At 37.3% G+C, this 57,671-nt stretch carries 60 protein-coding genes, 1 tRNA gene and 1 pseudogene (2 of these 62 cut by a window edge); 37 read left to right on the forward strand and 25 right to left on the reverse strand.

All coding sequences use genetic code 11. From position 1 onward, the window contains the following. The 15 genes and pseudogenes from JCM15579_RS05135 to JCM15579_RS05185 all read left to right on the forward strand — a co-directional run. Positions 1-56, forward strand: the 3' end of a protein-coding gene (locus JCM15579_RS05135; protein ID WP_157471341.1) for a hypothetical protein. 502 nt of this gene lie to the left of the window's left edge; only the last 56 of its 558 coding nucleotides appear in the window; its start codon lies beyond the left edge, outside the window; its stop codon occupies positions 54-56. Positions 57-654: 598 nt separating this feature from the next. After that, a complete protein-coding gene (locus JCM15579_RS05140; RefSeq protein ID WP_172677366.1) occupies positions 655-1,335 on the forward strand; it encodes a transposase in 681 nt (226 codons plus the stop codon). 721 nt (positions 1,336-2,056) lie between these two features. Continuing rightward, on the forward strand, positions 2,057-2,818 hold the full coding sequence (locus JCM15579_RS05145) for a 4Fe-4S dicluster domain-containing protein (protein WP_054716704.1): 762 nt from the start codon (positions 2,057-2,059) through the stop codon (positions 2,816-2,818). After that, complete coding sequence (locus JCM15579_RS21780; protein WP_262493486.1) at positions 2,815-2,949, forward strand: hypothetical protein; 135 nt, start codon at positions 2,815-2,817, stop codon at positions 2,947-2,949. The genes JCM15579_RS05145 and JCM15579_RS21780 overlap by 4 nt, the downstream gene beginning before the upstream one ends. A gap of 174 nt (positions 2,950-3,123) precedes the next feature. Next, a pseudogene (gene nrfD / locus JCM15579_RS05150) lies at positions 3,124-4,352 on the forward strand (NrfD/PsrC family molybdoenzyme membrane anchor subunit). 4 nt (positions 4,353-4,356) lie between these two features. Continuing rightward, entirely contained in the window at positions 4,357-4,722 is a 366-nt protein-coding gene (locus JCM15579_RS05155) for a c-type cytochrome (protein WP_054716707.1), read from the forward strand. After that, positions 4,707-5,243 (forward strand): hypothetical protein, encoded by a 537-nt coding sequence (locus JCM15579_RS05160; RefSeq protein WP_054716710.1) that lies wholly within the window; start codon positions 4,707-4,709, stop codon positions 5,241-5,243. The genes JCM15579_RS05155 and JCM15579_RS05160 overlap by 16 nt, the downstream gene beginning before the upstream one ends. Before the next feature lie 201 nt (positions 5,244-5,444). Then, entirely contained in the window at positions 5,445-6,386 is a 942-nt protein-coding gene (locus JCM15579_RS20620; RefSeq protein ID WP_172677367.1) for a molybdopterin-dependent oxidoreductase, read from the forward strand. Next, complete coding sequence (locus JCM15579_RS20625) at positions 6,313-6,738, forward strand: hypothetical protein (protein WP_172677368.1); 426 nt, start codon at positions 6,313-6,315, stop codon at positions 6,736-6,738. The genes JCM15579_RS20620 and JCM15579_RS20625 overlap by 74 nt, the downstream gene beginning before the upstream one ends. Then, the gene (locus JCM15579_RS21785; protein WP_262493487.1) at positions 6,702-6,953 is read left to right on the forward strand and encodes a molybdopterin-dependent oxidoreductase; all 252 of its coding nucleotides are present in this window, start codon (positions 6,702-6,704) and stop codon (positions 6,951-6,953) included. Before JCM15579_RS20625 ends, JCM15579_RS21785 begins: the two co-directional genes overlap by 37 nt. Positions 6,954-6,969: 16 nt before the next feature. Further along, entirely contained in the window at positions 6,970-8,229 is a 1,260-nt protein-coding gene (locus JCM15579_RS21790; protein ID WP_172677370.1) for a molybdopterin dinucleotide binding domain-containing protein, read from the forward strand. 24 nt (positions 8,230-8,253) lie between these two features. Continuing rightward, on the forward strand, positions 8,254-9,027 hold the full coding sequence (gene napG, locus JCM15579_RS05170; protein WP_218186060.1) for a ferredoxin-type protein NapG: 774 nt from the start codon (positions 8,254-8,256) through the stop codon (positions 9,025-9,027). A 253-nt stretch (positions 9,028-9,280) separates the two neighbouring features. Next, complete coding sequence (gene napH / locus JCM15579_RS05175) at positions 9,281-10,078, forward strand: quinol dehydrogenase ferredoxin subunit NapH (RefSeq protein ID WP_054716716.1); 798 nt, start codon at positions 9,281-9,283, stop codon at positions 10,076-10,078. Positions 10,079-10,105: 27 nt separating this feature from the next. Then, a complete protein-coding gene (locus JCM15579_RS05180) occupies positions 10,106-10,678 on the forward strand; it encodes a nitrate reductase cytochrome c-type subunit (protein WP_054716719.1) in 573 nt (190 codons plus the stop codon). A gap of 68 nt (positions 10,679-10,746) precedes the next feature. Further along, entirely contained in the window at positions 10,747-11,094 is a 348-nt protein-coding gene (locus JCM15579_RS05185) for a chaperone NapD (RefSeq protein ID WP_054716722.1), read from the forward strand. 86 nt (positions 11,095-11,180) lie between these two features. On the opposite strand, the gene JCM15579_RS05190 is transcribed toward JCM15579_RS05185, so the two are convergent. After that, the gene (locus tag JCM15579_RS05190) at positions 11,181-11,639 is read right to left on the reverse strand and encodes an Lrp/AsnC family transcriptional regulator (protein ID WP_054716724.1); all 459 of its coding nucleotides are present in this window, start codon (positions 11,637-11,639) and stop codon (positions 11,181-11,183) included. A 310-nt stretch (positions 11,640-11,949) separates the two neighbouring features. Here JCM15579_RS05190 and JCM15579_RS05195 point away from each other — a divergent pair, with 310 nt between their 5' ends. From JCM15579_RS05195 to JCM15579_RS05245, 11 genes are all read left to right on the forward strand, one after another. Then, positions 11,950-12,489 carry a 2-oxoacid:acceptor oxidoreductase family protein gene (locus tag JCM15579_RS05195; protein WP_054716727.1) on the forward strand — a complete coding sequence of 180 codons (540 nt, stop codon included), beginning with the start codon at positions 11,950-11,952 and terminating at the stop codon, positions 12,487-12,489. Positions 12,490-12,515: 26 nt separating this feature from the next. Then, positions 12,516-12,809: a 4Fe-4S binding protein gene (locus JCM15579_RS05200; protein WP_054716730.1), complete on the forward strand. Its 294-nt coding sequence runs from the start codon at positions 12,516-12,518 to the stop codon at positions 12,807-12,809. 42 nt (positions 12,810-12,851) lie between these two features. Further along, positions 12,852-14,042: a transketolase C-terminal domain-containing protein gene (locus JCM15579_RS05205; RefSeq protein WP_054716733.1), complete on the forward strand. Its 1,191-nt coding sequence runs from the start codon at positions 12,852-12,854 to the stop codon at positions 14,040-14,042. Beyond that, positions 14,035-14,943 (forward strand): thiamine pyrophosphate-dependent enzyme, encoded by a 909-nt coding sequence (locus JCM15579_RS05210; RefSeq protein WP_054716736.1) that lies wholly within the window; start codon positions 14,035-14,037, stop codon positions 14,941-14,943. Before JCM15579_RS05205 ends, JCM15579_RS05210 begins: the two co-directional genes overlap by 8 nt. A gap of 173 nt (positions 14,944-15,116) precedes the next feature. Further along, the gene (locus JCM15579_RS05215; protein WP_054716741.1) at positions 15,117-16,337 is read left to right on the forward strand and encodes an aminotransferase-like domain-containing protein; all 1,221 of its coding nucleotides are present in this window, start codon (positions 15,117-15,119) and stop codon (positions 16,335-16,337) included. A gap of 215 nt (positions 16,338-16,552) precedes the next feature. Further along, positions 16,553-17,734 (forward strand): porin family protein, encoded by a 1,182-nt coding sequence (locus JCM15579_RS05220; RefSeq protein WP_054716743.1) that lies wholly within the window; start codon positions 16,553-16,555, stop codon positions 17,732-17,734. Between the two features lie 146 nt (positions 17,735-17,880). After that, positions 17,881-19,569, forward strand: coding sequence for a molybdopterin-dependent oxidoreductase (locus JCM15579_RS05225; protein WP_054716748.1), 1,689 nt, complete (start codon positions 17,881-17,883; stop codon positions 19,567-19,569). Beyond that, positions 19,509-19,913, forward strand: coding sequence for a molybdopterin dinucleotide binding domain-containing protein (locus tag JCM15579_RS05230; RefSeq protein ID WP_083464550.1), 405 nt, complete (start codon positions 19,509-19,511; stop codon positions 19,911-19,913). The genes JCM15579_RS05225 and JCM15579_RS05230 overlap by 61 nt, the downstream gene beginning before the upstream one ends. A 113-nt stretch (positions 19,914-20,026) precedes the next feature. After that, complete coding sequence (locus tag JCM15579_RS05235; RefSeq protein WP_157471343.1) at positions 20,027-21,349, forward strand: 4Fe-4S dicluster domain-containing protein; 1,323 nt, start codon at positions 20,027-20,029, stop codon at positions 21,347-21,349. 60 nt (positions 21,350-21,409) lie between these two features. After that, positions 21,410-22,363, forward strand: a complete 954-nt coding sequence (locus tag JCM15579_RS05240) for a trans-sulfuration enzyme family protein (protein ID WP_054716756.1) — start codon at positions 21,410-21,412, stop codon at positions 22,361-22,363. Next, positions 22,329-22,583, forward strand: coding sequence for a hypothetical protein (locus JCM15579_RS05245; RefSeq protein WP_054716761.1), 255 nt, complete (start codon positions 22,329-22,331; stop codon positions 22,581-22,583). The genes JCM15579_RS05240 and JCM15579_RS05245 overlap by 35 nt, the downstream gene beginning before the upstream one ends. A 629-nt stretch (positions 22,584-23,212) precedes the next feature. On the opposite strand, the gene JCM15579_RS05255 is transcribed toward JCM15579_RS05245, so the two are convergent. From JCM15579_RS05255 to JCM15579_RS05265, 3 genes are all read right to left on the reverse strand, one after another. After that, a complete protein-coding gene (locus tag JCM15579_RS05255; protein WP_054716767.1) occupies positions 23,213-24,586 on the reverse strand; it encodes a DNA recombination protein RmuC in 1,374 nt (457 codons plus the stop codon). 51 nt (positions 24,587-24,637) lie between these two features. Further along, positions 24,638-25,399, reverse strand: a complete 762-nt coding sequence (locus tag JCM15579_RS05260) for a UDP-2,3-diacylglucosamine diphosphatase (protein WP_054716770.1) — start codon at positions 25,397-25,399, stop codon at positions 24,638-24,640. A gap of 96 nt (positions 25,400-25,495) precedes the next feature. Further along, the gene (locus tag JCM15579_RS05265; RefSeq protein WP_054716773.1) at positions 25,496-26,650 is read right to left on the reverse strand and encodes a peroxiredoxin family protein; all 1,155 of its coding nucleotides are present in this window, start codon (positions 26,648-26,650) and stop codon (positions 25,496-25,498) included. Between the two features lie 321 nt (positions 26,651-26,971). On the opposite strand from JCM15579_RS05265, the gene JCM15579_RS05270 reads away from it, so the two are divergent. Continuing rightward, complete coding sequence (locus JCM15579_RS05270) at positions 26,972-27,904, forward strand: bifunctional riboflavin kinase/FAD synthetase (RefSeq protein ID WP_054716776.1); 933 nt, start codon at positions 26,972-26,974, stop codon at positions 27,902-27,904. A 112-nt stretch (positions 27,905-28,016) separates the two neighbouring features. Here the strand turns inward: JCM15579_RS05270 and JCM15579_RS05275 are convergent, their stop codons facing one another. The 3 genes from JCM15579_RS05275 to JCM15579_RS05280 all read right to left on the reverse strand — a co-directional run bounded on the left by JCM15579_RS05275 (position 28,017) and on the right by JCM15579_RS05280 (position 31,169). Beyond that, positions 28,017-30,191 carry a sodium-translocating pyrophosphatase gene (locus JCM15579_RS05275; protein WP_218186061.1) on the reverse strand — a complete coding sequence of 725 codons (2,175 nt, stop codon included), beginning with the start codon at positions 30,189-30,191 and terminating at the stop codon, positions 28,017-28,019. After that, positions 30,182-30,535, reverse strand: a complete 354-nt coding sequence (locus tag JCM15579_RS21795; RefSeq protein ID WP_218186062.1) for a sodium/proton-translocating pyrophosphatase — start codon at positions 30,533-30,535, stop codon at positions 30,182-30,184. Before JCM15579_RS21795 ends, JCM15579_RS05275 begins: the two co-directional genes overlap by 10 nt. A 202-nt stretch (positions 30,536-30,737) precedes the next feature. Next, positions 30,738-31,169 (reverse strand): Rieske (2Fe-2S) protein, encoded by a 432-nt coding sequence (locus JCM15579_RS05280; protein WP_157471345.1) that lies wholly within the window; start codon positions 31,167-31,169, stop codon positions 30,738-30,740. Between the two features lie 134 nt (positions 31,170-31,303). Between JCM15579_RS05280 and JCM15579_RS05285 the strand changes: the two genes are divergently transcribed. From JCM15579_RS05285 to JCM15579_RS05295, 3 genes are all read left to right on the forward strand, one after another. Beyond that, positions 31,304-31,762 carry a hypothetical protein gene (locus JCM15579_RS05285; protein ID WP_054716782.1) on the forward strand — a complete coding sequence of 153 codons (459 nt, stop codon included), beginning with the start codon at positions 31,304-31,306 and terminating at the stop codon, positions 31,760-31,762. Between the two features lie 177 nt (positions 31,763-31,939). Continuing rightward, the gene (gene greA, locus JCM15579_RS05290) at positions 31,940-32,413 is read left to right on the forward strand and encodes a transcription elongation factor GreA (protein ID WP_054716785.1); all 474 of its coding nucleotides are present in this window, start codon (positions 31,940-31,942) and stop codon (positions 32,411-32,413) included. Between the two features lie 35 nt (positions 32,414-32,448). Next, complete coding sequence (locus JCM15579_RS05295) at positions 32,449-32,844, forward strand: HIT family protein (RefSeq protein WP_054716788.1); 396 nt, start codon at positions 32,449-32,451, stop codon at positions 32,842-32,844. A 59-nt stretch (positions 32,845-32,903) separates the two neighbouring features. Here the strand turns inward: JCM15579_RS05295 and ruvC are convergent, their stop codons facing one another. The 7 genes from ruvC to rplU all read right to left on the reverse strand — a co-directional run bounded on the left by ruvC (position 32,904) and on the right by rplU (position 38,580). Then, the gene (gene ruvC / locus JCM15579_RS05300; RefSeq protein WP_054717077.1) at positions 32,904-33,458 is read right to left on the reverse strand and encodes a crossover junction endodeoxyribonuclease RuvC; all 555 of its coding nucleotides are present in this window, start codon (positions 33,456-33,458) and stop codon (positions 32,904-32,906) included. After that, positions 33,451-34,344 (reverse strand): DMT family transporter, encoded by an 894-nt coding sequence (locus JCM15579_RS05305; protein ID WP_054716791.1) that lies wholly within the window; start codon positions 34,342-34,344, stop codon positions 33,451-33,453. Before JCM15579_RS05305 ends, ruvC begins: the two co-directional genes overlap by 8 nt. Before the next feature lie 10 nt (positions 34,345-34,354). Continuing rightward, positions 34,355-34,657, reverse strand: coding sequence for a DUF4286 family protein (locus JCM15579_RS05310; protein ID WP_054716794.1), 303 nt, complete (start codon positions 34,655-34,657; stop codon positions 34,355-34,357). A 38-nt stretch (positions 34,658-34,695) separates the two neighbouring features. After that, entirely contained in the window at positions 34,696-36,510 is a 1,815-nt protein-coding gene (locus JCM15579_RS05315) for a tetratricopeptide repeat protein (RefSeq protein ID WP_157471347.1), read from the reverse strand. 87 nt (positions 36,511-36,597) lie between these two features. After that, on the reverse strand, positions 36,598-37,872 hold the full coding sequence (gene serS, locus JCM15579_RS05320; RefSeq protein ID WP_054716799.1) for a serine--tRNA ligase: 1,275 nt from the start codon (positions 37,870-37,872) through the stop codon (positions 36,598-36,600). 116 nt (positions 37,873-37,988) lie between these two features. Next, on the reverse strand, positions 37,989-38,249 hold the full coding sequence (gene rpmA, locus JCM15579_RS05325; RefSeq protein ID WP_054716802.1) for a 50S ribosomal protein L27: 261 nt from the start codon (positions 38,247-38,249) through the stop codon (positions 37,989-37,991). 19 nt (positions 38,250-38,268) lie between these two features. Next, positions 38,269-38,580, reverse strand: a complete 312-nt coding sequence (gene rplU, locus JCM15579_RS05330) for a 50S ribosomal protein L21 (protein ID WP_054716805.1) — start codon at positions 38,578-38,580, stop codon at positions 38,269-38,271. Between the two features lie 474 nt (positions 38,581-39,054). On the opposite strand from rplU, the gene JCM15579_RS05335 reads away from it, so the two are divergent. Then, positions 39,055-39,657 carry a bifunctional nuclease family protein gene (locus JCM15579_RS05335; protein WP_054716809.1) on the forward strand — a complete coding sequence of 201 codons (603 nt, stop codon included), beginning with the start codon at positions 39,055-39,057 and terminating at the stop codon, positions 39,655-39,657. 53 nt (positions 39,658-39,710) lie between these two features. On the opposite strand, the gene JCM15579_RS05340 is transcribed toward JCM15579_RS05335, so the two are convergent. Together JCM15579_RS05340 and JCM15579_RS05345 are read right to left on the reverse strand one after the other, a co-directional pair. Next, positions 39,711-40,046, reverse strand: a complete 336-nt coding sequence (locus JCM15579_RS05340) for a helix-turn-helix domain-containing protein (RefSeq protein WP_054716812.1) — start codon at positions 40,044-40,046, stop codon at positions 39,711-39,713. 382 nt (positions 40,047-40,428) lie between these two features. Beyond that, complete coding sequence (locus JCM15579_RS05345; protein ID WP_054716815.1) at positions 40,429-41,685, reverse strand: nucleoside permease; 1,257 nt, start codon at positions 41,683-41,685, stop codon at positions 40,429-40,431. Positions 41,686-41,936: 251 nt separating this feature from the next. Here JCM15579_RS05345 and JCM15579_RS05350 point away from each other — a divergent pair, with 251 nt between their 5' ends. From JCM15579_RS05350 to JCM15579_RS05365, 4 genes are all read left to right on the forward strand, one after another. Then, positions 41,937-42,902: a nucleoside recognition domain-containing protein gene (locus JCM15579_RS05350; RefSeq protein ID WP_054716818.1), complete on the forward strand. Its 966-nt coding sequence runs from the start codon at positions 41,937-41,939 to the stop codon at positions 42,900-42,902. A gap of 73 nt (positions 42,903-42,975) precedes the next feature. Beyond that, positions 42,976-43,770, forward strand: a complete 795-nt coding sequence (locus JCM15579_RS05355; RefSeq protein ID WP_054716820.1) for a thymidylate synthase — start codon at positions 42,976-42,978, stop codon at positions 43,768-43,770. Between the two features lie 23 nt (positions 43,771-43,793). Next, positions 43,794-44,279: a dihydrofolate reductase gene (locus JCM15579_RS05360; protein ID WP_054716823.1), complete on the forward strand. Its 486-nt coding sequence runs from the start codon at positions 43,794-43,796 to the stop codon at positions 44,277-44,279. A gap of 1 nt (position 44,280) precedes the next feature. Next, positions 44,281-45,132 carry a hypothetical protein gene (locus JCM15579_RS05365; protein WP_157471349.1) on the forward strand — a complete coding sequence of 284 codons (852 nt, stop codon included), beginning with the start codon at positions 44,281-44,283 and terminating at the stop codon, positions 45,130-45,132. A gap of 104 nt (positions 45,133-45,236) precedes the next feature. Here the strand turns inward: JCM15579_RS05365 and clpX are convergent, their stop codons facing one another. From clpX to JCM15579_RS05405, 8 genes are all read right to left on the reverse strand, one after another. Then, a complete protein-coding gene (gene clpX / locus JCM15579_RS05370; RefSeq protein WP_054716828.1) occupies positions 45,237-46,451 on the reverse strand; it encodes an ATP-dependent Clp protease ATP-binding subunit ClpX in 1,215 nt (404 codons plus the stop codon). A gap of 87 nt (positions 46,452-46,538) precedes the next feature. Continuing rightward, positions 46,539-47,213 (reverse strand): ATP-dependent Clp endopeptidase proteolytic subunit ClpP, encoded by a 675-nt coding sequence (clpP, locus tag JCM15579_RS05375; RefSeq protein ID WP_054716831.1) that lies wholly within the window; start codon positions 47,211-47,213, stop codon positions 46,539-46,541. A 145-nt stretch (positions 47,214-47,358) separates the two neighbouring features. Further along, positions 47,359-48,708: a trigger factor gene (gene tig, locus JCM15579_RS05380; RefSeq protein ID WP_054716835.1), complete on the reverse strand. Its 1,350-nt coding sequence runs from the start codon at positions 48,706-48,708 to the stop codon at positions 47,359-47,361. Between the two features lie 104 nt (positions 48,709-48,812). After that, positions 48,813-48,894: transfer RNA gene (locus JCM15579_RS05385), tRNA-Leu, on the reverse strand. Positions 48,895-49,033: 139 nt separating this feature from the next. Further along, positions 49,034-49,768, reverse strand: a complete 735-nt coding sequence (lptB, locus tag JCM15579_RS05390) for an LPS export ABC transporter ATP-binding protein (protein ID WP_054716838.1) — start codon at positions 49,766-49,768, stop codon at positions 49,034-49,036. 54 nt (positions 49,769-49,822) lie between these two features. Then, positions 49,823-52,336, reverse strand: a complete 2,514-nt coding sequence (locus tag JCM15579_RS05395; protein ID WP_054716840.1) for a DUF5686 and carboxypeptidase-like regulatory domain-containing protein — start codon at positions 52,334-52,336, stop codon at positions 49,823-49,825. A gap of 75 nt (positions 52,337-52,411) precedes the next feature. Further along, a complete protein-coding gene (gene tatC, locus JCM15579_RS05400; protein WP_218186063.1) occupies positions 52,412-53,242 on the reverse strand; it encodes a twin-arginine translocase subunit TatC in 831 nt (276 codons plus the stop codon). 27 nt (positions 53,243-53,269) lie between these two features. Next, positions 53,270-54,238 carry a KpsF/GutQ family sugar-phosphate isomerase gene (locus JCM15579_RS05405; RefSeq protein WP_054716843.1) on the reverse strand — a complete coding sequence of 323 codons (969 nt, stop codon included), beginning with the start codon at positions 54,236-54,238 and terminating at the stop codon, positions 53,270-53,272. 260 nt (positions 54,239-54,498) lie between these two features. Between JCM15579_RS05405 and recQ the strand changes: the two genes are divergently transcribed. Both recQ and JCM15579_RS21355 read left to right on the forward strand, forming a co-directional pair. Then, complete coding sequence (recQ, locus tag JCM15579_RS05410; protein ID WP_245625833.1) at positions 54,499-56,286, forward strand: DNA helicase RecQ; 1,788 nt, start codon at positions 54,499-54,501, stop codon at positions 56,284-56,286. Continuing rightward, positions 56,187-56,675: an HRDC domain-containing protein gene (locus tag JCM15579_RS21355; RefSeq protein ID WP_245625834.1), complete on the forward strand. Its 489-nt coding sequence runs from the start codon at positions 56,187-56,189 to the stop codon at positions 56,673-56,675. Before recQ ends, JCM15579_RS21355 begins: the two co-directional genes overlap by 100 nt. Before the next feature lie 47 nt (positions 56,676-56,722). Here JCM15579_RS21355 and JCM15579_RS05415 read toward each other — a convergent pair whose 3' ends face one another. Further along, positions 56,723-57,671, reverse strand: the 3' portion of a protein-coding gene (locus JCM15579_RS05415) for a hypothetical protein (protein ID WP_054716845.1). It continues 230 nt past the right edge of the window; the window shows 949 of its 1,179 coding nt (coding positions 231-1,179); its start codon lies off the right edge, out of view; its stop codon occupies positions 56,723-56,725.

Genomic DNA, 57,671 nt, shown 5'->3' on the forward strand with positions numbered 1-57,671 from the left:
ATTACAAGGGTGGGGTCAGCAGAACAATGCTTTATAGAGAATCCGCAAATGAATAGAAAACACGGATCACACAAAATATTTTTATTGTAGGGACACGCCATGGCGTGTCCTTTCATTATTTAAAGACGTGTCCTTTTTTTATATAAAGGTATGTCCCTTCATTATATAAAGGCGTGTCCTTTCATTATAAATGACGATTCCTTTTTGTTTGTTGTTGGTATAATCGGACATGCATGGTATGTTTGATTTACCCCCTTGCCTTGTCGTTTTATTTTTCCTGTAATGCAATGAACGGACACGAGATCTCGTGGGGTATGTTAAAGAAAGGTGTTCCTTGTATTACATGGCGTGTCCTTCCGTATGTTATTGGTAAAATCGGACATGCCATGGCATATTCGATTTACCCCTTTGCCTTGTCGTTTTATTTTTCCTGTAATGCAATGAACGGACACGAGATCTCGTGGGGTATGGTAAAGAAAGGTGTTCCTTGTATTACATGGCGTGTCCTTTCGTTTGTTATTGGTAAAATCGGACACGAGATCTCGTGTCCCTACGGGATGGTAATTTATTGTTTAAACGACGTATCATGATGTGTTGCAACGGTGTTTTATGTTTGAAATAATTTATGTAAATTTTGTATTCAAAATTCAATACATGAGAACCCGTAAAAACATTCGATTAAGAAATTACGATTATCGTTCCCAAGGGTGGTATTTTATTACCATATGTACCCAAAACCGCGAATATGATTTTGGAGATATTCGTGAAGGTAAAATGGAATTATCTCCCATTGGCAAGCAGGCAAATGTGTTTTTGGAGGAAATCCCGGAACATTTTACACAGGTTGAATTGGGCGAATTTGTAATCATGCCCAACCACATTCACATTTTAATAGGTATCGGCGTAGGGACACGAGGTCTCGTGTCCGCTAATAATTTGAACAACATGTCCGGAAATAATATTGACGGCGTGTCAGTTAATAATATGAACAACGTGTCCGCACAAAATAAAAAGGTTATGTCCGATCATGGATTTGATGGCATGACCAATCACCATATTAACGGCGTGTCCAATGGGAATAATATCGACATTCCCGATAATAAAGAACAAACCAAGCAATTCGGAGGATCATTGTCTGGCTCCATCTCGACAATCATAGGTCAATTTAAATCAACATTAAGCCGATGGTGCAATAAGAATGGCTATGCATGGTTTGCATGGCAATCGCGATTTCATGATCATGTGGTTCGCGATCAAAAGGATTACGATCGAATTCAGGAATACATCATCAACAACTCAGCCAATTGGACCACCGATAAAATGTTTATCCCGTAGGGCCACGCCATGGCGTGGCCTTTCATTATTTAAAGGCATGTCCCTTCATTATAAAGGCATGTCCTTTATAATAAACGGTACGTCCATGAATATAGAAGACATTCGTTGTTATATTATCAATGTGGACATGCATGGCATATTCGATTTACCCATTTGTCTTGTCGTTTTATTTTTCCTGTAATGCAATGAACGGACACGAGATCTCGTGTCCCTACGGGATGGTAATTTATTATTTAAACGACATATCATGATGTGTCCCAAAGGAATTGGTTTATCTGAATTTATTCTAAATATAAACTGCATAAAACGATGAGATTATCTTTTTATCTGAAAAGGTTCTCTATCTATTGGATAATGGGGTATTCAGACATTATTATCTTTAATTGCGATTTAAAACACATCTAGATATCTAAACATAACGGTAGTCATACAAGCCTATATTTCATATATTTATTAGGATTATTGATAGCTTATACCAATTGTATCTTTAGATGAGCATAGCGAAAGCTAGAGATTACAATGGTAAATGCCGATAGAAAATTAAAGAGGCTTTGAGAGTTTGCGAACCAAAGGCTCATTTTAATTTCTAATCGTAAACTCAATAAATAAATCTATGAAACGTCCATGATAAAAGGAATGATCAAGCTACCACACGAATCATAACCTTCATCATTGGAATGTTCCATCTGCTAAAAAGAAAACCTAAAAGAAACAGATGAACATGGCGAATAAAACCGACAATTCGAGAAGAAAATTCCTGCAAAAATTGGGCATTGCAGGAGCGAGTACCGTTGCTGGATCGGCCTTGCTGCTGCAAGGATGCTCCGATTCGAACAAAGCCAGCGGTAACAAAGTAAAAGTACTTACTGCCGACAACAAATTGGTAGAAGTAGATGTAGCCCACCTAAAACCTGGAGATAAGATTCAGGATTTATCCTACCTACAAAAAAGAGGTCGCGAAGGGATTCCGGGAAAGAAATTTGTAATGGTGGTTGATTTGGCCAAGTGTAAAAATGCACGCAAGTGTATGAAAGCCTGCCAGAGTGCACATCAGCTAAAGCCCGAAATGCACCACATCAATGTGTTGGAAATGGAAGATCCGGTAAAGAAAACCTCCTACTGGATGCCTAAAACCTGTCAGCATTGCGATAACCCACCTTGTGTATCGGTTTGCCCGGTTGATGCAACCTTTAAGCGTCAGGATGGAATTGTACTCATCGATAACGAGCGTTGTATTGGTTGTAGATTCTGCGTGGCAGCCTGTCCTTATTCGGCACGTACCTTTAACTGGACCGAGCCTAAGAATTCCGACAAGTATGCAGAAGTAACCTACGATATGGAACTGAATGTTCCTCAGAAAAAAGGTACGGTTACCAATGTGCCTTCAGTGCCGACCGTTTGCGCGAAGGAAAACTGCCTTATTGTGTATCGGCATGCCCGAATGGGGTGTACTACTTTGGCGATCAGAACGAAGATTTGGTGACCAATGGGACTACCAAGAAAACAGTGCGTTTGAGTCATTTGTTGGAAGAGAATGCTGCTTACACGCTAATGCCTGAATTGGGTACACAGCCTAGTGTTTACTACTTGCCTCCAAGAGAGAGTGAGGGATAAATCAATTAATAATTAGTAATGAACAATTAATAATACAATTGACCATTGACTAATGACCACTTACTAATTACTAAAAACATGAACGAAACAATAACAAAAGGTCATCTGAGCGAGGAGCAAATTGATCGGGATCTTTTAAAAAATGTGAACTGGGGAGGTGCTTTCAAGCTTTGGATGGGTTTTCTTACGGTATCACTTATAATCTGCTTGTATTACTATTATCAACAGTTGCGAAACGGTTTGGGGGTAACAGGTCTTCACGACTATGTATCTTGGGGCATCTACATTTCGAACTTTGTTTTCTTTGTTGCCACTTCTTTAATCGGGATGCTGGTATCCTCGGTATTGGGCATGATGAAAGTGGACTGGGTAAGACCCGTAGCACGAATTGCCGAACTGGTAGCTGTTGCCTTCGCCATGGTAGCAGGTTTAATTATCATTACCGATATGGGACGCCCCGATCGTCTGTTGAATGTATTCATACACGGTAGGTGCAATCGCCAATTGTTTGGGATATTGCCGTTGTGGTAACCTATGTAGCGATTAGTGCTTTACTCCTTTATATTCCCATGTTGCCTGATATTGCATTGTGTCGCGATAAGCTAAACAATGTGCCCAAGTGGCAACAGAAAATGTACAAGAGCTTGTCTCTGGGATGGAACAATACGGCAAAGCAATTTCGATTGATGAATCGTTACACGCGCATGTTGCTGGTTCTGATTATCCCGATTGCACTATCCATTCACACCGTTACTTCCTGGTTGTTTGCCATGACCTTGCGTTCGGGATGGGATTCGCCAATTTTCGGACCATACTTTGTTTCGGGAGCATTCGTAGCAGGTTGTGCTGCGGTAATTATTGCCATGTATTTCTTCCGCAACAACTATAAGCTTAAAGATTATATCACTGCCGACCATTTCGACAGAATGGGAAAACTCTTGGTTCTGGTTGCTTTGGTGTATGTGTACTTCAATATTAATGAGATTATCGTTCCCGGATATAAGGCCAACACAGCCGACGCAAAGCATGTACACGAAATGCTTTACGGACACGAGTCGGTAATGTTCTGGTTGGTACAGTTGGGTGGTTTGGTGATTCCTTTCCTTTTGATCTTGTTCAAGCCTATGCGTAAGCCATTACCGCTAACCCTTATCTCAGTTATTGTTTTGGCCGGGGCCTGGTTCAAAAGAGTCTTGATTGTGGTTCCTACCCAATTGGCTCCTTACTATCCGATTCAGAATGTTCCTGAAGGCTGGACAGGTTATACGCCAACTACACCTGAGATTGCCATTACCGTAGCATCATTCATTTTGGTATTGATGATAATCACTGTATTGGCAAAATTATTCCCTGTAGTTCCGGTTTGGGAAGTAAAAGAGGACATGAACCACAAAAACAATTAATGCGATGAAGAACAATAAAGGATATCATATAATCATTCTGTTCTGCCTTTGCTTTTTGGCTGTGGCAAATTTGAATGCACAAAGCGATTGGCAAATTCCCTTGGAAGCCAACGAAAAACTAAGCCCTTTCCTTTTCGATGATGATATGGTTTTAGAAGGGAGGGTTGCCTACGAGAACTCATGTACATCTTGTCATGGTACACCAGGGCAGGATAATTTTACACCAATGTCGCCACCTCCTGGTGATCCGGCATCAGAGCAGTTTCAAGCACAAAGCGATGGATCGGTGTTCTATAAAATTAAAACAGGACGTGGAACCATGCCAAAATTCGCCGAGCTTTCGCCGATGATGAATTGTGGAACATTGTAGCCTACATCCGTAGTTTTAATGAGAACTACAAGCAGGAATTGCCAAATATGGAAGGTGTTGTTATTCCTGAATATGCCATGAAATTAAGCTTTGATGAGAATGTTGATAAATTGGTTGTAAAGGTATTCGCTGAAGAGCTGCCACAACCTGAAGTAAGCGTAAGCGCCTATGTAATGGGAACTTTTGGGAAGCATTTATTGGGCAAGGCTCAAACCAACGAATTGGGTATTGCTTATGTAGATGTTGATCCAACTTTGCCAGGCGATGAGGAAGGAAGAGTGAATGTAATGGTAAAAGCCACCAAAGGATTTGCACGAGCAAAAGCGGAGGAGCACATGGTAATGGCTAAACCTACAGAGCTTCATTCTGCAATAGAAGGACGCCACATTTGGAGTACCGATAGAATGGCTCCAATCTGGTTGAAGATCACCTTCTTCATTTCGGTATTCGGAGTTTGGTTTGCTCTGCTTTTTATTGTGTTTGGATTGAGGAATATTAAGAAGGCAGGAGAGGAAGCATAAATAAGGTATGGTCTAATACACCCCTATCCCTGTAGGGATCTCCTAGAAGGGGAGAGCGCAAAATCTAGGTTTGTGCTACAAATGGAACTTAGCACTATACTCTAATCAAAGAGCCTTTCCCTTCCAGGGAAAGTGCCGACAGGCGAAAGGGTGAAGGAATGTCTTTAGTAACAATTTTAGAAAATAAAAAAATCAAAATATATGAAACTTGCAAGGCGTGATTTTTTAAAGAGTTCGGCAGCCATCGCCGCAGCAACTGCCGTTGGAATTGCTGTTCCGGAAACTCTGAAAGCAGAAGCTCGTGAGGCCGAAAGTGGCTGGACATGGGACAAGGCTGTATGTCGATTCTGCGGAACTGGTTGTGGTATCATGATTGCCACCAAAGACGATAAAATACTTGCTGTAAAAGGTGATCCATTGGCTCCGGTAAATCGTGGATTGAACTGTATCAAAGGATATTTTAATGCTAAGATAATGTACGGTGCCGACCGTCTGAAAAAGCCTCTGCTTCGTGTTGATGAGAATGGCAATTTTAGTAAACAAGGGAAATTTAAAGCAGTTAGCTGGGAACGTGCATTCGACGAAATGGAAAAGCACATGAAATCGGCTATGAAAGAATTGGGACCAACGGGGATTGGGATTTTTAGTTCGGGTCAGTATACCATTATGGAAGGATATGCTGCTTCGAAGTTGATGAAGGCTGGTTTCCGTTCTCATAACATCGATCCAAATGCCCGTCATTGTATGGCATCGGCAGTAGTAGGATTTATTCAGACTTTCGGTATTGATGAACCAGCAGGAAACTACGACGACATGGAAATTACCGATACGGTAGTAACCTGGGGAGCCAACATGGCTGAAATGCACCCAATTCTTTGGTCGAGAATTACCGAAAACAAATTGAGCCATCCGGAAAGAACCAAGGTGGTAAACCTTTCTACTTATACCAACCGTACTTCTGATTTGGCAGATATTGAAATCATCTTCAAGCCCAACACCGATTTAGCGATCTGGAACTACATTGCGCACGAGATTGTGTACAATCATCGAGTCTATCGATTGGGATTTTGTGAAGAAATATACTGTGTTTGCAACTGGTTTTGTAGATATCGGTTACGGAATGCGTACGCCAGATCATCCTAAGTTTACCGATAAGGAAAAGGAAACCGTGAAGCATGAGGTTGCCAAGAAATTGACTGCCGATGAGGGAAAAACATTGGCTTACCTTGGCTACAAGGAAGGGGATGTGATGGAAATGAAACATCGTGACAAGGCGGTGAATCACTGGATCATTCAATACGAGGAGTTCAAAAAAGCATTGAAGCCTTACGATTTGGATACGGTAGCCAAAATTGCAAAAGGAAATCCCGAAGAGTCAATTGAAGATTTCAAGAAGAAGTTGAAGCATTGGCCGACTTGTATATTGAAAAAGGACGTAAGGTTTGTTCCTACTGGACCATGGGATTCAATCAGCACACCAGAGGTTCATGGGTAAATGAGCAAGCATATATGGTGCACCTCTTGTTAGGTAAGCAATCGAAGCCAGGCGATGGAGCCTTTAGTTTGACAGGACAGCCATCAGCTTGTGGTACTGCTCGCGAGGTGGGAACCTTTGCGCATCGCTTGCCAGCGGATATGGTGGTTGCCAATGCCAAGCATCGTGAAGTTTCGGAGAAATTGTGGAAAGTTCCTGCAGGAACCATCAACTAAAGTAGGGAGCCACCTGATGAAAATCCACCGGGATATTGAGGATGGAAAGATCAAATTTGCATGGATTAATGTTTGTAATCCTTATCAAAATTCGGCCAATGCGAACCACTGGATCAAAGCAGCTCGCCAAATGGATAACTTCATAGTTTGTTCCGATGCTTACCCAGGTATTTCGGCTAAGGTTTCTGATTTGATTTTGCCTTCGGCGATGATCTACGAAAAGTGGGGAGCATATGGTAATGCTGAGCGCAGAACCCAGCACTGGAAGCAACAGGTGACTCCGGTTGGTGAGGCAATGCCCGATATCTGGCAGTTTGTTGAATTATCGAAGCGATTTAAACTGAAGGAAGTTTGGGGAGCTCAGAAAGTTCCTGGATTGAAGGATGGTTTGCCAGATGTTTTGGAAGGAGCGAAGGCCATGGGTTACTCTACGGAGGATACCTTATACGATGTGCTGTTTGCCAACGAGGATGCAAAGAAATATGCATGGCCTGATCCGATTGGAGAAGGTAAGATCAATACCGAAGCCGGAGGAGACAAGCGTAAGGTGAAAGGATCGGATGGAAAACCATTTGAAGGCTACGGATTCTTCATCCACAAATACATTTGGGAAGAATATCGCAAGTTTGGTACGGGTAATGGGCACGATTTGGCTGATTTTGATACCTACCATCACTGTAGAGGTTTGAAATGGCCTGTAGTCGATGGCAAAGAAACGCTATGGCGCTTCAATTCGGAATATGATGTATATGCCAAGAAAGCAGATGTTGGACCATTTGCATTCTACGGAAAGGCATTGAAGAATATGCCTCAAGGATCGATTGCAAAGCCTGATATGTCGAAGCCAAAAGTCGATTTGAAAAATAAAGCGAAGATCTTCTTCCGTCCATATATGGAAGCCCCTGAGGTGCCGGATAAAGAATATCCTTACTGGTTGTGTACGGGTCGTGTATTGGAGCACTGGCATTCGGGAACCATGACCATGCGTGTACCTGAATTGTACCGTGCAGTTCCGGAAGCACTTTGTTACATCCACCCGAAAGATGCCGCTGAGCAAGGTTTTACAGAAGGTGATTTGGTTTGGGTTGAATCAAGGCGAGGACGCATCAAAGCCCATATCGAAACTCGTGGAAGAAACCGTGTGCCAAGAGGTTTGGTATACTTACCATGGTTCGACGAGAAGGTGTTTGTAAATAAACTTTGTTTGGATGCCACTTGCCCGATGTCGAAGGAGACAGACTTTAAGAAGTGTGCAGTGAAAATAAGCAAAGCATAATTCATAATTCAAAAAGAATTTATGGTGTCGAGAAGAAAAGTAATTCAACGAGTACTGGAAGGAGCTGTATTTGTAGGGGGTGGCGGTTTAATTTGGGGGAAATCCATCAAAGCAAACTCCAAGGCTGACTATGTACTTCGTCCTCCTGGTGCTTTAAAAGAAAAAGACTTTCTGAAAGCATGTATCAAGTGCGGACAATGTGTTGAAGCTTGTCCGTATGATACGCTGAAGCTTGCAGAACCAGGTGATGGCATTGCAAATGGAACACCCTTTTTCGAACCGAGAACGATTCCTTGCTACTTGTGTACCGATATGCCTTGTACGGATTCTTGTCCTTCGGGAGCTTTGGATTTAAAAAATCTGACCAAAGAAGAAGAGAAGCCAGATGTAATGAATTCTAAAATGGGTTTGGCAGTGATTCATAAAGAATCTTGTTTGGCGTATTGGGGAATTCGTTGTGAGGCTTGTTATCGCACCTGTCCGTTAATTGATAAAGCCATAACGCTGGATTATGAGGTAAATGAAAGAACTGGTAAGCATGCCAAGCTACTTCCTGTAGTTCACTCTGGTGTTTGTACTGGCTGCGGAATGTGTGAGCAGGCTTGTGTTGCCGGGAAGGCTGCCATTTTTGTTCTGCCTTTGCATAAAGCAACTGGTAAAGTTGGAGACCATTACATTAAAAGCTGGGAAAAAGAAGATGAGAAACGAATCCATGATCAAGTCGAAAAAGAAGATGATGAAAAGGATGTGAAGTCGGCTATCGATTACTTGAATGATGATGATTTAATTGATGACTAGTGTCAATAGGGTATAAGCACCCCTCTGTCCTATCGGACATCTCCCCTAAAAGGGAGAAACAAAAATTAAACTTAGTACATAAATAGAATTTAATAGTTCTGTTTATTCTAAGAATCTTTCCCTTCTAGGGAACCGTAGCAAAGCGGAGCTCGTGAACACATTTAAATTTAACACGAGTGAACAAAGTGCCGACTGGCGAAAGGGTGAAAAGAGAATTAAAATTTGATACTAATTCATTATAAAAAACGATTGAATGAAAAAATATAAGTTTTTAATACTAAGACGAATCATTCAGCTGTCCTTTCTGTTCCTTTTTGCAGGAGGAAACTATTTTGGATGGGAAGTCCTTCGGGGCAATTATAGTTCTGCCATCATTGCTGATTACCTTCATTTGAGTGATCCTTATGCTGTGTTACAGATATTGGTATCTGGATTTATTGCGTCAAGCTCAGTATTGTTAGGAGCATTATTGATTTTCCTGATCTATACACTGATAGGAGGAAGAATGTTCTGTTCGTGGATTTGTCCGATGAATATCATAACCGATATCGCATTTCGCTTGCGCAAGATTTTTAAGATAGAGACAGAAGCGAAGGTTTCTGTTTCTAGAAATCTGAGATATTACATTTTGGCTTTAAGCCTAATTGTTTCTGCAATATTTGGAATGGCAGCCTTCGAAATTATAAGTCCGATATCTATGCTTCACAGGGCTGTTGTTTTTGGTTCTGGAGCAGGATGGGGAATTGTTGCTGTAATTTTCTTTGTAGATCTGTTTGTTTTAAAAGCAGGTTGGTGTGGACACATTTGTCCTTTGGGAGGATTCTATTCCCTTATAGGAAAGCAAGCTGTAATTAAGGTGAAGCACGACAAAGAGAAATGTACCCATTGTATGGATTGTTTCGATGTTTGTGTGGAAGAACCTGTTTTGGATATTGTAGGCAAGGAAAGTGATTTTATACGCAGCGGAGCCTGTACCAATTGCGGAAGATGCATTGAGGTTTGCAATGATAATGCGATGAAATATTCGTTAAAATTCGATTTTAAAAAATAATGAAGAGATTAAATAAAATCTAAAAACATGAAATATCTATCCCTAATTGCTTTGTTCTTTTTAGTTGCTTGTAATCAGCCTAAAGAGAAAGAAATTGATGAAGATCAATTGGGTTTTATTGATGCAGATTTGTATTCGGATGAAACCAATTTTAAAATGAAGGCCAATTTTAATGAGGATAAACCTGAAACAGGCATAACCATCAACCGCTCTTTCGAAAATGCACCTCCAATGATTCCACATACAACTGCTGGATTCTTCCCAATTAAAAGGGACAACAATATTTGTTTGAGTTGCCATATGCCCGACAAGGTGAAAGAATCGGGGGCTCGTGAAATCTCCAAAACCCACTTTCAAAGCTGGCGTCCACAACTGGAGGTAAAAGCTGGCGTTTATTCAAACCCTAAGGAAGATAACAAAGTGTATGTAAAGGAGGTGAAGGATTTGAATATGGCGTACTTTAACTGTTCACAATGTCATGTTCCTCAGGCCGATGTTAGCATTAATATCGAAAACTTGTTTACTGCTGAGTTTAGAGAAAAATTTGGTATTGAGGAATCCAATTTAAAGGATAAAGTTTCTGAAGGAGTAAACAATTAAAATTCATAAATTTATTCTATTGAGATGCAAGGCTTGCGTCTTTACATGTTCTAATAAATTAAGAAAATATGAATATATCCAGTGTAGTAATTCGTGTACTTCCAGAGAATACCGAACATTTGGTAGGGCAACTTAAAGACAGTGATTTGTGTGATTATCACTTGCATGATGAGGGAAAGATAATTGTCACAATTGAAGGAGAAGGAATTAGTGAGGAGATTGCCAAACTAAAGAAAATTCAGGCGATAAAAAATGTACTTTCGGCTGAAATGATGTATTCCTATTCCGAAGATGAGTTGGATCAGGAAAGAGACAAGATTGAAAAATCGGATGGAATAAAACCCTGGTTGAATGACAATAGCAAAGATGCTGGATTGATTAATTATGACGGAGATTTGAAAAAGAAAAAATTGTAATGTAGGGACACGTCACGGCGTGTCCTTTTTATTTATAGATATATCGTCATTGTGGATACGTCATGAAGTGTCTCTACGGCAATAAATCACAAATCATAACCAATCTTATCCGAAGAAGAAATCACGAAAGTGCTGTTAAATCGAGTAATGTATTCGAACTTCGATAATTTTTCTTGTATAAAATACTGAAAGGCATTCATGTCCTTCACCATGATTTTTAGCATGGCATCAAAATTACCGGAAGTAATATAAAATTCCATTACCTCGGGAAGTGCCAACACATCCTTTGTAAGCTGATCGACCACATCGCGTGTATGTCGTGTAATCGACACCGAAATGAACACTACCATATTTCTATCGATCTTTTCAGGATCTAGAACAGCAACATAGTTTTTGATAATTCCACTTCTTTCCAGCTTCTTTACACGTTCATAAACCGGAGTGTTGCTTAGGTGCAGCTTTTCTGCTAACTCCTTAATTGTGATTCTACAATCTTGTTGAAGAAGTTCTAAAATTTTACGATCGGTTCTGTCCAGATTTTCCATAGGAGAAAAATTTTCTATTCATATGTCTGATTTTGGCTTTTGTAAAGATATAAATTCTTTACAACTGTATGCTGCATAGAATAGTTTTCTATAATTATTCTATATGCTAGTAAATCATTTGGTTGATGGGTATTTTTACAAGACAAAATTACGCTTACTCTCAATGAGCAATTAATAATGAGTAATGAATAATTGGTAAAGACAAAAATTAGTCTTTAGGAGCTGGTTTTGGGTTTCTCTCCATTTAGAAGTAATTGAGACAGGTAGAGAAGCAATAATTGAATTGAAAAAGACAAACACTAAATAGATAATGAAAGAAATCAGATGGCACGGACGAGGAGGTCAAGGAGGGTTTACCGCTTCTCGTTTGTTAGGAATTGCTGCCAGTGTTCACGGTGGAAAGCATGCTTTGGCTTTCCCATCATTCGGACCTGAGCGTAGAGGAGCGCCTGTATTGGCATTCACTAAAATTGATGACACAAAAATTCATGATCGAAGCGAAGTTCAGGAGAGCGACTTTGTTGTAGTAATGGACGAAACGCTAATTGTTCCTGGATTCGAAAAAGGAATCAAACCAAATGCATGTGTATTGATCAACACCAGAAATGTAGAGCAATATCGCGAACAATTGAAAGGATTGGACTTGCGAGGAATTGATGCGACTAGCTTGGCTATGGAGGTATTGGGCAGACCAATTACCAATACGGCAATGTATGGTGCTTTGGCTGCGGCATCGGGTTTGGTAAGTAAGGAAGCTGCAATTGCTAGTATTCATACCGAGATGAAGCCAAAGTTGGCTCAGCTGAATGAGAAGATTGTAGAGAGAGCATACGAGCTAATTAACAATTAAGAGTTAATAATTGACAATTGATTAAAATGAATCGTCCAAAACATACAGAATATAAAACTCCAACTCATATTGATGATTACCCAACGGGCCCACAATACGATGCCGGATTTCTTCCTGAAAAGAATGCAGGTTGGAGAACCTTTAAGCCTGTAGTAAATCATGATGAATGTATTTACTGCTTGCGTTGCTACTTGCTTTGTCCTGATGGAACCATCATGAAAGACAATGGCAAAATCAAAATCGACATGGATTATTGCAAAGGCTGTGGGGTTTGTGCCCACGAGTGTCCGAAGGATGCAATTGAAATGGTTAAAGAGTAGGGACATGACAAGGCTTGTCCGATAATCGCAAAAGAAAGATCAATGAAATCAAATAAAATATTCATATCAGGTGATGAGGCAGTAGCACAAGGCGTGAAACTTTCACGTCCACATGTGGTAGCTGCATACCCAATCACTCCGCAGACCATTACGGTTGAGCGTTTGTCTGAAATGGTTGAGGCAGGCGAAATGGTTGCGGAATATATGCATGTAGAGTCTGAGCACTCTGCAATCTCAGCAACCATGGGTGCCAGTGCAGTTGGAGCCAGAACTTTTACAGCATCTTCTTCTCAGGGATTGTTATATATGGCCGAAGGACTTCATTACTGTAGTGGTGGTCGTTGGCCAGTTGTAATGATGAATGCCAACCGTTCAGTTGCTTTGCCATGGAGTATCTATGGAGACCAGCGCGATTCACTTTCCCTTTTGGATTCAGGTTGGATTCAGGTATATGTGGAAGACGCACAGGAAGCATTGGATATGATCATCCAGGCATACAAAATTGCGGAGCACAAAGATGTATTGACACCAATGATGGTGAACTTGGATGGTTTCATCCTGACTCATACCTACGAGTTGGTTGAGATTCCAGAGCAGGAAATGGTAGATGAATTCTTGCCTCCATTCGAGACTCCAAACAAGATGTCTTTTGAGAATCCTAAGAACCTAGGTTTTAGTTCTCGTCCGGATGACAATACTGAGTTCAAGTATCAGCAAAATGAGGCCATGTTCAATGCCATTGACGTGATTCACAAAACCGATGAGGATTTTGCGGCAATGTTTGGCAGAAAATATCATGGCATGGTAGAGGAATACATGTGCGAAGATGCTGAAGTTGTATTGGTAGCCTTGGGAAGTGTTTGCGGTACCGTTCGTGTGGTTGTTGACAAGCTTCGTGCAGAAGGCAAAAAAGTTGGATTGTTGAAAATCCGCTACATGCGTCCTTTCCCAGTTCAGGAAGTGAAGGATTTGGCCAGAAGAGTAAAAGCAATGGGTGTTATCGATAAAGACATCTCTTTCGGATACGAAGGAACCGTTTACACCAATGTGAACTCAGCCATTTCTCAGATTGACAAATATGTGTACAAAAGCAACTTTGTTGGCGGTTTAGGTGGTCGCGATATTACAAAAGCAGAAATCGAAGATATGTATAACAAGTTGTATGCAGGATTGGAGAACAAGAGTGAAGAGACAGTAGAATTTTTCAGCTTAAATGTAGAAGGCAATGACTAAAGTATTAGATATCCCAAAAGTGAATGCGAAAAACATGACCGAGAAGGAGTTTTTCTATGGTCATAAAGCTTGTGCCGGATGTGGCGGTAGTATTGCTGTACGTTTGGCATTAAAAGTATTGGGCGAGCGTACCTATTCTGCTCTTCCAGCTGGTTGTATGTCGGCAGTAGGATTCATTTATCCACAAATGGCATTCAATTCAAATGCAATTATTACAACTTTTCCAGGTTCAGCAAGTATGGCTGCAGGTATTGCTGCAGGAGCCAAAGCATTGGGACAAAAAGATTTCAAAACTGTAGTATTCGCCGGTGACGGTGGGACTGCCGATATCGGATTCCAGGCACTATCAGGAATGATTGATCGCAACGATGATGTATTATACATCTGCTACGACAACGAGGCTTACATGAATACCGGAATTCAGAAGAGTGGTTTGACTCCTTACGGAACCAAAACGACTACGACTCCAGCAGGTCAAAATATCCCGGGAACGGTAACTCACAAGAAGAACTTGTTTGAGATTATTGCTGCTCATGATATTGCTTACGCTGCTACTGCAAGTATTGGTTATCCTCAGGATTTTATTAACAAGGTAAACAAGGCTAAGCACGTTAAAGGTGCAAGCTTTATCCACGTGTATGCATCATGTCCAACAGGCTGGGGAACTCCAACCGAAACATCGGTAGAAATTGCAAAAGATGCAGTGGATTGTGGTTTGATTTTCCTTGCAGAATATGAGGATGGTGAATACAAATTGAACAGAAATCCTAAGGAATTCAAATCGGTTGAAGAATACCTAAAAAAGCAGGGACGTTTCAAGCACATGAGCGATGCCGATATCCAATGCGTAATCGAAAACCGCGACAAGAAGTGGGAACGCATGCGCAAAAATTGGCTGTAAATCAATTAATAAGTATCAATTAATAATGAATAATTGTACCCCTTCGGCTGTAGCTATCTCCCCTTTAAGTGGAAGTGCCGATAGGTGAAGGGGTGTAACAATCCAAAATAAATTAAACAACAAACATTATAGACGTAAGGCATTGCGTCTCAATAAAACAAAAACCAAACACAATGATCAGCGATTTAAAAGGAACATTTTCCAGCATTAGCAACAACATCAAAAGATCTGCTATTCGTGAGATCCTAAAATTGACCCAAAACCCTGAAGTAATTTCTTTTGCTGGAGGACTGCCAGCACCAGAATCTTTCCCTGTTGACAATTTGGATGAGATCATCTCAACCATGTTGAAGGAAGAAGGCGCAGAGGTATTGCAATATGATGCAACGGAAGGGGTTACTGAATTGAGAGAACTTCTTTTGAAGAGATATCAGAATGAAGGAGTGCAGTGCGAATTAGACAACATGATTGTAACTACCGGATCGCAGCAAGGTCTGGATTTGGTTGGAAAAGTTTTTGTGAACCAAGGAGACGTTGTGATCTGCGGTTTGCCTTCTTATCTTGGTGGAATTAGTGCTTTCCAGGCTTATGGAGCTAAAATGGAAGGAGTACCAATGGATGAGTATGGAATGAGTGCTGAGCTATTGGAAGCCAAGTTGATTGAATTGGCAGAGCAAGGTATTAAGCCAAAATTCATCTATATCATTCCTGATTTCCAAAACCCAACAGGAATTACCATGCCTGAATCTCGTCGTTTGGAGATTATTGCATTGGCACATAAATACGATGTGTTGATTGTTGAGGATTGTCCTTATAGAGAGGTGAGATTCGAAGGAGAACCACAGCGCATGATGTATGATTTGGACAATGATGATCATGTAATCACATTGGGAACCTTCTCTAAGACTTTCGCACCTGGTTTGCGTATTGGTTGGGTTTTAGGTCCAAAAGATGTGAACGACAAAATTGTAGTTGCCAAGCAGTCGTCAGACTTGTGTACACCAACTTTCGTTCAGAAATTGGCGGTTCGTTATATGAAGTCGGAGCATTTCGAAGCGAACCTGAAAAAGACCATCGATTTGTACCACCAGCGCAGAGATGTAATGTTGGCAGAGTTGGAAAAATGTATGCCTGAAGGAGTGAAATGGACCCATCCTGAAGGAGGAATGTTCCTTTTCATTACCTTACCTGAGCATATGGATGCCTTGGAATTGTTCCACAAAGCAATTGAAAAGAAAGTGGCTTTCGTAACTGGTAATGTATTCTATTGCGATGGAGGCGGAACCAATACTATGCGTTTGAACTTCTCATATGTTAACAACGAAAAAGCAATTGCTGGAGTTCAACGTTTGGCTAAGATCATAGAGGCTGAAATGAAGGTTGAGGCTTGCTAAGCTGTAAAATAAAATCTATAAGAAAATATGAAAACCTGATAGAATATTGATCTGTCAGGTTTTTTATTTAACTTATAAAACAAAGAGTGAGACTTGGTTAATTATTACGCTTTGAATCAAAGTAATTTAGATGTAATTTAAGTACATAACAATAGGAGGTATAGTCTTAATTTTCTATTTTAAGTGACTAATTCATTACTAACCCCTATTTAATTATGAAAAAACATTTAATAGTACTGCTGTCATTAGTGAGTTTACTAACTTTCTCTGCATTTTCACAAAACGACTTCAGAAAAGGATATGTCATAACAACAAAAGGAGATACTTTACATGGACAGGTGGCATACACTCTAAAATCAAAAAATTATCGGTATTGTATATTCAGGAAGGATGAGAGAAAACAGAAGTTCAGTTCTGATGAAATCATTCGATATGCCATTGATGGAAACAGAACTTTTGTTAATGGTGTTGTTGATGATTCTTTTGTAGAGTTGTTGATTGAAGGAGAAATCAATCTTTATAAAAAGGCATCAAGCTTTTATGTGCAAAAAAATAATGGTGAAATACATCTGTTAGAGAAATATATAAAAAAGAAAGATGATTTTGGAGAGGTTAAAACAGAAAACAAAAGATGGAAAGGGATTCTGTTCTTTTTGGTTAAGGATAGGATGGAAGGAAAAGTATCTCTTCAAAGATTTGAGTTTTCAGAAAAATACTTGACAGAATTAATTAGGGATTATAATATTTCAGGAGGGATGAATTATCACGAAAGTAAGGCTGATATTCCATGGGTGAAAACCCAGTTTGGTCCAATTGCGGGATTTAATTTTGAAAAATTATATATAGATAACAAATCATCTTATTACTATTATTATAATCAGGATATTAATCAGTTGAATCCTTTTATTGGAGTTGCATTCAATATTTATACGCCTAGATTGTCGGAAAAATTTAGCTTACAACTAGAACTTCAATTAAGCAAATTGGATGTGAAAAAAGAATTTCATGATGAAATTCCAGGCTATAAATTTGATAATACACATACAATAGAAGCAACCAAATTAAGTATTCCTTTTGCTGTGAAATATGATTTTTACAGCAAAAAACTAAAATGGCACATACTTGGTGGTATATTGGCAGAGAAGAATTTTAATGCCGACTATTATACTATAGTTAACCGATTTTATAATGACGAATCGGATTCTTTCGAGTTAAGAGACATGAAAATAAAGGATAATCAGACAGGTTATTGGATTGGTTTTGGGGTGGAAAAGAAAATAAAAAAAGTCTACGCCAGATTAGGAGTTAGATATTACAAGATAGGTAATTTGTTATATCACAAAAATATTGATGTGAAACAAAATCGATTGTCTTTTAATCTATTTATATCCATGTAAAAAATTGCACTTTAAATATCCTAAAGAGGATTGAATTGTAAATAAGAAAACTTATAAAAGAGGGAACAAGCACAAGACTTTATAGTGCAATTGTTCCCTTTTCTTTTTTTTGATTAATTTTCCATGAATTTTGAGATTACGAACCAATGAAAACCTATTCAACAGCTTGTCCGAGAAATTGCTACAGCACCTGTAGTATTAAAGTTCGTGTAGAGAACGATAAAGTGATTGGAATTGACCCACATCCTGAAAATCTTGCTACACCAGAAGGACCATGTATTAAAGGTTTGGCTTATGTGGAACGCGCCAATTCGAAGGAGAGAATTTTGTATCCGCAAAAGCGAATAGCTGAAGGAAAATACGAACGTATTTCATGGGATGAGGCATTGAATACCATTGTTGAACAGTTGAAAAACTGTAAGCAGAGCTTTGGATCACATTCAATCCTTTATTTTGCAGCTAGTGGCATGTCTGGTTTGTTGAATGGAGTAGGAGCAAACTTCTGGAAACTGTTTGGAGGCGCAACAACTACCTATGGAAATCTTTGTTGGCCTGCAGGATTGGAGGCCACTCGACTGACCTTAGGTGCCAACAAACACAATGCACCCTGGGATTTAGAGAATGCCAGACTTATTTTATTGTGGGGAAAGAATCCTGCCGAAACCAATATTCAAGAGATGATTCCTGTTGAAAAGGCACAGGAAAAAGGTGCGAAATTGATTGTGGTTGATCCCCGCAGAACTCCTTCCAGCGAGCGTGCGAATTCACTCTTCCAAATTAAATCGGGAACCGATGCAGCCTTGGCTTTAGGGATTGCAAGAGAATTGATTCAGAATGATTGGATCAATCATGAATTTATAGAGAAATACGTACTTGGCTTTGAGCAATTCAAAGAGCGAGCTGATAAATATACATTGGAGAAAGTGTCAGAAATTTGTCGTATTCCGGTGGAAGCCATTCAGGAATTGGCAAAAGAAATTGGAACAACAGATGCCATGACATTGATTCCTGGTTACGGTATGCAGCGATATGAAAACGGTGGTCAAACCACTCGCTGTATATTAGCATTGTCGGTGATTACAGGAAATATTGGGAAAACGGGTGCTTGTTTTCATTATGCAAATCTTCAGAGCTATGTGTTCGATGATTTGAAAGAACCAGAATCATACTTCCCGGGATGCGAACATCCAAGTTTCAGAAGGAAGATATCAGTAGCCAAATTGGGTGAGGATTTATTGAATATCAAAGATCCGGAAGTGAAGTTCATTTGGGTTGAAAGGGGAAATCCTTTGTCGCAAAATCCGGATACCAATAAGATTCGAAAGGCATTTCGAAAGGCAGACTTTAGAGTGGTTGTGGATCAGTTCATGACCGACACTACTTTGGAAGCTGATATTATTCTACCAGCAAAAAATATGTTCGAACAATCCGATATCATTGGCTCTTATTGGAATCCTTATGTGCAATTGAGACAGAAAGTAATGGAACCGGTGGGCGAGGTAAAACCTGAAACGGAAATTTATTATCTGCTGGCAAAGCAATTGGGATTCACAGATGAAGAAATCAAGGAAAATATACCAGAGCCAAACGATGAGGCAATCGAAGAATATTTGAATGGATTCCTGAAAGATTTTCCTGAATTAAGTCTGGAACAACTGAAGAAAGGTCCGCAATTGGCAAACTCTTTCGAGGAAATACCATTCTCAGATTACCAGTTTCCAACTGTTTCCGGCAAAATTGAGCTGTATAGTGAGTCGCAAAGAAACTTTGGGGAGTGGATGAACTACCCGATTACGTTCCTTTGCCAGAACAAAGTGAATTTGAGTTTCAGTTGATATCGCCAAACTCAAAGAATCGAATTCATTCACAGTTTGGCAATTTAAATGTGATCAAGCAATTTGAACCCGAAGCCTATCTTTTTGTTCATCCATTGGATGCTGAAGATAAGGAGATGAAAAATGGTGAAAAAATTGAAATTTATAACCATCAGGGAAGAGCAGAAGTAAAACTGCAGTATGATTTGGGATTACGCAGAGGAAATGTAGTACTGACCAATGGTCATCAATCTCATTTGGGCGCTGCACCAAACCTGTTTACCAAAGGATGCGAAACTGATATGGGACACGGTACCGCTTTTCACAATACATGGATTAATCTGAAGAAAATTAATAATGAGTAATTATCAATTAAGAATAGAATTAAAGCAATAGTTAGTTCAAGCGGGAGTTGCTAATCCGGCTTGAGGATAATGATAAAAATAGGATTGACTTTAAATTATAATTTTAAAGGATCGTGAAAAAAAACTCATTCATATTCAACACCAATCGATGCGTAGGCTGTAATGCATGCGTGGCAGGTTGCAGCATAGAAAACGGAACCGATTTTCGTATAAACTGGAGAGAGGTAAATACTGGAAATAAAATCAAACATCCAGGATTGCCTGTTTTCCATTTTTCATTGGCCTGTAACCATTGCGAGGATGCTCCTTGCATGAAGAACTGTCCTGCATTGGCCTACACTCGCGATGAAAAAACGGGAGCCATCATTCATCATGCCGAGGCATGCATTGGTTGTACCTATTGCACCTGGGCTTGTCCGTATGATGCACCAAAATTCAATCCAACTACCAAGATTGTTGAGAAATGTAATTTCTGTGTGGATAGAATCTCGGATGGAAAACGTCCTGCTTGCGTGGAATCTTGTCCGGTAGGAGCGCTGGATTTTGGGCTTTTGGATTTGAAGGAAGAAGATCGAGTAATACCCGGTTTTGTGGATATGGGCATCAAACCATCCATTCAATTGATTCCGCTAAGAGAAGAAAATACGGCACCAAAGGTGGAGAATACCGATCAGATAGAAATTGATGAGAAAAAGATAGAAGAATGGCTACCAAAGTCAAAAGATAAGGTGGCATTGGACAAGGAATGGACCTTGGTGCTGTTTACCATTGCCGTTGCAGGATTGGTAGCTTGGCAGGCAGCTCATTTGATGGGTGCCATAGATATGCAATTGATCCCTTTTGCCATAGTTTCTGTTTTGGCCATTGGATTAACATCGCTTCATATTGGAAAGAAAATGCGCATGTGGCGATTCATTCTCAACTTAAAAGGTTCCTGGTTGAGTAGAGAGATCTTCTCCTTTTCAGGATTTTTAGGACTTACCGGATTACAACTGCTTACCAGCTATGAAATGTTTGGCTATGTAGCTTTGGCCTTTGGAATTTTTGCATTGATATCGGTAGATATGGTCTACAAACTACTGCAAAGAAAGGACCATCTTGTCTTACATTCAGGCATGGTATTGCTAACAGGCATTTTGCTCTTTGCCTGTATGGCAGAGATATCCATTCTCATCGAGATCATCATTTTGCTAAAGGGCATTATTTACGTTTGGCGCAAGCGTGCATTAAAAAATCAAGACATAGCCTACTTCCCAATACTATCTTTGCTTAGAATTATTTGTTTATTGATACCTTATATTTTGCTCGATTTGAAATTGGAATTGATTCTTCCGGTTTCGTTGGCAATTGTATTTATTGGAGAAATCATCGATAGGGCAGAATTCTATTATGAATCGGATGTGATAACACCAGAGAAAGAATTACGAAATATATAAATTAGAAAGAACTGTAAAGACGTAGCATTGCTACGTCTCTACGAAAGCAATATATTGACCATGAAAAAAAACATCAACGCATCACACACACCGCTTTACCGTGAAGCGGGTTTCAACCTAAAAGATTCGAAAACCACCCAGGAAGCATTCGCTGAAGAATTGGATCATCCGCACGAGCCGGAGAATTATATTTATTCACGCTATAGAAACCCAACCACTGTTGCGATTGAGCAGCAAATCATGGAGCTGGAAGGCTGCAAGTGGGCTTTGTTGGTAGAAACTGGAATGGCTGCCATTGATGTGGCAGTATCAGTTTTCCAAAAGGGAAAAGATACCCGACCTTGGCTGTTCTTCCATGAAATTTATGGAGGTACCAATTCATTTATCGATACGGTTTTGATCAAGCGTCGCAATCTGGATGTGCACCGTTTTTATGCCAATGATGGACTGTATGATTTCGAGGAATTGGAGCGCATGTTAAAGGAGATTCAACCAGAATTCCTGTATTTCGAAGCGGTTTCCAACCCAATGTTGATTGTGGCTGATGTAAAGCGAATCATGGAACTGGCAAAGCAATACGATTGCAAAATTATTGTAGACAATACTTTCGGAACTCCATATCTGTGGAAACCATTGGTTGACGGTGCCGATTTGGTGATCCATTCTGCAACCAAATACATGAGCGGACATGGTAACATTACTGCCGGTGTAATTTGTGGTAAAGATGAGGAGCTGATGAAGGAAGCCATTGAGTATCGCAAATGGGCAGGACACTTTCTAAGTCCTGATGATGCCTACCGTTTGGGAACTCAGCTAAAGAGTTTCAACTTGCGTTTCAAGCAGCATTGCGATAATGCACTTGCATTGGCAGAATTCCTGCAAAATCATCCTAAAATTGAAGAGGTATTGTACCCAGTTGGAATCTCACCCAACCCGAAAAGAAGCTGTTGCCCTGTTTGGCGACAAAGGCTTTGGTGGCATGGTCACCTTCGACATCAAAGGAGAATCGGATGAAGACAAACGCGAGAAATGCAATCGCTTTATAGCCGCTTTAGAAAATCATATTCCTTTGGTGCCAACCCTTGGCGAAGTAGATACCATTCTTTTGCCGGTAGAACCTGTTTGGGGAGCCAAATATCCACTACCGGGAACCATTCGATTATCGGTAGGGATTGAGAATATTGAGAAGTTGAGGGGGTGGATTGGTGAAGCCCTTGATGCAATCGGTAATTAACAATGAAGAATTAATAATAAAATAATCTGTAGGGACACGTCATGACGTGTCCTTTTTTATTTGGATTTGAAAATGATTAAGATTTTTAGTGACCCTATAACAGCATGTCCTATCGCGAATTTTGATATTCCTATCGCCAAAAACGTTCGCCTATCGCTAAAATGAAGGGCCTATCGGGTAAATGAACTGTCCTATGGCCATTTTGGCATACCTAACGTTTAAATTACTCACTTATCGCAAAAGAGGTCAACTATTGTAGGGGCTTAAGAGGGTATGTAAGTATTAGAGGTAGAGACAGCATTAATGCTGTCTGTATAGATATATAGTAAATCAGTAGGCAAACTTTATCTTCCAGACTAAAAACAAGCCAGCAGTTATAAGGCCTCCAACAGTTTTGGCACGCCTGTAGTCAATTTCTATACCTCTGTAGACAAAAGTCATATTCCTGTAGCCGAAATGTATCGCCTGTAGCCCCAATAGGTAGTCCTGTAGCGAAAAGGAGGTGCCTTTAGCCAAATTTACCCTCCTGTAGTAAAACGAGTCAACTATTGTAGGGGGGAGTAGAAGATTTACCCACAAAAAAAGCCACGAAAAATCGTGGCTCAATATCATTGTTACCTCAATTGAAACTATTCTTTCAGTATCGGAGCATCATCCATTCTATCGATTAAGGCTTGAGGTAGTTTTTTCTTCACCTTAGCACCCAGCTCTCTAATTTTTTCAGCACTTCGAATTAGGTTACCACGACCTTCGGTTAGTTTGTTCATCGAGGTAGCGTAAGTTTTTTTAGCCGTATCCATTTGTCTGCCTAAACTGATCATGTCCTCAACAAAACCTACAAATTTGTCGTAAAGAGCTCCACCTTGGCGAGCAATTTCCAAAACATTTCGGTTTTGATGCTCCTGTTTCCATATTGAGGCAATGGTGCGCAAGGTTGCCAATAGGGTAGAAGGGCTCACAATTACAATTTTGTTTTCCCATGCATAGCTAAACAATTCGTGATCTGCCTGTACCGCCATAGCAAAGGATGATTCAATTGGAACAAACATCAATACAAAATCAGGCGAGTTGAGTTCATCGGAACTTTGGTAATGCTTATTAGACAATTCCTTCACATGAGCTTTCATGGAGGTGACGTGATCTTTTAGGAACTTGTCCTTGTCCTCTTCTCCGTTGGAATTCACAAATCGTTCATATGCCACTAGCGAAACCTTCGAATCAACAATTACATGCTTCTCTTCAGGCAAACGAATGATTACATCAGGGCGAATGGTTTGTCCTTCGCTGTTGTGAGTCACCACTTCGCGCTCGTACTCTTCTCCTTTCGAAAGACCCGAACGTTCTAATATTCTTTCTAATACAACTTCGCCCCAGTTGCCTTGTTTCTTCACATCACCCTTTAAGGCTTTGGTTAGGTTATTAGCTTCATCGCTAATCTTTGCATTCAGATCATAAAGCTTTTTTACCTCTTCTTTCAGGCTGATTTTATCGCGCAATTCCTTATCGTACGTTTCCTCAACCTTCTTTTCGAACGAAGTCAGCTTTTCCTTGATCGGACCTAGAATATCATCCATATTCTTTTGGTTCGATGTAGTAAACTCTTTGGTGTTTTCCTTCAGGATTTTAGAGGCAATATTCTCGAATTCTGTGGTGAACTTCTTTTGTAATTCTTCCAGTTCCTGCTTTTGGTTTACCAATCGCTCTTCCAAATTCTTTCTTTCGGTAGCCGAAATAGATACCGAACGGGTTAAGTTTTCGTTTTTATCTCTTTCTTCGCCCAGCAAATTCGCTATTTCCTCTTTTTCGCGTTTTATGTTATTTGCACGCTCTTCCAATATCGATAATTGGTGCGATAATTCACTTTTTTCATTGATAAAAGCATTTTCCTGCTTTAGCAATTCCTCACGATGCAGAGATGCTTGATGCGATATTTTTTTTCTAAGAATTAACCAGGCAATAATTATCCCTTTGGCAATTCCAATTGCGATGTATAAAAATTCCATTTCAATATTTTTTGATGTCGAGACGTAGCAGTGCTAAGTCTCTACGATAATCTAAACAGGTTTTTCGAATTCTTTCAATTCCATTACACCATTATCCAACACGGCATAAGTAAAATGTGTTACCCAATCGCCAGTATTGATATATCTGCTTTTGCCATTCAAATCGATATTGCAAGGCCAGTGACGATGTCCGAAAATGAAATAGTCGAAATGTTCCTTTTTCAGTTCATCTTTGGCATATAGCACCAACCATTCTTTGTCTTCGCCTCTAAATGTATCTGCTTCAATCTTGCCATTTTTAAGTCGACTGTGCCCCGACCAATTGTGTGCCAACCAAATTGCAAAATTGGGATGTATTCTGGCAAACGACCATTGCAGAAACTTATTGGTAAAGATCTTTTTCAGAATCTTATATCCCTTATCGTATGGCCCTAATCCATCGCCATGTCCCAAAAAGAATTTCTTACCCTGAAGTTCGGTTTTTACAATATCACGATGAACGATTACGCCAGTTTCGCTTGGCAAATAATCGAACACCCATATGTCGTGATTTCCGGTAAAGAAATGTACAGGAATTCCCGAATCGGTAATTTCGGCCAGCTTTCCTAATACTCGGGTAAATCCTCTGGGCACTGCACGTTTGTACTCGAACCAGAAATCGAAAATATCACCCATTAGATAAATTGCTTCGGCATCGGTTTTTACTGTATCCAACCACTTTACAAATAACAATTCGCGTTCACGATTATTCTTTAAAGCAGGTGCTCCTAAATGCACATCCGAAGCAAAATATATTTTTTTGTTTTTACTCATGAGAAAGTATCATGTACTTAAAATGCCTAAAGTTTAAAAGTAATGAAAATAAGTTTTCACCTTTGTACTTTAGGCACTTAATCTATTTTAGTTGTATTACTTTACGTATTCAGCAACTTTTTCTTCCAATCTTCTTGCAAAAAGATCTTTACCAACAATTTCACCTCTTTGGTCGATTAGGTAGTTAGCTGGAACTCTTTGTACGTTTAACAAACGAGTTGCGTAACCACTTCCTGTTTCAGGATCACAAACATTGATCCAGTCCATCTTGTCTTCTTTAATCGCCTTTTTCCAAAGCTCAGCATCCTGGTCAACAGAAACATGGTAAATTCTTAAACCTTTGTTTTTATACTTGTCGTAGATTTTCTTTAAGATTTCATTTTGCTTACGAGAATTTGGGTCTTGAGAAGCCCAGAAACTTAATACAATAAATTTTCCTTTTAAAGATGAAAGAGCTACTTCCTTACCATTGCTATCAGGCAATTTGATTTCAGGAAAACTAGCACCGTTTTCTTCAATCATTTTGGCCATGTTTAGATTAGCCATTCTCTTTTCAAGAGTTTTGTAGTTGGCCAAAATTGCTTTGGTATACTCATGCTCAGGGTAAAGAGCTCTCATAGATGAAGCTACAATTTTCACAAACTGAATATCTTTGTTCTCGTTTAAAGTGAAAGTGTTTTCATCAATTTTTTGATACAATGCCATATAGCTAGCCAACGAGGTAGCATTTTGCATGATAAAGTCGATAGAGAATTTTCTTTGTGCCTGAATTACTTCAATATATTCAGCAACTAAATTTTGCGACACAGTTGAGAAATCAGCATCATTTTTCTTTTCTTCCAATTGCTTGCGGATATTAGCAATTTTAGCTTTGGTAACATTTAAAGTATCGTTAATTTGTTTTACCAGTTTCGAACCTTTCGATCCTTCAACAATATACTTTTTATTCATGTTTTCGGCCTTGCTATATACCAACATTTTATCGTTTTCTTCAGCCAAAAGAGTAAGCAATTTACCGTTTGATAAGCGCAACAAGTAAAATTCAGGTTGTGTAATGTTCAAATCAAATTCAAATCGACCTTCTTCGTCAAGTTCTACCGAATCAACAGCAGTTGTACTGGCAACATGCAAATGATCCAAATACAAAGTTTTACCCTTTGCGTTATCGATTTTTCCTTCGATGCTTACATTTCCTTTTTGACCACAAGCCCAAAATAAAACTAGTGGAAGTACAAATAATAGTTTTCTCATACTATGGATTAGATTGTGTTATTTAAACTGCAAAAATACTGGGTTTCGCTATCAAATAATTTATAATCAAAAGCTTTGGCTGATTTGATCTTAAGGTGTCAAATTCTCAAAGCAAATGGGCTGCGAAACTTCAGGCGGAAATTTACTAATAATTTCCTGTATAATCATTATCAACCAATGTGAGATATTGAAGGAATCGATCAGGTTCGGGAATTTTTCATATTTTTGTTTTCAGATTAAAAAGGTGAGATTTTTTGGCTTGAGATAAAGAAGGGATTGATGATTTAGATTGAATTTCACCACATACAATTGATATTACTGATGAAGATATATACGGATCTTAAAGATTTTTCTGCTCTAAACCCTGTGGTTACAATTGGAACTTTTGATGGTGTTCATTTGGGACACCGAAAAGTAATACGTCGATTGCAGGAATTGGCGCATAAAGTGAATGGAGAAACCGTAATTTTTACTTTTTATCCTCACCCTCGTTTGGTTTTGAGTGAGGAGAATAATGGATTACGATTGATCAATACACTTGAAGAGAAGAAGGTTTTGCTTGAGGCGGCTGGTATCGATCATTTGGTAATATATCCTTTTACCAAAGAGTTTTCGAAGCTTTCATATGTAGAGTTTGTAGAGCAAATTTTGGTAAAGCAGTTGGGTATGAAATACCTGGTAGTTGGCTACGATCACCGTTTTGGTCACAACCGCGAAGGAAAGTACGAAGATTTAAAGGTGTTTGCTGATCAGTTGAACTTTAAAATAGAGCGACAGGATGTTTTAAACATGGATGCCATTAACATTAGTTCAACCAAAATCCGAAAAGCCATTGGCGAAGGTGATATTAGAACGGCAAATAAATATTTAGGCTACCGATTTTTTATAAAAGGCGATGTGGTTAATGGGAAAAAAATAGGACATAAAATAGGCTTTCCTACTGCCAATATCGATCCTCAGGAAAGTTATAAGCTGGTACCAAAAGATGGTGTTTATGCCGTTAAAGTGGATGTTGATGACAAGCGTTATTTGGGCATGTTGAATATTGGTGTTCGACCAACGGTAAACAATCAGTTGGATAACCGATCAATCGAAGTTCATATTCTTGATTTCGATCAGGACATTTACTACAAGAACATTACCATACATTTCTATCAAAGAATTCGCAACGAACAATTTTTTGCATCAATTGATGATCTAAAAGCTCAGCTGGCAAAAGATAAGGAAGCGGTTATTGAATTGTTTGGGAAATAAGAATTTGTTTTTGTGGAGACGCAAGGCCTTACGTCTGTACTTTAAATTAGAAAAGTAAAAAACAACCCCGAAGATAATCCTCGGGGTCATTATTACTATTGAAATCAAATATTTAATTTTTACTAGCTTCAATCGGCTCATTTTGTTGATGATTAGAGCTAATTTTATCATTTTTTATTTCTGGTTTTGAATTAGATTCGTTAATAAGTTTATGTGGAATTCTCATTCCATAGAAAGAGCGATACACAAAGAATAAGCCTATAATCAAGAATAATGTTCCAATGTAAGGTGCAATATTTGTTGCCCCGGTTTTATCAGCTTTAACAATTAATTCTATGGCAATTTCTGCAGCCAACAAACCAAATAGAGTTGAGAACTTAATGATCGGATTTAACGCAACAGAAGTAGTATCTTTATATGGATCACCAACCGTATCACCTACAATGGTTGCATCGTGAAGAGGAGTGTTTTTCTCTTTTAAATCAACCTCAACCACTTTCTTAGCGTTATCCCATGCACCACCGGCATTGGCCATGTACATTGCCTGGAATAATCCGAAAATGGCAATTGAAATCAGGTAAGCCACAAAGAAATTAGGACTAAAGAATGCAAAGGCCAAAGTCAAACTTAAGATCACGGCAAAAATATTCCACATTCCTGTTTGTGCATATTGAGTACAGATCTTTACAACATTTTTAGAATCTTCAATATCAGCTTCAGTTTTGTCCAGATTGATATTTTTCTTGATGTATTCAACCGCTCTGTATGCACCTGTAGTAACTGCTTGCATTGAGGCTCCCGAGAACCAAAAAATTACAGCACCACCAGTAATCAAACCAAGAATTACAGAAGGATCAGTTAATTGTATTTGTAATAAAGATTCTCCAGTAGAAAGAACAGTACCTTTAAGGAGAAGAATAATTGCAAAAATCATTGTAGTTGCACCGATAACAGCAGTGCCAATTAATACAGGCTTAGCTGTAGCTTTAAATGTATTACCGGCAGAATCGTTTTCTTCCAAATTGTGCTTTCCTGTTTCGAAATTAGGAGTGAAACCAAAATCTTTTTCAATTTCTTCGCTAATGTTAGGAATACTTTCAATTTGTGACAATTCAAATACTGATTGTGCATTATCGGTTACGGGTCCGTAGCTGTCAACAGCAATGGTAACAGGTCCCATTCCCAAGAAACCAAAGGCAACCAAACCAAATGCGAAAATACCTGGATACTCACCAAAAACATCAATATCCTGAACGGTATAGAATGCAACAGCCATTAAAGCCATCATTACCATGCCTTTCCAGAATGCCGAGAAGTTACCAGCTACCATACCTGAGAGTATAGTAAGAGATGCTCCACCTTCACGAGAAGCAGTTACAACTTCCTGTACATGGCGGGAACCAGAACTGGTAAAAGCTTTGGTTAATTCGGGAATTACAGCTGCTGCGAGTGTACCACAAGAAATAATAGTAGATAATTTCCACCACAATCCTTCCGGAAGATCAGAAATCAGTACATAACTTAAAGCATATGTAACTACAATTGAAATAATTGATGTAATCCATACCAAAGCAGTTAAAGGAGCTTCAAAATTGAATTTATCTAGTTTGCTGTATCTAGCTTTTGCGATAGCTTGATTAACCAGATATGCAAATACCGATGTGAAAATCATTAAGACACGCATGGCAAAAATCCATACAATTAAAGTAGATGCAAAACCAACATTTGGCATTAAACCAGTTTCCCCAAACATCAAAATAATGAAAGTAATTAAGGCAACACCAGTTACACCATAGGTTTCAAAACCATCTGCAGTAGGTCCAACGCTATCGCCAGCGTTGTCACCTGTACAGTCGGCAATTACACCTGGGTTTCTTGGATCGTCTTCCCCAATTTTGAATACGATCTTCATCAAGTCAGCTCCAATATCAGCAATTTTAGTAAAGATACCACCAGCAATTCTTAGAGCAGAAGCACCTAGCGATTCTCCAATTGCGAAACCAACGAAACATGCGCCAGCACTTTCACCAGGAATAAAAAGAAGGATGGCAATCATCATGATCAGCTCAACGCAAATCAGCAATAAACCAACACTCATTCCTGCCTGAAGAGGAATAGACATAACATCAAAAGGCTTTTTCTTTAAAGCAGCAAAGGAGGTTCTACTGTTTGCGTAGGTGTTGATTCTGATTCCGAACCATGCAACACCATATGAGCCAAGAATACCAAGGACGGTCCACAGAAGAATCAGTAAGGTTTTAGGAATGCTTAAATTAGCTAATGCCAAAAAGTAATAACCAATGGCAACGCAATAATCAAGAAAAGAATAATCAGGAATTTACCTTGTTGCAACAAATAGGTTTTACAGGTTTCGTAAATAATATTTGAAACTTTTGCCATTGATTTATGCGTTGGAAGTTTTTTGATGCGATTAAATTGCACCATTCCGAACATTAAACCCAAGGCAATAATTATAATTCCGTAGAGGAGCAAGTTCCAGCCATTCATGCCTCCAACTCCATCAAAGACACTTTGTCTTAAATCAGGAACTACCAAATCGGCTTCACTTGCAAAAGTTGCGAACGGTACACACAAAACCCCGAACACAAGTAGTAATAATGCTTTCTTCATAAGATTAAAAAATTAATTTGAATAGGTGAATTTCCTTTCAAATTATGCATTATTGTTTACCGAGTCAAGCCTTTTTTATATAAATATGCAATCAGAAAAAATTTCGTTGATTTGCTTTGTAAGCTGATTTTGTTATATTTAAGATGTTAAAATTAGTTCTGTTGCAAATGGGACTAATTTTTTTGTGTCTTTTATATATTGATTAGTTGTAAACCCTAAGTATATTACCAGATACACTGGTTCTGTATGATTTTAATGGATGAATGGCTATAGATTCGCTGGTTGGAGCTGCTCCTGTTGAAAGAATAAATTCGCTTCCGCAAACAGGACAAGTCGCACCATTATTCCATGCGTCATCATCATTAGGATCATTCAACTCAACATGTTCTTCAGCTTCAACATCATGAGTGCAAGTAGCATCGTAGGCATAGTATTGACCATTGGTTCTAAAAACAAATATGCCGTGATCTTTGTATCCTAAAGAGCGGCCTTCAATAAAATCGAAATACATGGCCGAATTATTAGTCAATTGATTGTAATAAGTAAGATCAATGTGAGCATTAATTTGTCTGTAAGGAACAATTTCGTTAACATCAACCGAATTGGAACTACATGAACAAATACTTATGCACAATGAAAATAAAATAAAAAAATATAGTAAATTTGATTTGTTGAGTGACATAATTTATAGTTTGCATTGATAAACGCAGGTTTATCCTGGTTATTATTGTGAAAGCGTAAAATTAACAATTAAATATCAGAACTCTCATGGATGAAGGATGGGGAAATATAATATATCTGATCATACTGGCCATTGTAGGTATTTTTAGTTCTATAAAGAAGAGCAAGAAAAAACCTATTGCTATGTCTCCACCTGATGATGGAGAATTAGCGAAGCAAACCACTCCTCAAACTCCGAAGCCGCAAAAAGATTTTGAATCGATATTTGAAGCTTTGTTGGGACAGCAAATGCCCGAGCCATATCAGGAGGATGAAGAATGGGAAACAAAACCCCCAATTACCGAGCAAGAGGTAGTCTTGGATTCAGTTCCTGAGCAGAAAGATCCTCGAGAAAGTAGTATAGAATATACTGAGAAAAATAAGCTTTCGACTTTCGATGCATTAAAGAGTCTCTATCAGGAAGAAGAGGAGGAAGATGATGAAGAAGAGATAGATTGGCGTCAGGCAATAATTTACAAGGAAATTTTAGAGAGAAAGTACAATTAGTATAATTTTTTAGTACTTTTATAAGTCACAGTTTATATGGTAAGAAAGGGAGCATAAATATAAATTTGTATATTTGTATTCCTGAAGAGTTCCGATAAGTCGGGATTCTTTTTGTTTTATAGGTCTTTGATGATCTGGAAATTAAGAAATCAAGAAAAAAATAAATAGGAGGATATTATGTCTGGTTATTCATATGTTACGGCAGATGGTTTAAAAAAACTAAGAGAAGAATTGGAACAGCTTGAGAACATTGAGCGTCCAAAAATTTCTAGGCAAATTGGTGAAGCTATTGACAAGGGGGACTTGTCGGAAAATGCTGAATACGATGCAGCAAAAGAAGCTCAAGGTTTGTTGGAAGCAAAAATTGCTCAGTTGCGAGGAGTTATTGCCAACAGTAGGGTAATTGATGAAACTAAAATTGATACATCAAAGGTTCAGATGATGAACAAAGTTACCATCAAGAACCAGAAAAATGGTGCTGTAATGACTTACACTTTGGTGTCGGAAAGTGAAGCTGACTTTAAAAAAGGCAAACTTTCTATCAATACGCCAATTGCGAAAGGTTTAATTGGAAAGAAAGTTGGTGATGTAGTGGATATTCAAGTTCCGAATGGAATTATTCCTTTCGAAATTATCGAAATTTCTATCTAAAAGAAATAAACTGAAAACTTCTTAAAACAGATAAAATGGCTTCAATTTTCACAAAAATAGTTCAAGGCGAGATTCCTTGCCATAAAATTGCAGAAAACGACAAGTACTTTGCATTTTTAGATATTAGCCCTTTGGCTAAAGGTCATACATTGGTAATTCCAAAGCAAGAAGTTGATTACATTTTCGATTTGGAAGATGATGTATTGGCAGGTTTAAATGTATTTGCCAAAAAGATTGCCAAAGCAATTGACAAAAGTGTAGAGTGTAAACGTGTGGGAGTTGCCGTTATTGGCTTGGAAGTTCCGCATACGCACATTCATTTGGTGCCATTGAATAATATTGGAGATTTAAATTTTGACAATCCTAAACTGTCTCCAAGCCAGGAAGAACTAGCCGAAGTTGCAAAGGCAATTCGTAAAAATTTAGAATAAAAGAATTTCAGATATACAGGAAAGCCGCTTTTTTTAGCGGCTTTTTTCATTTTAAGTATTTACTTTTTTACTCGACTTGGATTGTTTTTTACAAAATCGGCCCATGAACTGGATTTTTTCGCAGTTACCAGTGCATTGTCCTGAAAGAAGTGACAAAGTGCTATTGCAATGGCATCCGACTCATCTGGATTTTGTGGAAAATCTTTCATCTTAAAATAGCGCTGAAGAATTACTGCCAATTGTTCTTTCGAAGCTGTTCCTGTACCAGTAATTGCCAGCTTAATTTTACGTGGGGCATATTCAAAAATTGGGATATTGCGTTGCAAAGCGGCAGCAATGGCTACTCCTTGAGCTCGACCCAATTTCAACATCGACTGAATGTTTTTACCAAAAAATTGCGATTCAATGGCCAATTCATCCGGATGATATTCGTCAATAACTTGCAGTGTGCGTTGAAATATCTTTTGAAGCTTAATATAGGGATCGCCAATTTTTTTCAAATCGAGAACTCCCGAAACCAAGATTTCAGGTTTTCTGTTTACCACTCTAATTAATCCATATCCCATTAAATTGGTTCCCGGATCAATTCCCATAATTATTCTGTCGTTACTCAATTGAATTGGATTTTTGAACAAGTTTTTGCAGTACAATCCCAGCTATAATAAGAACCAAGCCTGCCAGTGTACTAAGATAGATAGATTCTCCGAGAATCAGATTAATAAATATTAATGAGGCAAAGGGGCTTAAGAAAACCAAATGACCAATTTTGTCGGTTGAAACCGTTAATTTCATAGCTTTCAACCAGAGGACATAGGCAATTCCACATTCAACAATTCCAATGTAAATTCCAGCCAATAAAGGTTTGGTATCAGGAATTGTGAAATCAGAAAATAGTGCTATGGTTATTGCAATGTAAACAAAACCAAAAATGAAATTCAGAAATAGCTTGGCAACTTCTTCTCGCTTATCTTTTACATTATAAATCCAATACAAAGCCCAGAAAATTGAACTTCCGATTGCCAAGAATACTCCGAATGGATCTGGAGTTTGCAGTGAAGCAAATGAGCCTTTATTGGCAATTACGACCACTCCTGCAAAACTGACCAAAATGCATATAATACTTTTAATTCCAATTTTCTGTTTTAACAATGGAATCGAAAGCAAAACCAAAGTAATTGGCCAGATGTAATTCAAGCTCATTGCAAATTGAGCAGGCAAAATGGCATAGGCCTTTAGTAAAACCAGATAGTATAAAAATGGGTTTAATAAGCCTAAAATAGCAGAGCTAAAATAATGCTTTCTGCTTACCTTAAAACTGCTTGAGAATTGATTTTTCAGCACCAATAAAACAGACAAAAAAATAAGAGCAGTGCCTGATGAAATCAATAGCAAATGCAGAAAGTCCATACCCTCTAACGCAATTTTAAATGCCGTTGCTACTGTAGACCAACATAAAATTGCCAGTAATGCGTAAGTATATGCCTTTTTTTGCTGATTCAATGACTTGGATTTAAACTTCTTGCAAAAGCGAAGAAAATGTGATTACCTGATTTTGAAATCTGGCATTAAAAACCGCTTTAATTTTTGGTTCAAAGCTATTGATGTATTTTTCCAATTGTTCTTGGGTTTTGAATAGGAGTTGCAATGAATAAGTCATTCCACCATCTTCTTGTGCAACCATTACTTTGCAAAAATAATTATTAGAGAAAGTACAGGTTTCCTTTAAAAGAGGAATGAATTTAATTTTCATCCATTCCACAAAAACTTCCTCTATTTCCTGATCTAGCAAATAGCTTGTATTGTATAATAACATATTATTTATCTTTAAAAGTCGCGCAAATTTATAAAAATCTATCTCAAAGCATTTATCCTTTTTCGCGCTTCAACAGAAAAAATACTATCGGGATAATCTGTAATAATCGATTTATAACATTCTAATGCAGCAGTTGAATTTTGCATTTTTTCAAGTAGTTTTCCCTTTTTGAATAATGCTTTATCAGCAATTGAATCCCAGGGATGATCTGTAATTATCTTTTCAAGATTTCTCAGAGCTTTATCCAATTTATTCAGCTGCAAATAGATTTCATATTTTTTGAAATACACTTCATCTACCAGGCTATGGGCCGGTTGATTTCTTAACAACTCATCCAATTTGCTCAAGGCTTCATCTTCTTTTTTCTGGAATAGTAAAAACTCAGCTTCAGCGTATGTTTTCATTGCCGTGTAACTGGTATCTAGTGTGGTATTATCACTAATCAACTGCGATAAAGCAATGGCATCATTGGCAATTAATTTGGAAGTACTCCCTTTAAGGGCATCCAATTGTGCTTTTGCCCATTTAAGTTCACCCATATAGTATGAAACCTTAGCCTTTTTAAACTTTGCCTCGTAGCCTATGGTGTTGTTTTTATTGGCTTTTTCAATTTGAGAATAGAGCAAAATGGCATCCCATTTTTCATCGGCAAACAATTTAATATCTGCCAATTCCATTTTAATTTCTGATTTAAATTGTGGGTGAATGTTGCGATTTTTTAGAACAGCTTCAAGTTTTTCAATTGCTTTATCGCTTTGGTTTAGGTAAGCCGATAAAATGTGAGAATGTCTAACAATAGCCCTGCTTGTTTGTCCAATATTTTTTTCTTGGATTAAGAATTTTTCATAGGAAGAAGCCAAGCTTTTCCATTCTTCTTGCGAGGTATTTGGAGCATCGTTTAGCTGCAAAAATCTTGTTTCTAAAAATTCTGTTTTGGCTTTAAAATAGTTTGAAGCTTCGGCACCTTTATCAATAACGATCTGAAAAGCTTCCAAAGCAGTTTCGAAATCTTTATTTGTTCTTGCTGTATAGGCTAAAGACATTAAACGAAATCCATCTTCCTTTTTTATTAAGTCGATAGATCTGGCTTGCGCCAAGGCAGGTTTAAACTGTTTTTTCTGCATAAAGTACCATTGCAATAATTCTTTCAAAGCCAAATTGTCTGGTTCTGTCTGCATTTTATTCAATAGCTGATTTCTGATAATTGGATCCAGACTGGAATCGATATCTTGAGCAAGTGCAGATTGAAGGCGATTTTGTACAGAGTTTACCTTACTTGGATCAATAGATACGCCAATTAAAAATTCAGTAAGCATTTTTTCAAAATCTCTTTGGTAGAGATAAATATTTCCCAATTCGATATGATAGAGATGTGGTTGCTTTAACAACTCTCTTCCTCTTTCATAGGCCTTGGCAGCAAACTCATATTCGCGTTTGGAAATAAATGCATTGGCAATACTATTAATATCAACCTTAATGGGTTTTAGCTTTTGTAGTGCTTTATTGTATTGCTTGATTGCTTCTCCTTCCTGATTCCATTTTTTATAGACATACCCCAAACTTATAATGAAACTATTATCATTCGGATTCTTTCGTACCTGTTTCTTTACAAAACTTTCAGCATCCTTAAATTCTTCCAATTCAAGCAGGCAATCTACGTAGTAGTTGTAATAAGTTTTGGATTTTGTAACATCGTACAAATCGTAAAAGAGGGTAGAAGCTGGCTTGTACTCCTTGTCGCGAAAGTATTTAAACGCCAACTGGCTTCCAGATTGGATGTTCAATTGACCAAAAGTAGAAAGGCCTACTGATAACAATGAAATCAGTAATATACTTGTTAGAGTCTTTTTCAAAATGAATTTTTTATTGATTCAGCACCATAAAAATAAAAAAAAGCCCGACTTTTAGGTTCGGGCTTAAGCAAATATTTTGATAATCGATTAGTCGATCATGTCAAATCCTGTGTAAGGAATCAATGCTTTAGGAATTTTAATTCCTTCTGGTGTTTGGTGATTTTCCAGCAATGCAGCTACAATTCTAGGCAAAGCCAATGCGCTACCATTTAATGTGTGAGCCAATTGTGGTTTTTTCATGTCTTTATCCTTAAATCTTAATTTCAAGCGATTTGCCTGGTAAGATTCAAAATTAGAAACCGAGCTAACCTCCAACCATTTTTCCTGAGCTGCAGAGTATACTTCAAAGTCAAAAGTTAAAGCAGATGTAAAGCTGGTATCACCACCACACAAACGCAATAAACGATATGGCAATTCTAATTTTTGAATAATGCTTTCAACATGATTTACCATGCCTTCTAATGCTTCGTATGATTTTTCAGGGTGTTGCAACTGTACAATTTCAACTTTATCGAATTGGTGCAAGCGGTTCAAACCACGAACATCTTTTCCGTACGAACCAGCTTCTCTTCTAAAACAAGCCGAGTATGCAGTATTTTTAACCGGAAAATCTTCTCCTTTTAAAATTACATCACGATAAATATTTGTAACAGGAACTTCAGCTGTTGGAATCAAGTACAAATTATCTTCTGTAACATGGTACATTTGTCCTTCCTTATCTGGTAACTGACCTGTTCCATATCCAGAATCTTCGTTTACAACCAATGGAGGGATTACTTCTTCGTAACCTGCTTTGCGGTTTTCATCCAGGAAGAAATTGATTAAAGCTCTTTGAAGAATTGCTCCTTTTCCACGATAAAGTGGGAAACCAGCACCAGTAATCTTCACACCCAAATCGAAATCGATCAAGTTGTATTTTTTTGCCAATTCCCAGTGAGGAATTGCATCAGGAGCTAAAGATGGAGCTTCGCCAACACACTTTTCAATTACATTATCCTCTTCGCCTTTACCTGCAGGAACCGATGAATGAGGAATGTTTGGAATCTGCAATAGCAGATTGTTTAATTCTTCAACAATGGAAGTTTGCTTCGAGTTTAATTCAGCAATGGAGTTTTTTAACTCACCAGTTTTAGCTTTTGCTGCATTAGCTTCTTCAGCCTTTCCACTTTTAAAAAGCATACCAATCTCTTTCGACAAGCTGTTCATTTCTGCCTGAGTTGCATCCTGTTCTGATTGAGTAGCTTTTCTTTTTTCATCAAGATCAATAATTTTTCCGATAATTTCAGTAGCATCGAAATTTTTGATCTTTAAAGCCTTAATGGCTTCCTCTTGATTTTCCTGTAAATATTTTAGGCTTAGCATCTATTATCTTTTGTTGATGATTATTCCTGATTTTTATGAAAGTGTAAAAATAAAAAAATCTCCTGTCTTTATACCTTGATAAAGCAGGAGATTTAAATATTTTAATACTGAATTAACTATTCAGCAAGAGGTTCAATAGAAACGTAAGATTTGTTGTCTCTTTTCTTTCTGAAAACAACTGTTCCATCAACAAGTGCAAATAGAGTGTGATCTTTACCACAACCTACGTTTTCACCTGCGTTATGCTTAGTTCCTCTTTGGCGTACAAGAATATTTCCAGCTTGTGCAAATTGTCCGCCGTAAATTTTAACTCCTAATCGTTTACTTTCCGATTCTCTACCGTTCTTCGAGCTACCAACTCCTTTTTTATGTGCCATTTTGTAATATTTTTAAGGATTAAGCTACAATTTCTTCAATTTGAATTTGTGAAAGGTACTGACGGTGACCGTTCAGTTTTTTGTATCCTTTTCTTCTTTTCTTTTTGAATACTTTTACCTTATCACCTTTCATGTGTGATAAAACTTTTGCAGTTACTTTAGCACCTTCAATAGCAGGAGCTCCAACTACAACTTCACCTTCGTTATCAACTAAAAGAACTTTAGCGAACTCAACTTGTCCACCCTCTTCAGCTTCTAATCTGTGAACGAAAATCTTCTGGTCTTTTTCAACTTTAAATTGTTGACCCGCGATTTCTACAATTGCGTACATTTTAATACAATTTTACGGTTTGTTCCAGGGGGTGGGTAACCTATAAATCAAGTTATTCCTCTTGGTGAACCCCCGAAGAAATTTATTTTTCGGATTGCAAAAATAGAAAAGAATAATTGATAAACAAAGTTTTAAGGATAGAAAAACAGCTTTTTGCCAACTTTTTTCTTTGTTAATGCCCTCATTTACAAATTGGGCTGAGAAATCCTTGCAAATGTACAAAGTTTCCTGATTCAGGTTTGGATTATGTAGCCTAATAATTGTATCTTCATGTAATACATTTAAGGAAGCTACCGAATGTTTGAGATTAAGTAGTTTTTTTAAATGTTAGGAATAATCGATTTTTGTATCGATTTTAATTTGAGGAATTGAGGAGTGAAAATATATAAAGAAGTCTTGTTTTCTATTATTGTTAAGAAGCTTCGAAACAATTATTATATTTGCTTCAAGAAAGATGGAAATTTGTAAAAACCTATGGGTAAAATAAAACTAAACGTTCTTGGATTGTCATATAGTCAAACACAAACTGGAGCATATGCATTGGTCTTATCTGAAGAGGATGGCGATAGACGCATTCCCATTATTATTGGTGGAGTTGAAGCACAGTCGATAGCTATTCAGCTTGAGGAATTAGATCCACCAAGACCATTGACTCATGACTTGTTTAAAAGTTTTGCAGAAGCATTTGCTGTAAATGTTACCGAGGTCAATATATATCGATTGGAGGAAGGAATATTCTATTCGGAGTTAATTTGTGAAAAGGGAAGCAATCGCATTCGTATTGATTCCAGAACTTCAGATGCTGTAGCCATTGCCCTTCGATTCAAGTGTCCAATTTATACAACCAATGAGATTATTGAGAAAGCAGGAATTGTTTTATCAATTGAGGGAGAACCTCAAGAACCAACCATTACAGCACCGACTACCGATTTTGGCTCCAGTGAAACGAGTTCAAAAAGTGAGTTTAGTGATTACTCGATAGCACAATTGCAAAGTATGCTCGATGATGCCATTCGGGATGAAGACTACGAAAAAGCATCTTTAATAAGAGATGAGCTAGATAAAAGAGGAGAATAATTAAATGCGGAAATAAATTACCAAGCTATCCTTATGGATAGCTTTTTTTGAATTTACTTCTTTATTAATGCGATCACATCTCGTAAAATCTCACGCTCTTTTTTCAGATCTTCGATTTCTTTTTTGAGTTGTTCCTTTTCTTTATCTACCGGATTATTGATGTTAATTGCATCGGCCAATTGTCTAAAAATATTCACACCTGTGGCTTCGCAAATGGTCCAAAGTCGACCAACCTGAACACCACGTCTTTTTAAAAGGTAATGAACCGAGGAGTTTCCGATACCAAGTTCAGCTGCTAAATCTACTGTAGTCATGCGTGTTTCTGCCATGGCGTCATGTATGAGTTTATGAAGATCTACAGGTAGTTTTATGGGTTTTGAAGGTTTCATGAGCTGTATGTTGTTCGTATAATAACTGTAATTTAGTGTATTTCGGTTATATTATCAATAAAATATCTAGATAATAATATCTAACAAATAGTAACATGAATAATATGCCTATGAAATAGTCTCATGTATATATCAGCGTGAGAACTATACTTATAATATAGCTTGCTACATTTATCAGCATGAAAACTAAACTTATAATATAGTTTACTACATACAGTTACATGAAAATAATACCTATAATATAGTTTAGTGCATATAGGAGTATGAAAATAACGACTATACTATAGATATCATGTCGATTAAAAAGAAAATAAACAAAACACCCCCTAATCTTCAGTAAAAAGAAAATTAGAGGGTGATGCAGGCCGTAAGCCTTTATTTTTTAGTGTGCAATATTTCCTACTTGCTTTGGATCGTGTTTGTGTTTAAACAGAATTGCAAAGAATATTGCAATTACAAATGAGTAAATCGCAAATGTATTCCAGATGTCCATCCAAATAAAGTTTCCATCATTACCAGTAAAGAATGTTCCGATAATAATGCCACTAATCCAAGATCCCATGATTGCACCAAAACCATTGGTCATCATCATGAACAATCCTTGAGCACTTGCTCGAATACTAGAATCGCATTGTGTTTCTACGAACAGCGAACCCGAAATATTGAAGAAATCGAACGCCATACCATAAATGATGCACGATAGAATAATCATCCATAATCCTCCTGCAGGATCTCCATAAGCGAATAATCCGAAACGAAGTACCCAAGCAATCATACTGATTAGCATTACCTTCTTAATACCAAATTTCTTTAGGAAGAATGGAATAGCCAGAATGAATAAGGTCTCAGAAATCTGAGAAATGGACATGATGATGGTTGAATATTTAACTACAAATGAATCGGCATATTCTTCAACGTGTTTAAAGCTATCTAAAAATACATCGCCATACATGTTTGTTAACTGTAAAGCTGCACCTAAAAACATTGAGAAGATGAAGAACAATGCCATTTTGTAATTCTTGAACAATTTAAAGGCATTTAAACCTAATGTTTCAGTAAGAGGAGCGCCTTTTTGTCCTTTGTTTTGAGGCTTACATTGAGGCATAGTAAAAGAGTAGGCCGCCAATAGGAATGATACAAATCCAGCAATGTAAAATTGGTTTGCCGAAGCTTTTGATCCCGTAAGGTTGGTTACCCACATGGCTACAATAAAACCAATGGTTCCCCACACACGAATTGGAGGAAATACTTTAATTACATCGTAGTTGTTATTTTTTAAAACGGTGTAAGAAATGGTATTCATTAGTGCAATGGTAGGCATGTAGCAAATCATGGCCACTAAAATTACGCTGATAAATGATGTGGAAGTTTCAATTTGAGGCAGGTAAAGCAATGCTGCACCTCCCAGTAGATGAAGAATTCCATATAACCTTTCGGCATTCATCCAACGATCGGCTATAATACCGGTAAGTGTTGGCATGAATAAAGAGGCAATACCCATTGTTGAAAAAACGGCACCAAATTCGGTAGGCGACCATTGTTTTGTTCCAAACCAATAATTTGCAATGGTTATCAACCATGCTCCCCAGATAAAAAACTGTAGGAAGTTTAATAGCGTCAATCGACCTTTAATTCCCATAATTCGTTGTTTAAATAAATAAGATTAGTAAATGTTTTTCTAAATGGTTTGGTTGTTCTAGTAGTTCAAAATCAATAGATGTAATTGGCTATCAATTTTGAAAGATCCAAATCTAACAAAAAAAGAAGAAAGGTAAAAGCCTTGTTAAAAAGCAGTAAAACAAAACTTCGTAACTGTTGTAATAAATGATAAATGCAGCCAATGTTGCTTTGAAAAAAATGGTATTTTTGCTCCCTAAACAACTATAGGTGATGCAGGTAAATAAAAGTTATCAAACAAGGCAATCGGGAAAAGATAAAATAAAAGAGGCAGTAAGAATTGCATTGCCAAAGGCTTATTCTACCACAAAATGGTTGCTTAGTATCATGATTCCGGTTTCTTTTGGTGTCATGATTCTAAACTACACGGGAGTTTTAGCTCTAATCTCTTTCTATTTGGCTCCGGCTTTCGAATTAATTGGCTTGCCAGGCGAATCGGCATTTGTTTTATTGACAAGCATTTTCACCAATATATATACTGCAATAGCAGTAATTACAAGTCTTGAGATGCAGGGTAGAGTAGTCACCATTTTGGCGGTAATGTGCTTGGTTGCTCATGGTTTTGTAATCGAAACTGCTGTTTTGAAAAAAACGGGATCATCGATGCTTAGGATGATATTGCTTCGGGTATTGGGAAGTTTTGCAATTGGAGCAGTGCTAAACTGGCTTTTACCAAGTGAATCGGTGCAGCAAATTAGTTCCATTGCAACATCAAAGGAATCATTTTCTATCATGTTTCTGGATTGGGCTCAGTCATCATTACTACTAAGCATTAAAGTGATTGTATTAATTACTTTATTAATGATTTTTCAAAAAATATTGGAACTGTTTGGCATCATCAAGTGGATTTCGAAATTCTTAAAACCATTGCAAGTTGTTATGGGATTGCCCGAGTCTACTTCCTTTTCATGGATAGTAGCAAATACATTAGGCTTGGCTTATGGAGCTGCCATTATCATGGAGCAGGTTGAGGAAGGAAAAATGAGTAAGGAGGATGCTGATTTGTTGAATCATCATATTGCAGTGTCGCACTCACAATTAGAAGATCCATTACTCTTTGCAGCCATTGGAGTTCCGTTGGTATGGATGATTATTCCAAGGTTAATTTTAGGAATTGTAGTAGTTTGGATTTGCCGACTAGAGCGTTATCTAAAATTAGTATTTGGTAAAAAATGTTAATCTATCGGATTGGTGTTAGATACTCTTTACGAATTAATGTATCTTTAAAAACTAAAATTTCGATTGATACATTATGCAACAATATCTTCAATTATTAGAAAGAGTTCTTGAAGAAGGGAACAAAAAGGAAGACAGAACAGGTACTGGAACCGTTAGTGTTTTTGGGCATCAAATGCGTTTTGATTTGTCTAAAGGATTTCCTGTTCTTACTACAAAAAAACTTCATTTAAAGTCTATTATTCATGAATTGCTATGGTTCTTGAATGGCGATACAAATGTGAAATATCTTCAGGACAATGGTGTGCGTATTTGGAATGAATGGGCAGATGAAAATGGAGATTTGGGGCATGTATATGGTTACCAGTGGAGATCATGGCCAAAGGAAAATGGTGAATCATTAGATCAGATCAAACAAGTGGTTCACGATATTAAAAACAATCCCGATTCTCGCCGTTTAATTGTAAGTGCATGGAATGCGGGGGATATTGAAAATATGGCTTTGCCACCATGTCATGCATTGTTCCAGTTCTATGTTGCAAACGGTAAATTGTCGTGTCAGCTATATCAGCGCAGTGCCGATATTTTTCTGGGCGTACCTTTTAATATTGCATCCTATGCTTTGCTTACCATGATGATGGCTCAGGTTTGTGATCTTGAACCGGGAGAGTTTGTTCACACTTTGGGTGATGCGCATATTTATATGAATCATTTAGATCAGGTAAAGCTTCAACTAAGCAGAGAACCAAAAGATTTGCCTCAGATGAAAATTAATCCTGATGTGAAGAGTATTTTCGACTTTAAGTACGAAGATTTTACATTAGAGAATTATGAAGCACATCCTCATATAAAAGGGGCAATATCTATTTAATTACGAATTTATAATAGTAGAAAATGAATTTAGCGATCATAGTTGCAGCATCAAGAAATAATGTGATTGGTAAGGATAACCAATTAATTTGGCGCCTTTCGGCAGATTTGAAAAGATTTAAAGCTTTAACAACTGGCCATACCATTATAATGGGACGCAAAACTTTCGATTCAATAGGTAAACCACTTCCTAATCGTACTTCGGTAATCATTACTCGTCAGGAAGACTACAAGCAGGAGGGATGTATTGTAGTTCATTCTTTGGAAGAAGCTTTGGATGCAGTTAAGGATCAGGAAAAAGTATTTATTATTGGTGGGGGAACAATTTATGAACAGGCAATGGAAAAAGCTAATGAATTGTACCTAACACTGGTTCATAAAGAATTTGAAGGCGATACATTCTTTCCGGAAATTAAATCAACTGAATGGGAATCGATAGCCAGAGAGGATTGTATGCCTGATGAGAAAAATGAATATTCCTATTCATTTATCGATTACAAAAGAAAATAGTATGAATTTTAGATATTTAAAATTAGGACTTATTGTCTTGTTGTTCGCAGGAACTACGAATTCTTGTTCTACAGGTTCTGATCCGGAAGATATTATTGATGATGTTTTTACGGATCCTGCTAAGTATTGTTTAAACATTAATAATGGAATTAATGACATTGTAATGAATGTAAATGCCATTGTAATGAACAATTTGGATACCAATAAGGATGTAATAGATGATGAAGTGCCAGATGGTGTTAAACCAAGCATCTACAGAACCGGGGAAGTAATTGATTCAGTAGTTATAGATTATGGTAGTGAAAAAACTATTTCATCTATTGGGGGAAAATTTAAAGGCAAAGTAATCGTTGATCCTGTAGATGAAAAATTATTAAAATTTGAGATAAGATTCCCAGATCTTGAGGTAAATAATTTTGATGTTTCTGGAGCATTCAATTTCGATGTTGTGGGAGATGTGGCAGGTAGAGATTTTTCAGTATCATCCAGTACCATAAAATTTTCATATACTGATTCTGAAAGCAATGTAGTTACATTGCCAGTTACTTCTTTTGAGGCAGATTATAAGTACATCAGGAGTGAAGAAAATGACGTGGATTATGTAGATGATATTTATAATATTACCAGTGATATTGATATTACATATTCTACTGGAGCTTCGATGTCATTGACCAGCCAGTCTGATTTGTTGTATGCTTATGCCTGCAAAAATTTTATTGGAGGTACTGCACTTTTTAGATTGCAGGATATTGGAGAAGGAATTGTGAATTACGGAGGTGGCGATACCATTGATAATTGCGATGGTGATGCAAGTGTAACAGCCCAAGGTGCTACAATTACAATAAGTTTATAGAGAAATTATTATAGTGTAAAAAAAATACCGGAGATTAACTCCGGTATTTTTTTTATAGGATTCCGATACAATCAGAAGATTTTAAATTCAAAATCTGGTATCGGTTATGCGACTTTTAAACGCTTTAGGTTTACTTTTTCAAGTTTTTCGCTAGCGTATTTACTATCAATCGAGATTTTCTTTTCTTCTCCAGAAGGTAACTCAAACATTGCATCCATCATAATTGCTTCACAAATTGAGCGCAAACCACGAGCTCCCAGTTTGAATTCTACAGCTTTGTCAACAATGTATTCTAATGCACTTTCATCGAAAGATAATTCAATATCATCAATCTTAAACAACTTAGTATACTGCTTAACGATCGAGTTTTTAGGCTCTGTTAAAATGTTGCGAAGTGCTTCTCTGTTCAAAGGTTCCAAGTAAGTTAAAACAGGCAAGCGACCAATGATTTCAGGAATTAGTCCAAATGATTTCAGATCCTGAGGAGCAATGTACTGTAGGAAGTTTTCTTGATCAATTTGTTCTTTTTCCTTGCTAGCATTAAAACCAACAACCTGTGTATTCATTCTTTGAGCAATCTTTCTTTGGATGCCATCAAAAGCACCACCACACACAAAAAGAATATTTTTCGTGTTCACAGGAATCATTTTCTGATCCGGATGTTTACGACCTCCCTGTGGTGGAACATTAACAATCGATCCTTCCAGCAATTTTAACAATCCTTGCTGAACTCCTTCTCCCGAAACATCACGGGTGATAGAAGGGTTATCGCTCTTACGTGCAATTTTATCGATCTCGTCAATGAATACAATTCCTTTTTCAGCAGCTTCTACATCGTAGTCAGAAGCTTGCAATAATCTCGTTAAAATTGATTCAATATCTTCACCAACATAACCAGCTTCAGTCAATACAGTTGCATCCACAATGGTAAAAGGAACATGCAACATTTTAGCAATGGTTCTTGCCAAAAGAGTTTTACCTGTACCAGTTTCACCCACAAGAATGATATTCGATTTTTCAATCTCGATATCTTCATCGTCTCTTTCCTGAAGTAATCTTTTGTAATGATTGTAAACCGCAACGGAAAGGTACTTTTTAGCTTCTTCCTGACCAATTACATACTGGTCAAGGAAAGCCTTAATTTCCATTGGTTTCAATAATTTAATCTCTTTCAGGTTAAGATCCGAACGATTTTTTAATTCTTCCTGTACAATTGAATATGCTTGGTCGATACAGCTATCGCAGATATGACCACTAATTCCTGCAATCAGAAGGTTAGTATCTTTCTTTTCTCTCCCGCAAAACGAGCATTTATCCATGATATTGATTTATAGTACTAAAAATGCAAAGTTAATGATTTTACGATTAACTCTGCATTAGGTTTGTTTTGATTTTGAGATGATTGATTATTTCTCGCGCGTTAGCACTTCATCAATCATACCATATTCTTTTGCTTCCAAGGCTGTCATCCAGTAATCACGATCAGAATCTTTTTCTACCTTTTCGTAAGTGTTCCCTGAATGATCAGCAATAATGGTATACAATTCTTTCTTCAATTTTAAGATTTCGCGAGCGGTAATCTCAATATCCGAAGCTTGTCCTTGTGCGCCACCCATTGGTTGGTGAATCATGATTCTTGAGTGCTTTAATGCAGAACGTTTTCCCTTTGTTCCGGCAGTTAGCAATACAGCTCCCATTGATGCAGCCATACCAGTACAAATTGTTGCAACATCACATTTGATGTATTGCATGGTATCGTAAATACCTAAACCTGCATGAACCGAACCACCTGGTGAGTTAAAATAAATCTGAATATCCTTAGAAGGATCAGTAGATTCAAGGAACAATAGCTGAGCCATGATAATGTTAGCAACATAGTCATCAATTGGAACACCAAGGAAGATAATTCTATCCATCATCAGACGAGAGAAAACATCCATTGATGCAACATTAAGCTGACGTTCCTCGATAATTGTTGGAGAAATGTAGCTGTTGCTAATTGAAGTGTATTTATCTAATGTTAGGCTGTTGATGCCCATGTGCTGTGTGGCAAATTTTCTGAATTCGTCTTTTGGTACCATATAGATATGATTTTAAATTTTGTAGACCTAAATTAGTCAAATTTTCTCCATTTGAAAAGAATAGCTTAACAAAAACTTAGATTAGGATCAAAAAGAAACCACGCTTCAAAAAAGCGTGGTTCTTTTGTATTGTAAAAAGTTCTTCTTATTCAAACATCTTGTTGAATTCTTCAGTAGAAACTTCTTGTTCTTCAATTTTGATAGCATCTTTTAGGAACTCAACAATTTTGTTGTCGATCATACGTTCGTAGATTCTTCTTTGCTCTTCTTGATTTTGCATCATTTGCTGAGCATAGTTTGTTAAGTATTCTTCAGGTACTTCCATCATTCCGTATTGCTGGAATTGCATTAGAGCTTGTTGTTTAGCAAACTCCATAACTTCTTCCTGCTCAACTTTAAGTTCGTTTTCTTCAGTCAATCTGTTTTTAATCAACTGCCATTTGAACTCATCAACGTAGTTTGCGAAGTCTTTTTCAACCTGCTCTTCGTTCATTTCTTTGTTGGTAGCAATAATCCAACGCTTTAAGAATGCTTCAGGAAGTTCCATTTTAGCTTTCTTAACCAATTTTTCCTTAGCATCAATCAAGAATTTGTAATCGCTATCGTTAACCAATTGCTTTTCGATATCTTCTTTGATTCTGTTTTTGAATTCTTCTTCTGAAGAAACAGTTCCTTCACCAAATACTTTATCGAATAATTCTTGGTTCAACTCAGCATTAACAAATTTAGTAATTTCGGTAATTGTGAATTGGAAGTCAGCATCTAAGTTTTCAGCTTCTTCTTTAGAGATGCTAAGCATAGAAGCTAAATCTGTTTTGTTAGCAAAAGCTTTAGCTGGGTTGAATACCACAACTTCACCTTTTTTAGCTCCAATGAATTTCTTTTTAGCATCTTCATCAGCCATGTATTCTAATGAGATTGCTACATCTTCGCTAGTAATTCCTTCTTCCACAAGTTTACCTTCTGCGTCAACTTGTGCGTAGTTACCTTTCAAAAGTTCTTTTTCTTCAACAACTTCAGTTGGCTCGTTTGATCCGAAACGACGAGCGTGCATTTCAACACCATTCTCGATCATTTTCTCATCAACAGCAATTTTGAAGAAAGTCATCTTATCTCTTTTGCTAAGATTAAGAGTGTATTCTGGAGTTAAAGCAATATCGAAAGCGAATTCGAAATCAGTATCTTTTTCCCAGTTGATTTCTTTTTGCTCAGTTTCGTTAGGAAGTGGTTCGCCTAAAATTTTCAAATCATTTTCGCGAATGTACTTCATTAGCTCGTCGCTAAGAAGTTTGTTCACTTCGTCAGCTAAAACAGGAGTACCATACATTTTTTTGATCACACCCATAGGTACTTTACCTTGGCGGAAACCATTGATATTTGCTTTTTTACGATAGTCTTTTAAAACATCGTTTACACGACTTTCATAGTCTTCTTTAACAATCTGTAATTTGATTACAGCGTTTAAATCATCAATGTTGGTTTTTGTGATGTTCATTTTTTAGCTATTAAAAGATAAAACCTTATTAATTGAAAAAAAACCGCTCAACCATTGATACATTGTATCGTAGTATGGGCGGTTTAAGGTTATTTTTTCTGTAGTGCGGATGAAGGGACTCGAACCCCCACGCCTTACGGCACTAGATCCTAAGTCTAGCGCGGCTACCAATTACGCCACATCCGCGGGTTAATTGCGGTGCAAATATAGAGCTGTTTTTTATAATTTGCAATAGCAATCAGAAAAAAATGAAGTTTTTTTCGAGAAAAAATCTGAGATGAAAATTTATCAGTAAAATATAAAGCTGTAAACCTATTGGAAGCCTTTATTTTACTGGTTTTCGAAGCTCAAAGTTCTTTCCTAGATATACCCTTCTTACATCTTCATCAGCTGCTAATTCTTCAGCAGTTCCAGATTTTAAGATGTTTCCTTCGAACAACAAGTATGCTCTTTCTGTAATGGAAAGGGTTTCTTGTACGTTATGGTCTGTAATTAATATACCAATATTTTTATCCTTTAAATGGCGAACGATATCTTGAATATCTTCTACTGCGATAGGGTCAACTCCAGCAAAAGGTTCATCCAAAAGAATAAATTTCGGTTTGATAGAAAGGGCTCTGGCGATTTCAGTTCTTCTTCTTTCTCCACCTGACAATTGAATACCCAAACTTTTTCTGATTTTCTGAAGACTGAATTCATTCAGCATCTCCTCTAATCGGTGAGCTTGATATTCTTTTGAGAAATCAGACATTTCCAGAACAGACTTAATATTGTCTTCAACACTTAGCTTTCTGAAAACAGAAGCTTCCTGAGCCAAATATCCTACTCCAAGCTGAGCTCTCTTGTAAACAGGTTCATTGGTAATTTCTCGATCATCAAGAAAAATTCTTCCCCCGTTTGGTTGAATCAATCCTACAATCATGTAGAAAGATGTTGTTTTACCTGCTCCGTTTGGTCCTAGTAATCCAACAATTTCACCTTGTTTTACATCAACCGAAACACCTTTTACAACAGTACGGCTCTTGTATCGTTTAATTAAATTCTCAGCTCTTAATATCATCCTTGTCCAATTGTTTTAATGGTTTGGAGTTGTGCAAATATAAAAAAGATATCCTTAGAAAGTGATTTGTAGCATGGCTCGAATTCCAAAATCTTCAAAATCCTGGTATGGGTTAGCATCGAGGTGAGTTAATCTCCACATCGCATCAATTCTGATAAATTTGAAAATATTCTCGATTCCTACACTTGCCTCAAAATATGGTTTGCTAACATCTGATAGTCCTTGAGGAAACTGCATGTATGCTTCTGTATTAGCCAAAGATCCATTGTTTTTATCACTCAATTTACCAATTAGGCCTTTCCCTGAAACCACAGTTCTCCACTTTAGTTTTCTGAATAAGGGAATTCGATTTAAAATCAATCCATTAAAATGATGCTCTACAAACAAACTTGCATACTGATCACTTGCAAATTCATAGTAATTCATCATATTAAAAGCATATGGATCGAAAGCATAGGTCTCGTTTCCTTCGTGCAAATGCAATAGCGGATAAGGAACTTTACCAAAAAGTTTACCCCCTGAAGCTAAAAAATACAAGTTTCCAAGAGGAGGAAGTTCAAATGTGTGTTCTACACTTAGGTCGATTTTCTGATAATTGTAATCAGAGCCAAGAACTCCTTTCATTCCCAGAGTAAGGTACAGATTGACAATTGGAATTGGCCCTCCAAGATGAACTCTCTCAAATTCACCCATTACCACTTTCTCATTTTTTGTCCAACGGGTTCTTAGCTCCAATTCAGATGCAGTAAGATTTTTAACAATTCCTCCTCCATTAAATTCAGAACGTAAAAAAGGAACATACTCGGTAGGTGTCATTTTTCCATATCGGAATTTTAATGTATTTGAAAACCCTTGAAACCATTCTTTTTCGTAGTGGGTAACAAACTGATCGAGCATTGTTAATTTGTTATTCGGATTTCTTTTTAATAAAGAAGCCAGAATGTTTCCTTCGGTAAAAGCATTTGGGCTTTTACCCAGTTGGTGAATATCATGTTTAAATTGCATCCCAAAAGTTTCTCTTGGGAGTTTGTTAATCATGTACAGAAAGCCTAGTCCATATTTGAATTTCTGATCTTTGGTACCATAGGCCAAGTGTCCATTCAGCATTATTTTAGTACTAAAATCATTTGAAGTTCTTCCTCCAAACATGAATCGATTTCCTTCAATTTCGTTGAAACTATACAATTTATAGTATGGACCATATTCGAATTTTCCGTGAACGTAATAACCAGTTATGAATGTTGTAATGATATCAACAATATTCTTATAAAGAGGCACATTTTGTATGGAATCAACCATTGAGTAAATGCCAGATTCTCTTTCTGATAATTTATAAGGGCGAGCATTGTCCCAATATTCACGTGGTTGTGATAATGCATCTTCCTTTACAATAACATTATTGTCTAGCTTTATAATTTCTTCCTTTAAGGGAACATTAACCTCTACATTTTTATAGGATACGGTTTTTCGACCGAAGAAACCCATTTGTTTGGTCGAGTCTCTTTCGGTAAGCATGAAATCTACAAATAGATTTTGCTTTTTAAGAAACCAGGTTGTATCGTTTAATTTTTGAAATTCGTTGTTACTTACCAAATCTTTAACCCAGTTAAGATTTACGCCTTTTGCAATGCGCATTTGCATATTTTGAATGGCAAAAGTTGTATCGGCTACCCAAAAATCTCCCACAAAAGTTGGCTCTTGCTTTCTTTTGGGTTTAAAAGACATGTGGTAGCACCAATTACCATCACGGTATGCGCTATCCGTTAGGTAATACTTGTAGTATCTTAAACCTCCATCAGCAATCGGACTCACAAACCCCATATCGAATAGGTCGATAAAATTGTCGTAAACATTTATGTTTTGGTGAAGTTGACCAGTGAATTGAGCCAAACTGGCATTGTCTTGAATTCCCGACATCTGCGATGCTTTAATTATTTCACGCTCAACTCTTGGTTTGTCCTGATAGTAGTAGTCGGACAAAGATTCTGTAATGAAGATTGGCAAATAAGGTTTACCGGTAATCACGGAGGTGTCCATGTAGTCGAAAACAAACTGGAACTGACGCATGATTTTTTTATCCTTAAAATTATCTTTAATATTATTCAGGTCCATTTCCATCTTTGTGTAGGTTTCCGCTTGGAAAGACTCGAAGCGAGATGGATTGTTCTTCTTTTTGTTTTTTATGATTTTGCGCAAAAGCACATGAGCAGGATTCTCGCCAGGAACAACTACAATTTCTTGAAGATCGAATGTTTCGGCTTCCATTTCAACATCTAATGTTTGAAATTTGCCTTTCTGGATTGCAAATGTTCTTTCTTTATAACCTACAAATGATATGTGAATAGTGTCTCCCGGAGTTCTGGTTTCCAGAAAATAATTTCCGTCAAAATCAGTAATTGTACCAATTGTTGTTCCTTTGTAAGCAATGTTTACAAAGGGTAAGGCTTGTTTTGTTTCAGAGTCAACAATTTTTCCCCTTACTTTGGTGGACTGTCCTGAAGCCTTTATACTTAATAAGGATAATGTAAGAACACCTAAAATGAAAAATCCTTTTTTTAGTATCTGCATCGTAATAAATAAATAATGCTTGAGTGATTAAGCTCAAGCTTTAATAATGTTTATTATAATAGTCTGGCTATCATCTTAATCTAAACCTAATTCAGCTTGTTGCTTTTTGTGAATTCGTTTAGAGATTTTAATGCCAATTTCATAAAGTAACATTAACGGCAAACAAACCAATACCTGGCTAAAGATATCTGGAGGAGTAATAATTGCTGATAAAATCAGAATTAGGACAACTGAATGCTTTCTGTACTTTTTTAGAAAATCAGGAGTTACCAAACCTATTTTACTTAAAAAGAAAATAAGAACAGGCAGCTCAAAAATAACTCCACTTGCCAAGACAATTGAAGTAACTGATGAGATGTAGGATTTTAGGTTGATCTGGTTCATGACTTGATCACTAACACTATAGGATCCCAAGAAATGAACAGATAGTGGGGTAATTAAATAATAGCCGAAAAGAACACCTAGAGCAAACAAAAAGCTGGTGTAAAATATTGATCCTCTTGCATGTTTCTTTTCGTTAGCATAAAGTGCTGGTTTTATAAAGCACCAAAACTCGTAAAATATATATGGAAAGCTCGCTATAATACCCGCCACCAACGATACGCTGATGTGAGTAGCAAATTGACCTGCCATATTGATATTAATTACTTGAAATGGCTTTGTATTTATTTTTAAAGCTTCAACTCCCGTGTATTCTGCCACTTTAGCAAACATTCTGTTTGTGAAGAAATCAGGATTTTTAGGAGCCAAAATCAAATAATCAAAAATGAAATCGTAAAATATAAAAGCAGCAACGGCAAAAACAAGTACCGCTATTACAGAACGCATTAAGTGCCATCTTAACACTTCAAGATGTTCAAGAAAGCTCATTTGATTTTCGTCTTGCTGTTGTTCTTTTTCTGACATAGTTAATTATTTTGCGAAGCTAAGATATTAAACAATTCCTTCTTTCAAAATATCGTGCAGGTGAACCATGCCAATATATTTTCCTTCATCAACAACAGCCAGACCTGTAATGTTATATTTTTCCATTATTTGGAAGGCATTAATTGCTAAAACATCTGAGCTGGTTGTTTTAGGAGTTGGAGTCATAATATCTTTTGCTGTTAGTTGACTCACATCCTCATTTTTTTCCAACATTCTGCGAAGATCACCATCGGTAATAATTCCCAATAATTCATCTTTTTCGTTTACAACAGCTGTTGATCCCATTCTTTTTGAAGAAATTTCAAGAATAATTGGTCTAATTTTTTCATCGATGGCAACTTTTGGAGGATTTTCTTTAGAAACCAAATCACTAATGCGCAGGTATAATTTTTTTCCTAAAGCACCACCTGGATGATATTTAGCAAAATCACGATCGGTAAATTGACGACATTCTAATAGAGCAACTGCCAGTGCATCGCCCATTACGAGTTGAGCTGTGGTTGAATTCGTAGGAGCCAGGTTATTTGGGCAAGCTTCTTTTTCAACTTTCGCTTTAAGTACATAGTCAGAGTTAAGTGCGAGAAAGGAATCAAGTCCAGATGCCATAGCAACTAAAGTATTTCCCATGTTTTTGATAAGTGGCACTAAAACTTTGATTTCCGGAGTATTTCCACTTTTTGAAATACAGATTACAGTATCGTTTGGACGAATCATTCCTAAATCTCCATGAATTGCATCTGCTGCGTGCATAAAAAGGGCAGGAGTTCCTGTGGAGTTAAGAGTTGCAACAATTTTATTGGCAATGTTGGCACTTTTGCCAATTCCAGTAATTACTACTCTTCCGTTGCTTTCCAGGATTAATTCTACAGTTTTAACAAAATCTCCATCAATGTAATGTTTTAATTGATAAATGGAATTTGCTTCCTCTTCGATGGTTTGGATTGCAATATTTTTAATATCCTCTGATGACTTCACAGCTTCTTGTTTTTTGTTTGTACAAAGCTAAATAAACTCATTTATTTTGATTTATCACATACAGTTAAAATCTGTTAAAAGCGAAAATCGTTTTGAATTGTACAAGTGTTTATCTAAATTTAAAATACAAAAGTATCTAATTTTTGTAATTCGGGGATTGAAGATGGAGTAAAATTCATCTTATAAAAATTTTTGGTCGCTAATAATAATATTAATTTAGCGGGCCGCATAGCAAAATAGTAAGCATATCTAATTAAAGCATGGGAAAAAACTTTGAATTATCATCTAATTTAAAGAAGTATTTTGGGTTTGAGCACTTCAAGGGGAATCAAGAGCCTGTAATTCAAAATATTTTAGACGGTAAAGATACCTTCGTGTTGATGCCAACAGGAGGAGGAAAATCACTTTGTTATCAGTTGCCTTCATTGATGTTGGAAGGTACTGCAATCGTTATATCTCCACTTATTGCACTAATGAAAAATCAGGTTGATGCAATGAGAAATTTTGGAGAGGATGATGGGATTGCACACTTTTTGAACTCGTCCTTGTCAAAATCGGCAACTTTAAAAGTTAAAGAGGATGTAATAGAAGGACGTACCAAACTGTTGTATGTCGCACCGGAATCATTAACAAAGGAGAGTAATATAGAATTCTTAAAACAGGTTAAGATTTCTTTTTATGCAGTGGATGAAGCCCATTGTATTTCGGAATGGGGACATGATTTCCGACCAGAATATAGAAAGATAAGGCCGATAGTAGAGGAAATTGGTAATGCGCCAATTATTGCACTTACAGCAACTGCAACACCTAAAGTTCAGCATGATATTCAGAAAAATCTTGGAATGTTGGATGCTACGGTATTTAAATCTTCATTTAATAGACCAAATCTATACTACGAGGTGTTGCCTAAGGTAAATGCAACAAAAGAGATTATCAAGTTTATTAAAGGAAATACTGGTAAATCAGGAATTATTTACTGCCTAAGTAGAAAGAAAGTTGAAGAATTGGCCGAAACTCTTCAGGTAAACGGAATTAAAGCTGTGCCTTACCATGCAGGTATGGATTCCTCAACTCGATCCGGAAATCAGGATAAGTTTCTAATGGAAGATGTAGATGTTGTAGTTGCCACTATAGCGTTTGGAATGGGAATTGATAAACCTGATGTACGTTTTGTAATTCACTATGATATTCCGAAAAGTTTGGAAGGTTATTATCAGGAAACTGGTAGAGCAGGCCGTGACGGAGGAGAGGGACGTTGCTTGACTTTCTATAGTTACAAGGATATACAGAAGCTTGAAAAGTTTATGCAGGGTAAGCCTGTGGCAGAGCAGGAAATTGGTAAGCAGCTTTTAATGGAGACGGTTTCCTATGCAGAATCTGCTGTTTGCAGACGTACAGTATTGTTGCATTACTTTGGGGAGAAACATGTGGATGAAAATTGTGGTAATTGCGACAATTGCTTGCATCCTAAAAAAGAGTTCCAAGGCGAAGAATATGTGGTTAAAGCTTTAAATCTTGTAAAAGAAGTAAAAGAAAGATTTAAAGTGGACCATTTGGTTAACATCTTAATTGGTTCTCAAAATTCTGCAATAAAATCATATAAGCACGATGAGCTTGAGTTGTATGGAGATGGTGATGAGAAAGATCAGCACTTTTGGAATATGGTGTATCGTCGTGCACTAATCAATTCGTTTATTGAAAAAGATATTGAGCAATATGGTGTAATTAAAATTCGCCCAGAAGGAGATGCCTTTTTGGAGAAACCATATCCGTTCATGTTAACTGATGATCATGATTTTGAAGGAGTAGATGCTGAAGCTCCAAAAAGTGGAGGAACCGCTGCGATGGATGAAGCTTTGTTGTCTATGTTAAAAGATCTTCGTAAAAAAGTTGCCAAGCAAAAAGATGTACCTCCTTATGTGGTTTTTCAGGATCCATCCTTGGAAGAATGGCAATTCATTATCCTACGACTATTGAAGAATTATCACATATTCAAGGGGTTGGGGCAGGTAAGGCCAGGCGTTTCGGAAAGGATTTTATTGCTCTGATTTCAAAACATGTAGAGGAGAATGATATTGAGAGACCTCAAGATATGGTGGTACGAACCGTAGCTGACAAGTCTAAGTTTAAAGTGTATATTATTCAAAGTATCGATAGAAAATTAGATTTAGAGGATATTGCTGAAGCAAAAGGAATGGAATATGAAGAATTGCTTAAAGAAATGGAAGCAATTGTATATTCTGGAACCAAATTAAATCTTGACTATTATGTGGATGAAGTTATTGATGAAGATAAGCAAGAAGAAATTCTGGATTATTTTTATGAAGCTGAAACTGACAGTATTGAGGATGCTCTTGATGAATTAGGAGAAGAAGATTATACCGAGGAAGATATTCGCTTGATGCGAATTTTATTTCATTCGGAAAATGGATTATAGAGTTATATTTATATAAAAGAAAAGGCTGCAATTTGCAGCCTTTTCTTTTATTGTATAATTACTGATCGTTTAAATTCTTTTTTCTCATCGAAAAGTTTACGATAAGTGTGATGAGTTTTGTGCACTTCAGCACCAATGTGTTTCATTAAATGACTCATTCTAGGATTAAAATCACCAATCCAATTCATCTCTAAAGTTCGAAACGGGAATTTTTTATCCAATCCTGATTTAGAAAATTCGTAAATCATGGCTGCTTCTATTCCTCTTTTTTGAAACTCAGGTACAACTCCGAAAATTAAGCCAATGGCATTTTTGTTTTTTTGAAAGTATTTGTAATAAAGAAATCTCAACTTTCCATAAAGTGTAATTCTACCATTAATGTGTTGCAGGTATTCATTCAAATCCTGAATCATGATAAAAAATCCAATAGGTTGATCTTTGTAGTAAGCAAACCACATGAGTTTTTCATGAATGATTGGTTTCAAATCATCAAAAAGAGTCTGGGTTTGGTTTTCAGAGATGCCTTCAATTCCTGGAATTTCTTTCACCCATGCTTCGTTGTATATGTGAACGAAATCCTTAATAAAACGCTGGGTTTTGGATTTAGAAAAATGCTCAACTCTGTAGTCAGGATTTTTGCTTAGTCTATCAGCTTTCCATTTAATGATATCGCTTAAGCTATCCGGCGAGAAAACTGTTTTGTAGGTGAACTGTTTAAAGTAAACCTGAAATCCATAATCTTCAAAAAACTTTTTGTAGTAGGATTTGTGGTATGGCATATTGTAAACAGGTCTATGCTCTCCTTCCACCTGCAAGCCCCACCATTGATGTCTTTCTCCAAAATTTATTGGACCATCCATGGCTTCTATATTTCTCTCTTGTAGCCACTTCTTGCAATGATCAAACAGGCTAAACGCAGCATCTTTATTTTCAATGCATTCGAAAAATCCCATTCCACCTGTTGGCTGATCGTTTAAATCTTTCGATTTGTAATCA

Origin of the sequence: Marinifilum fragile JCM 15579, assembly GCF_001310955.1 — a bacterium.
GTDB classification, from domain to species: domain Bacteria; phylum Bacteroidota; class Bacteroidia; order Bacteroidales; family Marinifilaceae; genus Marinifilum; species Marinifilum fragile.

Coding starts and splice junctions, on each gene's coding strand:
- rpmA (WP_054716802.1), bottom strand. CDS start 38,249: ATGGCACATAAAAAAGGAGTTGGTAGCTCGAAGAACGGTAGAGAATCG.
- JCM15579_RS05355 (WP_054716820.1), top strand. CDS start 42,976: ATGCAACAATATCTTCAATTATTAGAAAGAGTTCTTGAAGAAGGGAAC.
- napH (WP_054716716.1), top strand. CDS start 9,281: ATGAAAAAATATAAGTTTTTAATACTAAGACGAATCATTCAGCTGTCC.
- JCM15579_RS05295 (WP_054716788.1), top strand. CDS start 32,449: ATGGCTTCAATTTTCACAAAAATAGTTCAAGGCGAGATTCCTTGCCAT.
- JCM15579_RS05255 (WP_054716767.1), bottom strand. CDS start 24,586: ATGGAATTTTTATACATCGCAATTGGAATTGCCAAAGGGATAATTATT.
- JCM15579_RS05215 (WP_054716741.1), top strand. CDS start 15,117: ATGATCAGCGATTTAAAAGGAACATTTTCCAGCATTAGCAACAACATC.
- JCM15579_RS05335 (WP_054716809.1), top strand. CDS start 39,055: ATGGGTAAAATAAAACTAAACGTTCTTGGATTGTCATATAGTCAAACA.
- clpP (WP_054716831.1), bottom strand. CDS start 47,213: ATGGTACCAAAAGACGAATTCAGAAAATTTGCCACACAGCACATGGGC.
- JCM15579_RS05350 (WP_054716818.1), top strand. CDS start 41,937: ATGCAGGTAAATAAAAGTTATCAAACAAGGCAATCGGGAAAAGATAAA.
- JCM15579_RS05195 (WP_054716727.1), top strand. CDS start 11,950: ATGAAAGAAATCAGATGGCACGGACGAGGAGGTCAAGGAGGGTTTACC.
- JCM15579_RS05270 (WP_054716776.1), top strand. CDS start 26,972: ATGAAGATATATACGGATCTTAAAGATTTTTCTGCTCTAAACCCTGTG.
- JCM15579_RS21785 (WP_262493487.1), top strand. CDS start 6,702: ATGGGATTCAATCAGCACACCAGAGGTTCATGGGTAAATGAGCAAGCA.
- rplU (WP_054716805.1), bottom strand. CDS start 38,580: ATGTACGCAATTGTAGAAATCGCGGGTCAACAATTTAAAGTTGAAAAA.
- JCM15579_RS05395 (WP_054716840.1), bottom strand. CDS start 52,336: ATGCAGATACTAAAAAAAGGATTTTTCATTTTAGGTGTTCTTACATTA.
- JCM15579_RS05155 (WP_054716707.1), top strand. CDS start 4,357: ATGAAGAACAATAAAGGATATCATATAATCATTCTGTTCTGCCTTTGC.
- lptB (WP_054716838.1), bottom strand. CDS start 49,768: ATGATATTAAGAGCTGAGAATTTAATTAAACGATACAAGAGCCGTACT.
- JCM15579_RS05285 (WP_054716782.1), top strand. CDS start 31,304: ATGGATGAAGGATGGGGAAATATAATATATCTGATCATACTGGCCATT.
- JCM15579_RS05265 (WP_054716773.1), bottom strand. CDS start 26,650: ATGAGAAAACTATTATTTGTACTTCCACTAGTTTTATTTTGGGCTTGT.
- JCM15579_RS05185 (WP_054716722.1), top strand. CDS start 10,747: ATGAATATATCCAGTGTAGTAATTCGTGTACTTCCAGAGAATACCGAA.
- JCM15579_RS05140 (WP_172677366.1), top strand. CDS start 655: ATGAGAACCCGTAAAAACATTCGATTAAGAAATTACGATTATCGTTCC.
- JCM15579_RS21790 (WP_172677370.1), top strand. CDS start 6,970: ATGAAAATCCACCGGGATATTGAGGATGGAAAGATCAAATTTGCATGG.
- JCM15579_RS05345 (WP_054716815.1), bottom strand. CDS start 41,685: ATGGGAATTAAAGGTCGATTGACGCTATTAAACTTCCTACAGTTTTTT.
- JCM15579_RS05145 (WP_054716704.1), top strand. CDS start 2,057: ATGGCGAATAAAACCGACAATTCGAGAAGAAAATTCCTGCAAAAATTG.
- JCM15579_RS05340 (WP_054716812.1), bottom strand. CDS start 40,046: ATGAAACCTTCAAAACCCATAAAACTACCTGTAGATCTTCATAAACTC.
- recQ (WP_245625833.1), top strand. CDS start 54,499: ATGGGAAAAAACTTTGAATTATCATCTAATTTAAAGAAGTATTTTGGG.
- tatC (WP_218186063.1), bottom strand. CDS start 53,242: ATGTCAGAAAAAGAACAACAGCAAGACGAAAATCAAATGAGCTTTCTT.
- JCM15579_RS21795 (WP_218186062.1), bottom strand. CDS start 30,535: ATGAAGAAAGCATTATTACTACTTGTGTTCGGGGTTTTGTGTGTACCG.
- JCM15579_RS20620 (WP_172677367.1), top strand. CDS start 5,445: ATGAAACTTGCAAGGCGTGATTTTTTAAAGAGTTCGGCAGCCATCGCC.
- greA (WP_054716785.1), top strand. CDS start 31,940: ATGTCTGGTTATTCATATGTTACGGCAGATGGTTTAAAAAAACTAAGA.
- JCM15579_RS21355 (WP_245625834.1), top strand. CDS start 56,187: ATGGCAATTCATTATCCTACGACTATTGAAGAATTATCACATATTCAA.
- JCM15579_RS05180 (WP_054716719.1), top strand. CDS start 10,106: ATGAAATATCTATCCCTAATTGCTTTGTTCTTTTTAGTTGCTTGTAAT.
- serS (WP_054716799.1), bottom strand. CDS start 37,872: ATGCTAAGCCTAAAATATTTACAGGAAAATCAAGAGGAAGCCATTAAG.
- JCM15579_RS05190 (WP_054716724.1), bottom strand. CDS start 11,639: ATGGAAAATCTGGACAGAACCGATCGTAAAATTTTAGAACTTCTTCAA.
- tig (WP_054716835.1), bottom strand. CDS start 48,708: ATGAACATCACAAAAACCAACATTGATGATTTAAACGCTGTAATCAAA.
- JCM15579_RS05360 (WP_054716823.1), top strand. CDS start 43,794: ATGAATTTAGCGATCATAGTTGCAGCATCAAGAAATAATGTGATTGGT.
- JCM15579_RS05205 (WP_054716733.1), top strand. CDS start 12,852: ATGAAATCAAATAAAATATTCATATCAGGTGATGAGGCAGTAGCACAA.
- JCM15579_RS05310 (WP_054716794.1), bottom strand. CDS start 34,657: ATGTTATTATACAATACAAGCTATTTGCTAGATCAGGAAATAGAGGAA.
- JCM15579_RS05210 (WP_054716736.1), top strand. CDS start 14,035: ATGACTAAAGTATTAGATATCCCAAAAGTGAATGCGAAAAACATGACC.
- JCM15579_RS05200 (WP_054716730.1), top strand. CDS start 12,516: ATGAATCGTCCAAAACATACAGAATATAAAACTCCAACTCATATTGAT.
- JCM15579_RS05365 (WP_157471349.1), top strand. CDS start 44,281: ATGAATTTTAGATATTTAAAATTAGGACTTATTGTCTTGTTGTTCGCA.
- clpX (WP_054716828.1), bottom strand. CDS start 46,451: ATGGATAAATGCTCGTTTTGCGGGAGAGAAAAGAAAGATACTAACCTT.
- JCM15579_RS05245 (WP_054716761.1), top strand. CDS start 22,329: ATGGTCACCTTCGACATCAAAGGAGAATCGGATGAAGACAAACGCGAG.
- JCM15579_RS05220 (WP_054716743.1), top strand. CDS start 16,553: ATGAAAAAACATTTAATAGTACTGCTGTCATTAGTGAGTTTACTAACT.
- JCM15579_RS05260 (WP_054716770.1), bottom strand. CDS start 25,399: ATGAGTAAAAACAAAAAAATATATTTTGCTTCGGATGTGCATTTAGGA.
- JCM15579_RS05225 (WP_054716748.1), top strand. CDS start 17,881: ATGAAAACCTATTCAACAGCTTGTCCGAGAAATTGCTACAGCACCTGT.
- JCM15579_RS05240 (WP_054716756.1), top strand. CDS start 21,410: ATGAAAAAAAACATCAACGCATCACACACACCGCTTTACCGTGAAGCG.